Here is a 55,507-nt window from a genome sequence, read left to right as displayed (position 1 = left end):
TCGTCCGGGACGACGGCACCGGCGAAGTCGTCGGCACCTACCGGATGATGACCCCCAAGGGCGCCGAGCGCGCCGGGCGCCGCTACGGCGACGGCGAGTTCAACATGAGCGGCCTCGGCCCGCTGCGCGACCAGCTCGTCGAGACGGGACGCTCCTGTGTGCACCCCGACCACCGCTCCGGCGCCGTGGTCAACCTCATGTGGGCAGGGCTCGCGCGCTACCTGCACCTCAACAATCTGCGCTGGCTCGGTGGCTGCGCGTCGGTGTCGCTCGACGACGGCGGCGCCACGGCGGCCGGGGTCTGGGCGCGGGTGCAGAACAAGAACATGTCACCGCCCGCACTGCGTGTGCAGCCGCGACGTAACTGGCTCGCGTCGACCGAGCTCGTCGGCGACCCCAAGGTGCAGCCGCCGCCGCTGCTCAAGGGGTATCTGCGACTCGGCAGCTGGGTGTGCGGGGAGCCCGCGTACGACCCGGACTTCAACTGCGCCGACTTCTACGTGCTGTTCTCCATGGACCGGATGGACCCGCGTTACCGCCGGCACTTCCTCGGAGCCACGCGATGATGTGGCGACCGGTGTCGGATTGCGGTTCACATTGCATCCCTGGCGGCGACGCGGCAACCGGCCGGGTCACGAGGGTGGTGCGGTTGGTGGCGGCTGCGGGCGTACTGATCAGCAGTCTGGTCCTGGTGCCGCTCACCCGTGGTGCCGCCCTGCGGCCGGTCGCGCGCGCCCTGCTCGCGGCCCTGGGGGTCGAGCTGGTGTGGCGCGGCCCGGCGCCGCGCCCGGGCAGCCTGCTGGTCGCCAACCATGTCTCCTTCCTGGACATTCTCGCCCTGCTCGCGGTGACGCCCGTCCGGCTCGTCGCCAAGAGTGAGGTGGGGACCTGGCCGCTGGTCGGCGCGGTTGCCAAGGCGGGTGGGGCGATCTTCCTGGACCGCTCGCGGCCCCGGACCCTGCCGCTCGCGGTGGCCGATGTGGCTGCCTCCCTGCGGGCCGGTCGTTCGGTCGCGGTCTTCCCGGAGGGCACCACCTTCTGCGGTGCCGAGCGGGGTAAGTTCAGGCCCGCGGTGTTCCAGGCCGCCGTTGACGCCGGCGTCCCGGTCGTGCCGATCTCCATCAGGTACGCCTCCCCGGCGGCAGCCTTCATCGGTGACGACACGCTATGGTCCTCGATACGGCGTGTGGTTGCCCTGCGTGGGCTGACCGTGACCCTCGTCGGTTCCCCGGCCCTGCGTCCCGAGCCCGGAGCCGATCGCCGGGTGCTGGCACGCGCGGCCCAGGCCTCCTCGGGGAAGTTCGAGCTGGCTGCATAGAGGGCTCACAGAAAACTTTCAGGCAACGTGCAGCGTGAGCGCAGCGACCTGCGTGAAGATGGGTTCCATGGCTACCCAGACCCATGGAAAGCAGAGCGAGGCGAAGCTCCTCGTGGTCGAGGACGACGCGAACATTCTCGAGCTGCTCTCCGCCAGCCTGCGGTTCGCGGGATTCGACGTCAGCACCGCGACCAGCGGCAGTGCCGCGGTCACCGCGGCCAAGAACGCCGCCCCCGACCTCGTGGTGCTCGACGTGATGCTGCCCGACCTCGACGGCTTCGAGGTGATCCGGCTGATGCGCGAGGGTGGCGCGCGCACCCCGGTGGTCTTCCTCACTGCCCGTGACGGCACCGACGACAAGATCCGCGGGCTCACGCTCGGCGGCGACGACTACGTCACCAAGCCGTTCAGCCTGGAGGAGCTCACGGCCCGCATCCGGGCCGTGCTGCGCCGCACCACGGCCGGGGACGAGGAGCCGTCGCGCCTGGTCTTCGCCGACCTCGAGCTCGACGAGGAGACGCACGAGGTCTACCGGGCCGGTCAGCGCGTGCAGCTCTCGCCGACCGAGTTCAAGCTCCTGCGCTACCTGATGCTCAACGCCAACCGGGTGCTGTCCAAGGCGCAGATACTGGATCACGTGTGGAAGTACGACTTCCGCGGCGACGACAACATCGTGGAGTCCTACATCTCCTACCTGCGGCGCAAGGTCGACAACGTGCAGCCGCGCCTGATCCACACCCTGCGTGGCGTCGGGTACGTGTTGCGCAAACCGGCCGCCTGAGCCCGGCATGGAACTCGCCCAGCGGGTCCGCAGCCACGTACCGAACAAGACCGGGCTCCGCCGGGTGCCACTGCGCACCAAACTCGTCGCCTCCGTGCTGGCGCTGGTCTTCGCCGCCCTGACCCTGATCAGTGCGGCGAGCACGTACGCGCTGCACAACTACCTGATCGCCCGGCTCGACTCCCAGCTCGTCCAGTTCACGACCACGCTCGAAGGGCTGCGTCCGAACCAGGGCGTCGTTCCGCCCTCCGACTACTACGTGAACGTCACCACCATCAACGGCATCGGCTCGACCGACAACGAGCGCTACGACACGAAGGTGTTCACCAGCCGTACCCAGCTGCCCCCGATCCTGATCGGGGTCGACCAGGTGAACGCCCACGTCGACAAGGCGTACACGGTCAACTCGTCCGACGGCACGGTGCACTGGCGGATGCTGGTGACCTACACCCCGAACGGCTCGGTGCTGTACGTCGCCGAGCGCCTGGTCGGCATCGACGACGCGATCACCCGGCTCGTCTGGGTCGACATCCTGGTCGGCGCGGGAGTGCTGTTCGCGCTTGCCGCGGTGGGTGCGGCGATCGTGCGGCAGAGCCTCATCCCGCTCATGCAGATCGAGCGCACCGCGGCGGCGATCGCGGCCGGTGACCTCACCCAGCGGGTGCCCGACCCGGAACCCGACGAGGGCGAGCCGCAGACCGAGCTCGGCCGGCTGTCCCGCGCGCTGAACGCCATGCTCGCGCAGATCGAGGCCGCCTTCACGGCCCGGGCCCTCTCCGAGACGGCGGCGCGGGCCGCGGAGTCCCAGGCCCGCGATGCCGCCGAGGCGGCGCACGCCTCCGAAGCCCGGGCGGTGCGCTCCGAGGGGAAGATGCGGCAGTTCGTCGCGGACGCTTCCCACGAGTTGCGTACGCCCCTGACGTCGATCCGTGGCTTCGCGGAGCTCTACCGGCAGGGGGCCGTGAGCGAGCCGGAGGCCGTCGCCAAGCTCGTGCGCCGCATCGAGGACGAGGCGTCCCGGATGGGTCTGCTCGTCGAGGATCTGCTGCTGCTCGCGCGGCTCGACCGGGAACGCCCGATCACGCTCGCGCCGGTGGAGCTTCCTGTGCTCGCGCTGGACGCCGTACAGGCCGCGGAGGCCGTCGCACCCGAGCGGACGATCACGCTGGACGTTCGGGATCAGCCCGAGAATCTCATCGCGTACGGCGACGACGCCCGGCTGCGACAGGTGATCGGCAACCTGATGACCAACGCGCTCGTACACACCCCGCCGGAGGCCGCGGTCACGCTGTCGCTGTCCACCGCGCCAGGTAACCGGGCCGTCGTGGAGATCTCCGACACCGGTCCGGGACTCAGCCCTGAGCAGCGCGAACACGTCTTCGAGCGGTTCTACCGGGCGGACGAGGCGCGGACCCGGCGCACCGACCGGGCGGCCACCGGGACAGGTCTCGGGCTGGCCATCGTGGCGGCCATCGTGCGGGCCCACCACGGCACCGTGGAGGTCATCAGCGAGCCCGGGAAGGGCGCCACGTTCCGGGTGAGTCTGCCCGCGCTCGTCCCGGACGAATCCTGACCTTCCGGTCATCCGCCATTCACAGAAAACCTTCAGGGCCAGCACAGGTGACACGGATCGTCGAGGGGCAGTGTGGTGGACATGAACGAGTACGAGACCAACCCGCAGCGGCACGAGGACTCCTCTCCCGAGGAGCAGTCGCACCGGCCCGCGGACGCCCCCCACGCATCCAGCAGCCCGGAGCGGGGAACGTCCGACACCACGGCTCAGCAGGCGGCCTACCAGCCGGCCCCGCAGCAGCCGTCATCCCCAGCGGCGCCCCAGGCGCCCATCTCGGCCCAGCCCCAGTCGGCCCAGCCCCAGTCGGCCCAGCCCCAGTCGGTTCAGCCCCAGCAGCCCCAACAGCCTCAGTTCCCGCAGGGGCAGCAGCAGCCCGGTCAGTGGCTGGGTTCGCCGTGGCAGCGCGGTGGCCAGCCCCACCAGCCGCAGTATCCGGCCTACTCCGGTGGATACCAGGGGCAGCCGCAGTGGAACGGCCAGCCGCAGGCGCCCTACGGCCACACCCAGCAGCAGCCGGCCATCGAGGGCCCGCAGCCCCAGTGGAACGGCGCGGACGGCCAGCAGTGGAACGGCGCGGACGCTCAGCAGTGGAACGGCCAGCAGCACGCCGATGCCCCGATCTGGGCCACCTCGGTCGGCACCGAGCAGCAGCAGCGCGACCCCGAGAAGGCCCGCCGTGGCCGCCGCATCCTGGTCACCGGCGCCGTCGCGGTGCTGATCGCCCTGGGTGCCGGCGGTGTCGGCGCGGCCACCGCGCTCGCGTTCCACGACGACAGCGGGTCGTCCTCGGTGCAGACCGGCAACTCCGCGGTCACCCGGATCGTGGACCGCTCCTCGCTCGCCGAGATCGTCTCGTCGGTCAAGGACAGCGTCGTCTCGATCACCACGGAGAGCGGCGAGGGCTCCGGCGTCGTGCTCAACAAGGACGGCTACATCGTCACCAACAACCACGTGGTGGCCACCGCGACGGGCAAGACCGTCTCGGTGATCTTCGCTGACGGCACCAAGGTCCAGGGCACGATCACGGGCACGGATCAGCGTACGGACCTCGCGGTGGTGAAGGTCGCGGCAGCCGACAGCCTGAAGCCGGCGACGCTGGGCTCCAGCGCCGACATGCAGGTCGGCGACACCGTGCTCGCGCTGGGCAGCCCGCTCGGCCTGGAGGGCTCGGTGACCGAGGGCATCATCAGCGCCAAGGACCGCACCATCCAGTCCAGCAGCGAGGACGAGCAGCAGCAGCAGGAGACCCCGACCAACCCGTTCGGTGGCCAGCAGCAACAGCAACAGCAGCAGTCGCAGTCCTCGGGTACGACGTCGATGTCCGGCCTGCTGCAGACCGACGCCCCGATCAACCCGGGCAACTCGGGCGGCGCGCTGGTCAACACGAACGGTCAGGTCATCGGCATCAACTCGGCGATCGCGACCTCGGGTTCCAGCACCGGCAACATCGGCCTCGGCTTCGCGATCCCGAGCGACAAGGTCAAGACGGTCGTCCAGTCGCTGATGAAGGGCGAGAAGGTCAGTCACCCGGCGCTGGGCGTCAGCGTGGCGGAGGCCGAGGGCGGCGGCGCCCAGGTCAGCACGGTGACCGCGAACAGCGCGGCGGCCAAGGCCGGCATCGAGCAGGGCGACGTCATCAAGTCGGTCAACGGCAAGGCGGTCAACGACTCCGACGACCTGGTGGCCATCATCCAGGCGGGCAAGGTCGGCGACAGCATCTCCATCACGTTCACCCGTAACGGCCAGGAGCAGACGGTCAGCGCCACGCTCTCCGAGGCCTCCTAGAAAGCATCCGGTGCCGCTCGGGCCATCGGGTGGCACCACTTCCCAGCGGTGGGTGGTCAGGACCAAGGGGGTTGGTTCTGATCACCCACCGCACCTTTATGTCCACTCTGCGAAATATCTCCCGGCGGGCGGGAAAATGGGGGCTCGCCCTGAACAGGGCAGACGGCCTACTCTCCATTCGCCATAGCGAAGTGGAAGGCCGACCCGAGTGACGAACGTCGATACCCGGATGACAGTCTGGGAAGCCCTGGCCGGACGCGCGCCGGGTGAGCCGCTCGGACCCGCCGACCCCGAACTCTGGGGTGCGGTGGTCGACCGGCTGAACCCTGCCCGGGCCCGGCCCGTGCTGCGCCCCGGGATCGAGGCCGTCGGGCTGACCAGCGTGCGCGGCAGCACGTACGTCATGCTCCGCTCCCCGGACGACGGCGCCCGCGCCTGCTATCTGCGGCTGACCCCCGACGAGTGGCAGCTCGCCCTGATGATGGACGGCACCCACACGGTGGCCCGCCTCGTCGCGGAGTTCGCCCGGCTCGCCGGCAGGCTCTCCCCGGACCAGGTCCGCCGGGTGGTCGCTGACCTCGCGGCCAACCGCATGCTCGACGAACTGCCCGATGAGGCGTTCCACCCGCTGCGGGACGAGCGCCGGGCGGCGCTGCCCGAACGGGTCGGCCGCGGGGTGCTCGACGCCGCGCGCGGGCGCCGGATGTTCGTCTTCGACATCGACACCCTCATCCGGGTGCTCTATCGCGCGGGCGGGCGGCTGTTCTTCAGCAAGGCCGCCGCGATCGTGATGGGCGTCTTCGCGCTGGCCGGCGTCGGGCTCTTCGTGACGACCTGGTCGCGGGGGAGCGAGTCCGTCTTCCTGGCCGACGGGTCGTACCTGCTCGGTGCGCTCCTGCTGCTCCTGCTCAACGTGGTCGCGCTGACCTGTCACGAGCTCGGGCACGCGATGGCCGCCAAGCACGCGGGGCGTGAGGTGCCGGCGGCAGGGCTCGCGTTCACCTACGGCATCCCGACCGTCTTCGTGGACACCGCCGACGCGTGGATGGCCGGGCGCCGCGCGCGCCTGCTGGTCACCGCGTCCGGCCCGGCCACCGCGCTCGTGCTGGCCGGCTCGATCCAGCTGGTCGGTCTCGCCGTGCCTGCCCTCGCCGGGCTGGCCTTCAAACTCGCGTTCCTGTGGTACCTGAACGTGCTGTTCAACCTCAACCCGTTCCTGGCGCTCGACGGCAACTACCTGCTGATGGACTGGCTGGAGATCCCCGGCCTGCGAGGTCGCGGTCTCGCGTGGCTGTCCGGGCGGCTGCGCGGGCGGTCCACGCCGTGGTCGGGCCTCGACCGGGAAGGCAAGATCGTCGCGCTCTACGGGGTGCTGGCGGTGCTGTGGGTCGCCGTTGCGGTGAACCTCGCGTACAGGATCTGGGCCGACCGGATCGCCGGCCTGGCCACCGGGCTCTGGCACAACGGGGCCGGTGGGCAGGCCCTGCTACTCGCGGTCCTGCTGGGTCTCTGCGCCCCGCTCATCTACCTCGCTTTCAGCCGTTTCGCGCGCTGGTGGCGCCGCTCGCGGCTGAAGGCCGCGGAGAAGGACCGGGAAGCGGACGCCCCGCGCCGGCTCGAGGCCCTGCGCAACTCCGACCTCGGCGGGTTGCCCGACGACGCGCTCGCCGGCCTGGCGAGCAGGGCCCGATGGGTACGCCCGCCGTCCGGCACCCAGATGATCGTCGCCGGCGCCGCCCAGCAGGCCGTGTACGTCGTCGTCGACGGCGCCATGCAGGCCCGCAAGCCCGGCGACCCCGGCGGCACGATCCGCCACCACGTCGGTGCCGGCGGCATCGTCGGGCTCGCCAACGCGCTCACGGGCCGCTCGACATCGCTGGACTGGCACACCGCCGGCACCACGTTGCTGGCCGTGCCGACCGCCACCGTCGCGACCGTGATCGGCCCGGTGCCCGGCCCGCCGCCGGCCGCCCGGGACGAGGCCGAGGCGCTCTTCGCCGACACCCCGGCGCTGTCCGGGCTCGCCGGGGACGAACGGCTCGCCCTCATCGCCTCCTCGCACCCCATCGACCTCGAGCCGGGCGCGCCGGTCATGCTGCCCGGCCCCACCCACGCCGTCGTGGTCGAGTCCGGCGTCATCGCCATGGCCGACGGCGTCGAGCTGCGCCGCGGCACGCTCATCGGGCCGGTCGGGGAGGGTAATCCGGGGATGGTGGCGCAGACGCGTACGCCCGCCCGGCTCTGGGTCATCCCGGACGCCTCCGACCTGCCACCGCTCGTCGGCGACCCGTACCACGTCCCCGGTGGGCCCGGCGCCGGATCGGGGGCCGGCAGCGCGTACCCGCCGCTCGCCGCTCCGCCCGGACCGCCCGAAGGCACCGAGAACTACGAACTCGACCGCGGCTTCGAACGGCGCATGTGGTGGCTGGTCGTCCTGGTCCTCGTGATCGCGCTCGTGCTGACCGGCCTGAACTTCGCCGCCGGACCGGCCTGGGCCGAGATGCCCGCCAACCGCGCGCTGCTCATCTCGGACAAGGGGACCATCGTCGCCACCGTCGGCGGCAAGCAGGTCGAGATCGGCGAGGGCGGCCGTCGCTACCTCGACAAGGACGACCGCGTGCGCATCCCGGCCGGCGGCTCGGGGCGGCTCACGTTCCAGGGCGGCTCGGTGGTCCTGCTCTGCGCCGACTCCCGGACCGTGCTCGGCGCGCTCACCACGGAGAGCGGCCGCAGCCGGATCCCGCACGGATCGCTGACGGTGCAGAGCGGGCGGGTGCTCGCCGACACCGGGAGCACCAGCGGGGCTTACGAGCCGCTCGTGCTGAGCCTTCCGCGCACGGCGGGGGAGGTCACGAACAACGGTGCCGCGTGGTTCGCCGTGGAGCCGGGGACGGTTTCTGTCGCCACCGGGCGGGTGTACGTCGACGGGACGCCGGCGGCGGTCAGCAGTGGGTCGCTGGGGTGCGCTGACGGCGTACCCGTGGAAGCTCCTGCCGGATCGCCCTCCGAGTCGGCCTCGACCGAACCCGAAGCCCCGGCCCTCACGCCCACGCCTTCGCAGGAGGTGCCGAGCTCCGAGCCGGCGGTGTCGCCGACCCCGGAGGCGACCACCACCGCGCCCGACACGACCGTGGATCCGACGGAGGACCCGACCGAGACGGAAGAGCCGGATTCGCCGCGCCCGACGACGAACCGGCCGACCACCCGGCCGACGACGAAGGCCCCCACCACGAAGCCGACGACGACCCCGCCCACCACGCCCCCGACGACCCCGCCCACGTCCGCACCGCCGTCGGAGGAGCCCTCGAATCCGACGGAGTCCAATCCGTCGGGTCCCGTTACGCCCTGACCCTTTCATTGATGGCGATCGACCCGCACTATGAGGGGCATGGTCGCCATCTCGGCCCGTGCGCTCACGAAGATCTACGACGATGACGGCGGCGGCGCCACGGTGGCGGTGGACGGCATCACCCTCGACGTGGCGCCGGGCGAATTCGTGGTCGTCGTCGGGCCCACCGGCTGCGGCAAGTCCACCTTTCTGCGCCTGATCGCCGGGCTCGTCGTCCCCACCAGCGGCGAGGTGACGGTCTACAAGGACGTCTCGCTCGTCTCGCCGTCGCTCTACCCGCACCTCAGCGTCGCGCAGAACATCGGCTTCCCGCTGCGGGCCCATTCGTGGCCGGCCGGTGAGGTCGCCGCCCGGGTCCTCGAGATCGCCGCCCGAGTGGGGGTGGCGGACCTGCTCAACCGTTTTCCCGAGCACCTCTCCGGCGGTCAGCGCCAGCGGGTGTCGATCGCCCGCGCGCTGGTGCGCAAGCCGCAGGTGCTGCTCCTCGACGAGCCGCTGTCGAATGTGGACGCGGGAACCCGGGCGGCGCTGCGCGGCGAGATCGTGACGGTCACCCGCGAGCTGGGCGTGACCACGCTCTACGTGACGCACGACCGGACCGAGGCCATGACCATGGCGGACCGGGTGGTGGTCCTGCGCGACGGCGCGGTCCAGCAGGTCGGTCCACCCCACGAGGTGTACGCCGACCCCGACGACGTTTTTGTCGCGACGTTCCTGAGCGCCCCGTCGATCGGCCTGCTGGCCGGCGCGGTGCAGGTCACGGATGCCGGGGTGGTGGTCGACCTCGGCGCGCAGGCCTTGACGCTCCCGTCGGCCTCCCTGCCGGCGTCGTTCGACAACGCACGGGTGACGGTGGCGATCCGGCCGCTGATGCTCATCGACAGCGGGCGCCCCATGTCGTTGACGGGCAAGATCCATTCGATCGAGAACCTGGGCCACGAGCTTCTGGTCCGGGTCGAGGTCGGTGGCGTGCCCTCGCTCTTCGGCCCGGCCGCGGCTTTCCTGTCAGTACGCGCGACAGCGCCGCTCGCCGTCGGCGACCCGCTCGCCGTCGGAGTCGGAGCGGATGACCTGCTGCTCTTCGACGGCGCGGGCCGGCGGATCAGATTCGGCGTCCCTCTGGACAGAATAAGTTAACAGTCCTAATAATTAGCCAACTGTCGATATGCCGACGTTGGAGGCCATCCCCCCATGCGCCGATCCCTAGTCCTCACCTGCGTCGCGATCGTCGCGGCGGCCGGGTCCACCGTCTACGTGGCGTCCGCCGCCAGCGCCGCGGTCGCCTGCGCCCCGGCGTGGAGCAGCGCCGCCGTCTACACGGGCGGCACGTCCGCCTCCGAGAACAGCCACAACTACACCGCGAAATGGTGGACCCAGAACGAAAGCCCGGCCACCCACAGCGGCCAATGGGACGTCTGGACCGACAACGGCGCCTGCGGCGGCGGAACCACGCCACCCACAACCCCGCCTCCCACAACCACACCGCCGCCCACCACACCGCCGCCCACCACTACGCCGCCCACCACTCCTCCTACTACTCCTCCCCCTGTTGGCGGGCTGCCCAAGCACGCGCTCATCGGGTATCTCCACTCGAGCTTCCTGAACGGCTCGGGCTACCTGAAAATGGCCGATGTGCCGGCCGACTGGGACATCATCAACCTGGCGTTCGGCGAACCCACCTCGGCAACCTCCGGCGACATCCGCTTCACCCTCTGCCCGGCCACGGAATGCGCCGGCGTCGAGTCGGAGGCCGCGTTCATCGCCGCCATCAAGGCGAAACGGGCGGCGGGCAAGAAGGTCCTGCTGTCGATCGGCGGCGCCAACGGCCAGGTCCAGCTCACCACCACCCAGGCCCGGGACACCTTCGTCTCATCGGTCAGCGCCATCATCGACAAGTACGGCCTGGACGGCGTCGACATCGACTTCGAGGGCCACTCCCTGTCCCTGAACACGGGCGACACGGATTTCAAGAACCCGACCACCCCCGTGATCGTCAACCTGATCGCCGCCCTCAAGTCCCTCAAAGCCCGCTACGGCGCCGGCTTCGTCCTGACCATGGCCCCGGAGACGTTCTTCGTCCAACTCGGCTACCAGTACTACGGCTCAGGCCCATGGGGCGGCCAGGACCCCCGCGCGGGCTCCTACCTGCCGGTCATCTACGCGATGCGCAACGACATCACGGTGCTCCACGTCCAGGACTACAACAGCGGCTCCATCATGGGCCTCGACAACCAGTACCACAGCATGGGCGGCGCCGACTTCCACATCGCGATGACGGACATGCTGCTCGCCGGCTTCCCGGTCGCGGGCAACACGGCCAACCTGTTCCCGGCCCTGCGCGAGGACCAGATCGCCTTCGGAGCCCCCTCCTCGGTCAGCGCCGGCAACGGCTACGTCGCACCGGCCGCGATCCAGCAGGCGGTCACCTGCCTGGTCAAGGGGACGAACTGTGGCGGCTACACGGTTCGCAGCGGGACCAACCCCGGTTTCCGAGGGCTGATGACCTGGTCGATCAACTGGGACCACTTCTACAGCTACGAGTTCCAGAACGCCCACGAGCCGTTCCTCAACGGCCTCGGCTGACTCTCGAGCGACCGGCCGGCCCGGCTTTGACCGGCCCGCGGGCCTCTGGTCCGACCGTTGATCCGTCGCGAGGTGTTTGACCAGGCCGAGCAGATTCCCGCGCTCCGCGCGGCACTCGCGGTGGCGGTGGCACTGGCACTGGCGTGTGGCGGTGGCGGTGGCGTGTGGCGGTCAGGGCCTTTTGGTGCGGCCGCCAGTGCTCCGTTCGCGGCGATTCCTCCGTCCCCAGTGCGAAAGGTTGTGCACAATTTAATTGTGCACAACCTTTCGGTGATCGGCCCTGGTCCGGATGCGGCGGGCCGGGGGCGGCGGGCCGGGGCGGCGTCGCTGTCCTCCCGGGCTGCTCTCCCGGGCTGCTCTCCCGGGCTGCTCTCCCGGGCTGCTCTCCCGGGCTGCTCTCCCGGGCTGCTCTCCCGGGCGGGGCCGCTCTCGTGGGCTGCTTTCCCGGGAGTGGCCGCCCTCAAGGGGCGTCGCTGCACTCACCGGCGTCGACTGGGACCAATCGGCCCGCTCCTCGGCCTGATCGCCTCGCCCACCTCGGCGTGATCGCCTCGCCCACCTCGGCGTGATCGCCTCGCCCGCTTCGGCGGTCGCTTTGCTTGCGGCGTGATCGCTTCTTACGGGGCGTGGAACGATGGGTGTATGCAGAATCCGGTCGCGTTTGTGCTCGGCGGGGGAGGGGTCCTCGGCGCCGTTCAGGTCGGCATGCTGCGGGCGCTCTTTCGTGGTGGTTACCGCCCCGATCTGGTGGTCGGGACGTCGATCGGTGCGGTCAATGGTGCGCTGGTGGCCGCCGATCCCAGTGAGGCCGTCACCGAGCGGCTGGTCCGGCTCTGGTCGTCGCCCGAGGCTGCCGAGGTGTACGGCGACAGCATCGCGCGCCAGGTCCGGCGGTTCGCGGCCCGGACGCACCTGCACTCACCGATGCCGTTGCGGCGGCTGCTCATCTCGGAGCTGGGCGAGAATGCCTCTTTCGGCGACCTGAAGGTGCCGTTCCACTGCTGCGCGGCGAGCATCGAGCGGGCTGCCGAGCACTGGTTCGACAGCGGGCCGCTGGTCGACGCGGTGCTCGCCTCGTCGTCGGTGCCGGGTCTGCTGCCGCCGATGGAGATCGGGGGTGAGCACTTCGTCGACGGGGGCATCGTCAACTCGATCCCGATCGGGGAGGCGGTCCGGCTCGGCGCCAAACTTATTTTTGTGCTCCAGGTCGGGCGGATCGAGCGCCCGCTCGTTGCGCCACGCCGGCCGTGGGAGGTCGCGCAGGTCGCGTTCGAGATCGCCCGGCGGCACCGGTTCGCGCGGGAGCTTGCCTCGTTGCCCGACGATGTACGGGTGCACGTTCTTCCTACCGGCGGCGGCGAGAGCCGGGACGACTCGCCCTGGGCCTATCGCGACATGGCCGCCTCGGGCCGGCGGATAAGCCGCGCCTACACGGCCTCCCGGCGTTACCTCTCCGCGAATGTGACCCCCTCGCCGGGCATCGGCGCCTGAGATGATCCCACCCCGCTGGATCCGGCACTTCGTCATCGCACCCCTCGTGGTGGTCCTCGCCTTCGCGCTGGTCACGACGCTGCCGGTCTGGTTGCTGGTGGCCCTTGCCGTCTCGCCGCTCGTGCCCGGTCACCTGCGTGTCCCGCGGCTGGCGTTCCTGGCTGTCGCGTATGTGGTCTGGGACGCGGCCGCGCTGGTCAGCCTGGCGGTTCTCTGGGTGGCCTCGGGCTTCGGCTGGAAGATTCGTACCCCAGCGTTCCAGCGCGCTCACTACGTACTCACCGGCAAGTTTCTGGGTGTGCTCTTCTGGCTGGCCAAATGGTCGCTGCACCTGACCATCGACGTGGTCGGCACCGACCCCGACACCGGGATGCCGGGGCGGCCGGAGATCGTGGCCAGCCGGCACGCGGGCCCGGGCGACTCGTTCATCCTGATCCACGGGCTGGTCAACTGGTTCGACCGCGAGCCGCGCATCGTGCTCAAGGCCACCCTGCAGTGGGACCCGGCGGTCGACGTTCTCCTCAACCGCCTGCCCAACCGGTTCATCACACCGGGGCGTCCCGGCAACGGCGATCTCGAGAGGGAGGTCGGGGCCCTCGCGAAAGGCCTCGACGAGAACGACGCGTTCGTGATCTTCCCCGAGGGGGGAAACTTCACCCCCAGGCGACGGGTACGGGCTATCGCCTGGCTGCGTGCCAAGGGCATGGAGGACATGGCCGAGCGGGCCGAACGCCTCCGCAACCTGCTGCCCCCGAAGCCGGGCGGCCTGCTCGCGGCCATCGAGGCGGCCCCCGATGCCGGAGTGATCTTCGTGGCCCACACCGGGCTCGACAAGATGATCACGGTGGCTGACGTCTGGCGTGAGCTGCCCATGGACAAACACCTCGTGATGCGGTTCTGGAGTGTCCCGCCGGAGGAGATACCCGCCGGTGAACAGGAGCGCATCGCCTGGCTGTACGACTGGTGGGCCCGCATCGACACCTGGGTCGAGGAGAACAAGCCCCGCCCGCGTCCGCTGACCACCGACTGGGTCGCCCGGCGCACCCCGGTCGGCTGATCATCGGCTTTCGCCCTTAGGGGAATCACTGGGCAGTGGCAGCGTTAAAAGGGAAGGTAGTAAGCGTCTGATGCCGGGTCGGTGCTGCCGTCCCCCGGCCGGTGCGAGAGGGTGGGTCCATGAGTGTTGACGAGCTTGTGATGCGGGCGGGTGGCGCATCCTTTGACGACCAGGTCTTCGACCGGCTGCTCCGGGAGCGCATCATTTTCCTCGGCAGCGAGGTCAACGACGAGGTGACGAACCGCATCTGTGCGCAGATGCTGCTGCTCGCTTCCTCCGACAGCGAGAAGGACATCGCGCTGTACATCAACTCGCCGGGCGGCTCCATCAGCGCCGGCATGGCGGTGTACGACACGATGCAGTACATCAAGAACGACGTGGCGACCATCGCGATGGGCATGGCGGCCTCCATGGGCCAGTTCCTGCTCTGCGCGGGCACCGCCGGCAAGCGTTACGCACTGCCCCACGCACGGGTGATGATGCACCAGCTCTCCGGCGGCATCGGCGGCACCGCGGCCGACATCGCCATCCAGGCCGAGAGCATGCTGCACATCAAGCACGTGATGAACGACAGGATCGCGTTCCACACCGGGCACACCCCGGAGGAGATCAACCGCGACTCCGATCGTGACCGCTGGTTCACGGCGCAGGAGGCCAAGGACTACGGCATCGTCGACCACGTGATCGCCAAGGCGGCCGACGTGCCGAACTCCTCGGCGCTGGTCTGATTCGGATCTCACCCTGTGAGAGGGTGGATCTGACCTGATAACTGCCGGTCTGACCTGCAGATAGAGCAGTAAACCGAACGGGCGCGCGGCCAGCCGCGCGCCCGTTTGTGTGCACTGTGGCCCGTCGGGGTATAGCCACGTCATCCCCCGAAGGCTTGCGAAGGAGGTGCTGACGTGAGGATCCCTACATTCTCCCGCCAGTCCGACACCGTTACTGAGACCGAGGACCGTGCGCCGATCTCCGCGCGTACGGAGGCGAAGACCGAAGAGATCAGCACCGCACCCGCAGCCGACGAGCGGGCCACCGTGCTCACCAAGCGTCGCGAGGCGGAGCGTCAGGAAGCCGAGCGCCGCGAAGAGGCCCGGCGCGCCACCCCGCCCCCGCCCGCGCCGCGGACCAACGCCACCGTCGCGCCGAGCGATTCTGACAACACGACCACCGAGCTCAGGCCGGTGCGTGCCACCGATACCGCCTTCAAGACCGACACCGCCGTCAAGGCCGACACCGCCGTCAGGACCGACACCGTCACCGAGACCCGGCCCGCGCCGGCGCCGGTGGTTGCGGGCCCCAAGCCCCGGGCCAGCCTCCTCGCCATGCTCGGCCTGATCACCGGGGTCGTGGCCGCGCTGCTGGTGCTCTCCGGGCCGCTGCTGGGATACGGCATCGGCGTCGCGGTGCTCGCCCTCGTACTCTCCCTCGCCGGCATCCACGCGACCGGCAAGCGGCACATCGCCGGCAAGACCGACGCCCTGCTCGGCATGGTGCTCGCGCTCGGCGCGATCGTCGTCGGCGTGCTCGCCCTGGCCGGTGCGCTGTCCTGGCTCGGCACCGACATGCAGCCGGTCAGCAGCCTGCGGGAGTGGCTTGACACACAGTTTGTAAATCGATTCTGACGGGTAAATCGATGTCACCGGAGGCGATGCGCCCCCGGTGACCCCTCGGAACCGGGTCGGCTGACCGCCGGCCCGCCCCGAAAACATCCGGCGGTTCGCTGGAAAGTGCGGAACAGTCCGAACGGCGATCACCGTCGACCGGCTCGGGGTTGGCACCGCGACGTTGTGCGGGGGCGGCGGTTCGCCGCCCCCGACGCATGTCCGGCTCCTGGCTGACTAGCTCCTGGCTGATGATCTCCTGGTTGGCGATCTGCCGGCTCCGCGACGCAAAGCGCGCAAAAGCCTCCCAAAGGCACGCGCAACGAATCGTCGGCGCAAGGGCCCATGACGCAACGATTCTTCGCGGGTGCGCAACGGTGATCTAGGCTCTGCGCAGGGCTTTCCCGCATAGCGTTGGGCCCATGACGACCGCTGCCGCCCGGCGCTACCTGATGTGCCGGCCCACCCACTTCGCCGTCACCTACCGGATCAATCCGTGGATGGATCCGACGGCTCCGTACGACAACGCCCTGGCCGTCAGCCAGTGGGAAAATCTGCGGCAGACTTTCCTCGACCTCGGCCACACCGTCGACCTGATCGAGCCCCTGCCCGGCCTGCCCGACATGGTCTTCGCCGCGAACGGCGCCACGGTCGTCGGCGGCAAGGTGCTCGCCGTCCAGTTCCGGGACGCCGAGCGCGCCGACGAGGGCCCCGCGTACAAGGCCTGGTTCGAGAGCGCAGGCTTCGAAACGGTCGACTCGAAGCACACCAACGAGGGCGAAGGCGACATCCTGCTCGCCGGTGACGTGCTGCTCGCGGGCACGGGCTTCCGCACCGCCCACGCGGCCCACGCGCAGGTGCAGGAGGTGTTCGGCCGGCCGGTGATCACACTGCAGCTGGTCGACCCCGCGTACTACCACCTGGACACCGCGCTGTGCGTGCTGGACGAGCGCAATGTCGCGTACCTTCCGTCGGCCTTCTCGCCCGGCTCTCAGGCCGTGCTGCGGCAGCTCTTCCCGGACGCCGTCATCGCGACGCCCGAGGATGCCGAGGTACTGGGCCTCAACGCGGTCAGCGACGGACGTACCGTCGTGCTTCCGGTCCAGGCCACCGCGCTGACCGCGGCCCTGCAGGCCGCCGGATACCGGACCGTCGGGGTTGATGTGAGCGAGCTGCGCAAGGCCGGCGGCGGCCCCAAGTGCTGCACGCTGGAGGTCAGGTCATGAGCGACTGCACCGAGCTGCGCTCAGCGTTCGCGAAACACGGCCTTGACGGCGAGGGCCAGAAGGGCATGACGAAGGGGAGCTCAGCATGACGGACCTTGATATGCGTACGCCCGGAGAGCTCGAGGCCGCCGAACGTTGGACCGCGCACAACTACCACCCGCTGCCGGTGGTGATCTCCGACGCTGAGGGCGCCTGGGTGACCGATGTCGACGGCCGCCGCTACCTGGACTTTCTCGCCGGCTACTCGGCGCTGAACTTCGGTCACCGGCAACCCGATCTGATCGCTGCCGCGCATGCCCAGCTGGACCGGCTCACGCTGACCAGCCGGGCGTTCGTGCACGACCAGTTCGCGACGTTCTGCCAGGGGCTCGCGGAGCTCTGCGGCAAGGAGCTCGTGCTGCCGATGAACACCGGCGCTGAGGCCGTGGAGACCGGCATCAAGGTTGCCCGTAAGTGGGGATACCAGGTCAAGGGTGTGCCGGACGGGCAGGCGGAGATCGTCGTTGCGGACGGCAACTTCCACGGGCGTACCACCACGATCATCAGCTTTTCGACCGATCCGGATGCGCGTGACGACTTCGGGCCGTACACCCCGGGCTTCAAGATTGTTCCGTACGGCGACCTGGGCGCGCTGGAAGCCGCCGTCGGGCCGAACACGGTGGCGGTGCTCCTCGAACCCATCCAGGGCGAGGCTGGCGTGCTCGTGCCGCCGGCAGGCTACTTCGCCGGGGTACGGGAGCTGTGCACGACGGAGAACGTCCTGCTGATCGCCGACGAGATCCAGTCCGGTCTGGGGCGCACGGGTAAGACCTTCGCCATGGAGCACGAGGGTGTCGTTCCGGACATGTACCTGCTCGGGAAGGCGCTGGGCGGCGGCATCGTGCCGGTGTCGGCGGTGGCCGCGGACCGGTCGGTGCTCGGCGTGCTGAAGCCCGGTGAGCACGGCTCGACGTTCGGCGGCAACCCGCTGGCCTGCGCCGTGGGCACCGCGGTGGTCCGGCTGCTGGAGACGGGCGAATTCCAGCAGCGCTCGGCGGAGCTCGGTGCCCGGCTGCACGATGGCCTGAACGCCCTGGTCGGCAGGGGTGTGCTCGCGGTGCGAGGACGTGGGCTCTGGGCCGGCGTCGACATCGATCCGGCCCTGATGACCGGTCGGCAGGCAGTCGAACGGCTCGCGGCTCGCGGCGTGCTCGCTAAGGACACGCACGGTTCGACGATCCGGCTCGCTCCGCCGCTGGTGGTCACCGCCGAGGAGATCGACCACGCCGTGGCGCAGCTGGAGGCGATTCTCTGACAGCGGTCACGAACACCATGGGGTTGTGAACAGGCTCCCGGGCATCTGCTCGGGAGCCTGCTTCGTCCCAGGTCTCCTACGGGTTAAACTTCCGCATCGCCATGGTCGGCGCCTCGCCCATCACCGAGTGGGGCTGGGTGACGCCGCCGTTGTTCCACAGCTTGGCCCGGCCCACGTGCACCTGCGCATACAGCTCGACCATGTCGTTGGGACCCAGAGCCCGCATCTCGTCGCGGCCGAGAGTGATCCGGTCGTCGTCCTCCAGTGAACCGTTGGGCCGGATCCCCGTGCCGTTGGTGCTCACGTCCTGGGCGCTCAGCTCGCCGCTGCGCAGCGCGAACCGGACATGCCCCCGGCTGATCCACTTACGCGCGTCATCGGTCAGCCACTGGCCGAGCATCACGCCGCCCTCGGGAGCGCGACCGACCACCACCGGAGTCTCGGTCGAGACCACGAAGCGTTTACGGACCACGCCGTCGATGCGCACCGAGAGCACCTCGACAGCCGGGCGCGGACCCGCGTCGCGCAACCGTGCCCCGTGCCTGGGGCAGGTCGGCACGCCCGCCCGCAGCGACGGCGGCGGCTGGGAGACCGGGCTGGTCGTCTTGCGCATATCGGCGAAGGGGCTGTCGGGGTCGCCGCCCTGGCCGTAGGCGCCACAGTTGGTGTCGGGGCAGCCCCACACCCGGGAGAGCAGCTTGCGGCCCATCGGGGACGGCTCGGCGACCGCCGGGATCTCACCGCGCCCGACCCGCGCGACCAGCACCGGACCACCCGCGCCGGGAACGGCGGCGAGCAGCCGGCCCGGATCCTCGACCCAGGGGCGGCGATCGCGGAACTGCTCGGCCCGGGTGCGCGTGAGGACCGGCAGCCCGAGCAGCTCGGCCACCTCCAGCACCCGGTCGTCGAGCTGCGGCACGACCTCCACCACGCCGTCGTCCGCCCAGCGGCGGACGACCATGCGCTCGTTGGAGGTGAGGTCGGCGTCGGAGAGCAGGCCGCGCGGCACCACGGCGTAGACCGGGACGTTCTCCTCGGCGACATGGCGGCCGAGGGCGTCAATGACCAGGCCGAGCCGGAGCAAGCTGGCCGGGCGACCACCGTCGAGATCGGCATAGCGCACGATCTCGGACAGGTCGATCACGGCGCGGGCGAGGGCGGGGTCCGTGGTGAGACGGCCCTCGATGGCGTCGAGGACCTTGCTGACCTCAAATCTCAAGGTGGCCTCCCGGTTGGTACGCGTGTGCGGCTGACCGGGCAATCATGCCGTCTGGGCCGCCCCGCCTGCCAACCCGGTGTGGATAACTTCGCCTCTTCGTAACCGCCCGTAGCCTTCCGTGACCATCGCGCCCACCGATCGAGTGAAGCAGAACACCACCAGCATTGGCACCAAGGCGGTGCCACCAGGGCATAGATCGGTTTCGAAGGTGGTGGCGGTCGATGAAACGGGGCCGAAAATGTCGCAGGGCTTCGCTACGGTGGGCGCCGACATAGAGGACAACGGGGAGGATCTCCATGAGGAATCGACGGCCGGTCATCGCAGGCCTGGCTCTGGTCGCCGCACTGGGCACGGCCTCACTCGGTCTGGCCGGCTGCGGTCCCGAGAGCGCCACGTCCACCGGCAGCACAGGTACCAGCGTCACGGGCAAGGAGGCAGCGGCCGAGCAGCTCACCCCCGAGCTCGACCTGGCCGCCGCCGCCAAGAAGCTCAGCACCGACACCATGAAGATCGACATGGACATGTCCGGCGCGATGAGCATGACCGGCGTGGCCGACGGCCGCACCGGCGACGCCGAGACCACCATCAACATGGGCGCGCTCAGCTCGGACTCCAAGATGGTCATGCGCAAGATCGGCAACGACATCTACATGAAGATCGACGGCAACCTCGGCAAGACCCTGGGCGCCGACAGCAGCAAGCCCTGGATGCACATCGACGCCACCAAGCTCGGTGAGGGCAACAGCTTCAACTTCAACTCCAAGGAGGACCCGGCCGGCACCAAGGCCCTCCTCGACGCCGTCACCCAGGTCGAGCGGGTCGGCGACACCGGCTTCAAGGGCACCCTCGACCTGACCAAGTCCCCGCGCTACAGCAAGGGCATGGAGGCCCTCGGCGACAAGGCCACCAAGCTCCCCTTCACCGCGACGAAGGACAGCGAGGGCCGCCTCACCGAGCTCACGGGCGACATGAGCAGTCTCGGCTCCGGCGCCGGCAAAATGACCACGAAGTACCACGACTTCGGCACCAAGGTCTCCGTCGAGGCCCCGTCCGCGGCCCAGGTCCAGGAAATGCCGAGCTCGCTCTCCGGCATCCTGAACGCCTGACCACCACCCCATTCCCCTGCCGCATCCGATGGGCAGGGGAGTGGGTGCCACCCTCGCGGCGTGGGCCGGCGTGGGCCGGCGTGGGCAGGCCGTCAGGCCGTGAGCCCGTGTCGGCCGGCCGTCAGGCCGTGAGCCCGTGTCGGCGTGCCGCCGGGCCCTGAGCCCGTGCCAGCGTGCCGGCGTGTTGCGCTGGGTGGGAGCGGCTTGGGCATAGGGGTGGTCGCTCTGGCGGATTGTTCTGCGTTGCGCGGCCAATCCGCTTTTCCTGCGGGGTTTTGCCATTCAGCACCTATTGGAAGACTTGGGCCGCCCGATGTGGTGAGGAGTCGACTACGGCGGGTGGGAATGAGTGTCCGATGTGGGCGCTGTTTGCGGATCGATGAGATCGGGCATTCCTGGGGTGAACCGTTGCCATTCCGGCGGACGGCTGGCAGGGAAGGACCGACATGCGGACGCCACGACTGGCTGGGCTCGGGCTTGCTTCGATGGCCGCGGTTGCGTTTGCGGCGGGCGGTTGTTCCGCCGACGGCAGCACGACGCCCGGGGCCGGCGCTTCGGCGGGAGCCACCGCTTCGGCAGGGGTGCCTGGTGCGTCCGCGAGTGCCGGTGCCGCTGATCCCGCGGCTGCCGCTGCGCTCGCCGCGGCCACCGCGAAGCTCGGGACGAGCAGCTTCAAGCTGACCATGACGTCCGGTTCGGGCTTCAAGGTCGACGGGCTGCTGGACTCGCCCAACGGGGTGGGCACGGCCACGCTGACGGCTACCGGGCCCAACACGCAGATCGAGGTCAAGACGCTTCTGGTCGACAAGGATCTCTACGTGCAGGTGCCGGGTGTGACGAAGGCCGGCACGTGGACCCACCTCGACGTGTCGCGGCTGCCCGAGGGCGCCAACATCGGTCTTCGGCCCGGGCAGATCGACCCGGCCAACACCTCGCAGCTGCTGACCTCGACGACCGACGTGCGCCAGACCGGGTCCGGCAGCTTTGCGGGCACGCTCGACCTGACCAAGGCCGCGGGCGTCGCCGGTGTCGACCAGAAGATGATCACCGCCTGGGGTAGCCAGGCCCAGAACGTGCCGTTCACCGCGGGTCTCGACGACCAGGGCCGTCTCTCGGCGCTGACGATCCAGCTCCCGGCCGTCGGCGGCCAGCAGGCCCAGCCTCTTGAGGTTCTCTACACCGACTACGGCACCGAGGTCGACGCCAAGCGCCCGGCCGCGACCGAGATCACCGAGGCCCCGGACAGCCTGTACTCCAGCCTCGGTAGCTGACCTGGGCTGATGGACAAGGCGCATCCACACCGATGCCGCCTGTATTACGAAGGGGTGAGGACCCCAGTGTTGTGGTCCTCGCCCCTTCGTCGTGTGCGGGATCCCCGCGCTAACGTCTGGTGTTGTGCCAGAGGGACATACGATTCATCGGCTTGCGGCTCGTCATCGGGAGTTGTTCGCCGGGCAGATTGTGGATGTCGACAGTCCGCAGGGGCGGTTCGCCGATGGGGCCACGTTGATCAGCGGGCGCCGGCTGGAAGATACCGAGGCTTATGGGAAGCATTTGTTTCACCATTTTGCGGGTGAGTTGAGCCTGCATATCCATCTCGGACTCTATGGCAAGTTCGCCGATGGGGAACTGCCCGCTCCGGCGCCCGTGGGGCAGTTGCGGATGCGGATGAGCGGGGATGCGCATTGGCTGGAGTTACGGGGGCCGACCGCTTGCGAGGTGCTTTCGCCGGTGGAGGTCGACGCTGTCCGGCTGCGGTTGGGGCAGGATCCGCTTCGGGATGACGCTGATGCGCTCACGGCGTACCGAAAGGTGGGGTCGTCTTCCAAGGCCCTTTTTGCGCTGCTGCTCGACCAGACCGTTGTGGCCGGGTGCGGGCTGATCTATGCGACTGAGGTGTTGTTCCGGGCGGGGCTGGCGCCGACCACGCCGGCGCGGGCGATCGACGCGGCGCAGTGGGTGGACATCTGGGACGACCTGCGGGCCCTGATGAAGGAGGGGGTCGTGCGGGGGCGGATCGACACCGTCCACACCGCACATACTCCGGAGACCATGCGGCGGGCTCCGCGCGTCGACCGGCACGGTGGTGAGGTCTATGTGTATCGGCGACCGGGGCAGCCCTGCCTGGTCTGCGAGTCGCCGATCCTGCGAAAAGAAATGGCAGGCCGCAACCTTTACTGGTGTGCGACCTGCCAAAAAGTCCGGAAGGGTCGTTAGAGCGGCGGTGCTGAGGCCGACGGCGACGTGGCCGGAGCCGAAGCGACCGGCGGGATTGTCGGCAGGCCCAGGGTGAAGCGTTCCTGAAGCCAGGGGACCAGGGTTTCGTAGGCCTTGATCGTGTCCGGCTGGTTGAAGTCGTGGGACAGGATGATCGAGCCGGGCTTCGTGTTCTCCTGGATGTTCTTGGTGACCTTGGAGATGTGCTGGGTGACCGATTCCTTGTCGGGATGGTCCCAGTCGCTCGGGTCGACCTGCCAGTAGAGCGAGACCATTCCGTCGGTGTAGGCCGTCTGGACGAGGGTGTCGCTGAAGTTGCCGCCCGGGGCCCGGAAGAACGGAATTTCCGCGCCGGGAACCGCGGCGCGGATGGCCTCGTTGGTGCGGAGCAGATCCTTCTGGATCGCGGCCGGTTTCTGCTTGCCGATGGTCAGGCTGTGGTCCCAGGTGTGGTTGCACAGGGTGTGACCGGCGGCGACGATGTCGCGGACGATCTCGGGGTGCCGGGCAACCTGCGAGCCGACCAGGCAGAACGTGGCCTTGACCCGGTATTTGTCGAGCAGGGCGAGGATTTTCGGGGTCTGGACCGGGTCTGGACCGTCGTCGAAGGTCAGCGCCACCGTGTCGGTGCCGGTGGTGCGCAGGGACTGGCCGGGGCCGGTGCCGGCCGGGACCAGGATCGCCGGCGTGACGGTCGGCGGCGCGGAAGCCGGCCGCGCGGAAGGGACAGCGGCCGCGGGGGCGGATCCGGGGGGTGCCGACGGAGCCGGGGCCGCCGCCTCCGAGGTTGCCGGCTGGGCTGCGGCCGGTGCCGCACCTCGCGGCGCCGAGGACGAGACGGCCGGTTTCGGCTTGGCGGTCGTGGTGACGGCCTGGCCGGCGGTGATCGTGTCGACCTGGGTGTCCGTGTCGCGCTGCTGCATCGGGAAGACGATCAGCATGATGCCGACCGCGACCAGGGCGGCGAGCAGGGCCTGCTGCCGGTGCCGGCCGATGAGCAACCAGGACTCGATGGGCAGCGTGCCGGGTGCGCGGTGGGAGCCGATGGCGGGCCCGGACCCGGAGCGCGTCACTGCCAGTGGGCGCACCGTGATGGCGCGTTCCTCGGCCGGTTTGTAGTGGCGGCCGCGGGGTGCGCGGTTCTTCGGGCCGGTGGAAGACCGGCCGGTGGGAAGTGGGCCGGTGGGAAGTGGGCCGGTGGGAAGTTGGCCGGTGGAAAGGCGGGGCGTGCCGGTGGTGGACCGGGGCGTCAGGTCCAGGGACGTGCGGCGACCGCCCGCGACGCGTTGCGTCGGTGCGGGTCGCAGGGTGGTCGGGTCGGCTAGCGACTCCGGGCGGCGGTGGCGGCCGAGGGTGGTCTCACCCTCCAGGACTTCGACGTGGGGGAAGCCCCCGGTGCCACTGGTAAGGGCGCCGCTGACATGGGCGCGCGGGGCCGGAACGGCCGCGTGGCGCGGCGCGTTTCCGGTCGCCGTACGTTTGGGGGGTTGCGGCGGCATTCGTCATGGATACCGTGCCGCATGATCAAAGACGATACCGAAATCGTGACCTAAAGCTCACCTTTGGTAGTTATCCCTGGTCGGCGGCGAGTAGGGCGTCCGTCGCTTTCCGTGCTGCGATGAGAACCGGATCCCACACCGGGGCAAACGGCGGTGCGTAACTCAGATCGAGGGCGGTCATTTCCTCGACCGTCATCTCGTTCCAGACCGCGATCGCGAGCGCATCGATCCGCTTCGCGGCCTCTTCGCGACCGACGATCTGCGCGCCGAGCAACCGCCCGGTACGCCGCTCCGCGATCATCTTGACCGTCATCGTCTCGGCACCCGGGTAGTACCCCGCCCGGCTGGTCGACTCCACCGTGGCCGTGACGTACTCGAAGCCGGCCCGGGTCGCCTCCTTCGAGCTGAGCCCGGTCCGCGCCACCTCCAGGTCGCACACCTTCGTCACCGCGGTGCCGATCACGCCGGGGAACGTGGCGTAACCGCCGCCGATGTTGATGCCCGCGACCCGCCCCTGCTTGTTGGCGTGGGTGCCGAGCGGCGCGTGCATCGGCTGGCCGCTGATCCGGTGCGTCGTCTGCACGCAGTCCCCGGCGGCCCAGAGACCCTCGACGTGGCCCTCCGGTCCGACCACGCGCATCCGCAGGTCGGTGCGAAGACCGCCGGTCACGCCGACGGGGATGCCGGACTCGACGGCGAGGGCGGTGTTCGGGCGTACGCCCAGACCCAGCACCACGATGTCGGCCGGAACCGTGCCGTCCGCGGTGACCACCGCTCGTACCCGTCCCTGGGAAGTCTCGATGCCCTGCACGTGCGCGCCGGTGCGGACCGTGATCCCCAGGCCGTCGATCGCCGCGCGGACGCGCTCGCCCATATCGAGATCGACCGTGGACATCGGCTGCGACGACTTCTCCAGCAGCGTGACGTCGAGACCGTGCTTGATCATCGCCTCGGCCATCTCGACGCCGATGTAGCCGCCACCGATCACGACCGCGCGCTGCGGTTTCGGGTCGCTCTCCAGCCACACCTTGATCGCGCTGCCGTCGTCGAGGGTCTGGACCCCGAACACGCCACCACCGTCGACGCGGGCCCAGTCGGGCGTGACGGGGACGGCGCCGGCGGCGTACATGAGCTCGTCGAAGCCCTCGCGGATCTCGCCCCCACCTTCCAGGTCCCGGGCGACCACCTCGCGCCGGTCCAGGTCGATGGCCACGACCTCGTGCCGCATCCGTACGCGCACCCCGGCCTTCTCGAACTCAGCCGGCGTCCGCGCGACGAGAGCGTCGCGATCCGACACCACCCCGCTGATCCAGTAGGGGATCCCGCACGCGGAGTACGACGTGAAGTTCCCCCGCTCGAACGCCACGATCTCCAGCTTGTCCGGAGTCCTGCGTTTGCGGGCCTGCGAGGCGGCGGACATCCCCGCGGCGTCCGCGCCGATCACGACGAGTTTCACCGCGGGGCCGCACCGGCGGTGGTCCGGGCGAGCCAGTCGACGACGTCCGCGACGGTGCCCTGCTGGGACAGGATCGCGCGCTGCCGGGCGGCGCCGGTGCCGTGCGAGCGCAGCCGGCCCATCAGGATCGTCGCCATCTCCAGGTCGCCGTGGCGGTCGAGCTCGGGGCGCACGTAATCGAAGAGCTGGCGCATGAGCCGCCACGCGGGCCTTGGTTCGCGGGTCGCCATGTCGATGTTGAGACCCTCCAGGCCGTCCTTCGCCGCCCGCCAGTGCGCCGCGACCAGCAACGGGTGCGGCACGTCGGGCGCGGGCTTCCCGTCGAGTACGTCGTTCAGCAGCGTCGACACCAGTGCCCGTGCGAGGGCCGCGAGGAGCACCGTGTCATCGAGGGAGGGGCAGACGTCGCCCATGCGGATCTCGACGGTGGGGTAGCGGGCGGCGAGGCGTGCGTACCAATAGAGCATGCCCTCGTCGAGCATCGCGCCGCTCGCCTCGAGATCGGCGACCAGCGTCTCGTAGTGCTCGAACGACTGCAGGTAGGGCGCCGGGCCGACGGTGGGCCAGCGCTCCCACATCACCGACCGCCAGCTCGAGTAGCCGGTGTCGTGGCCGCCGGCGAGCGGGGAGTTCGCGGTCGCGGCCTGGAAGATCGGCAGCCAGGGGCGCAGATGGTTGAGGATCTGCACGCCGGTCTCGGAGTCCGGGATGCTGACGTGCACGTGCATGCCGCAGAGCCCGGCGCCGGGGGCGAGGTCGCCGAAGCGTTCGCGCATCCGGTGGTAGCGAGGTTTGTCGACCACGCGTGTGTTCGGCCCGATGGCCGGGGCAGCACCGACCGCGACGAGCCGGACTCCAGCTGCCTCCGCGGCTGAGGCGATGCCGGCGCGCTGGCGCTGCAACGCGTTGTAGAGCCCGCTCAGCTCCAGCTGGGGCGGGCTCGCGGTCTCGATCTGACTGCGCTGGAACTCGTGCTGCACCGACTCGCGCAGGTCGTCGGGGACGAGGTCGAAAACCTCCTCGACGGCCTCGACCGCGCGGGGTTCCACCGCGTCGACGAGCAGGTATTCCTCCTCGACGCCGAGGGTCAGCAGACCCTGTGACTCGGCCTCGCCCCGCATCTCCTCGGAGATGGTCGTCGCACCTGCTGAACTCTCCGAAGTCGCCATGCGCCGCAACGTACCCCCCGGTGTTCTGCGGAAAACGAGTGTTGCTCCTCAGGCGTACCGTTCATCGCATGGTGCTGCTGGGGTTCTGGGCGTTTGTCGCTCTGCAGAGCCCTGGCCCCGGCCTGCAAAGCCCCCAGCTCCTGATGGGCCTTGCCGCGGTGGCCGTCGCCCTGCTGGTGGCCCTGGCCGTCGCGGGAATGACCACGCCCCGGCCCCTGCTCGTGCGGCGGGTCCGCGCCGTCGGCGCCGAGATTCAGCACCTGCCCCGGTCCCTCGACCCGGACGCCGCCGGTCGGCCGCGTCCTCGAGCCCCGTCCCCGTTTCCGGTAATCGCGCTGTCATAAGCCCGTTTCTCCGGATCGTAGGGATGACCCCACCGTGTTTGCTGCTGTCCTGACTCCCGCGCTGGCCATCGTCGTTCTCACCATGGCCGTACGCCTCCTGATCAGCCCGCTCTCCTATCTGCAGGCACGCGCCGCCAAGCGCAGCGCCGCCCTCGCCCCCGAGCTCGCCGTGCTGCGCGAGAAGCACCGCGACAACCCGATGACCCTGGCCACCGAGAGCCTCGCGCTGCAGCGCGCGAACGGGATCAGCCCGTGGGCGGCCCTGCTGCCGGCCCTGGCGCAGGCGCCGTTCTTCATGCTGATGTACCACCAGGTGCAGTCCGTGTCCGGAACGCTCTTCGGCGTGCCGCTCACCGCGCACCTGCTCGCGGGCCTGCCGATCTTCCTCGTGCTGCTGGCCCTGGCCGGGTTTCTGGCCTGGTGGTCCTCGAAGCGGATGCCGCAGGGTCTTTTGCGCTGGATGCCGTATTTCAGTGTTGCGGCGATCGCCTGGTTGCCGCTCGCCGTCGGCCTTTACCTGGTCACCTCGACGGCGTGGACGGCGCTGGAGCAATTGATCCTGCGCCGCTGAAGCCACCTGGCGGGACCAGCTGGGCGGGACTACCTGGCGGGCCACCTTAAAGAAATTTAACTTTACAGATGTCTTTACAGCGTCTGTTAACACTCCTAATAATTGGGCCACCCCACTCATCCCCGTGGAAGGCCCATCCCCATGCGCCGATCCGTAGTTCTGACGGCCGCCGCGGTTCTCGCGGCGGCCGGTTCGACTGTCTATGTGGCGGCCTCGGCGAGCGCCGCCGTCGCGTGTTCCGCCGCGTGGAGCAGCACCGCCGTCTACACGGGTGGCATGGCCGCCGCCCAGAACAGCCACAACTACACCGCCAAGTGGTGGACCCAGAACGAGAGCCCGGCCACGCACAGCGGCCAGTGGGACGTCTGGACCGACAACGGCGCGTGCGAAGGCGGCGGTACGACCCCGCCGACGACCGCACCGCCCACGACGACGCCTCCGACCGCACCGCCCACGACGACGCCTCCGACCACAACCCCGCCGACGACCACCCCGCCGACAACGACACCGCCTACCACCACGCCGCCTTCGTCGGGGACGTTGCCCAAGCACTTCGTCACGGGTTACTGGCAGAACTTCGACAACCCGGCGAACGAGATCAAGCTCGCCGCGGTGCCCAGCACGTACGACCTGGTCGCGGTGGCCTTCGCGAACGCCACCGGCACGCCGGGCGCGGTCTCGTTCAGCATCGACCCGGGCCTGTCGTCCAGCGTCGGCGGCTACACGAACGACCAGTTCAAGGCGGACGTGGCCACGCTGCACTCGCGCGGCAAGAAGGTCATCCTCTCGGTCGGCGGTGAGACCGGCTCGGTGTCGGTCGGCGACGCGACCGCCGCGACGAACTTCGCCAACTCGGTCTGGTCACTGATGCAGACGTACGGCTTCGACGGCGTCGACATCGACCTGGAGAACGGGCTCAACCCGACGTACATGGGTCAGGCGCTCCGCAGTCTGCGCACCAAGGCCGGCGCGAACCTGATCATCACGATGGCCCCGCAGACCATCGACATGCAGAACCCGGCGGGCGGCTACTTCAAGCTGGCGCTGGACATCAAGGACATCCTCACCGTTGTCCACACCCAGTTCTACAACTCCGGCGCGATGCTCGGCTGCGACAACAACGCGGCGTACGGCCAGGGCTCGGTCAACTTCATCGTCGCGCTGGCCTGCATCCAGCTGGAGAACGGCCTGCGCCCCGACCAGGTGGCGATCGGCCTGCCCGCCACCACGAGCGCGGCGGGCGGCGGCTACGTCTCGCCGGCCGTGGTCAACCAGGCGCTCGACTGTCTGGCACTCGGCACCAACTGCGGCACGTTCAAGCCCCCGCACACCTATCCCGGTCTGCGCGGCGCGATGACCTGGTCGATCAACTGGGACGTCACCGCCGGCAACGGCTGGGCCAACGCAGTCTCCCCCCACGTCCACGCCCTTCCCTGAGCCGGAGCCATCCCCATGAAACTGAAGCGGAAACTCCTCGTCGGAATAGCCGTCGCCACGACGGCAGCCGCCACCGCGATCATCCCCATGACCGCCTCCAACGCCGCCGTCGCCTGCGTCACGGCGTGGAACTCCAGTGCCGTCTACACCGGTGGCCAGACCGCGTCGCAGAACGCCCACAACTACACGGCGAAGTGGTGGACCCAGAACGAGAGCCCGGCCACGCACAGCGGCCAGTGGGACGTCTGGACCGACAACGGCGCCTGCGGTGGCGGCACCACCCCGCCGACCACGGCACCGCCCACGACGACGCCTCCCACGACCACGCCGCCGTCGAGCGGCACGAAGATGGCCGCCGCGCCGTACATCTATCCTGGCTGGGGTAACCCGCCGGCACCGTCGACCGTCATGAACGCCACCGGGATCCGGGCGTTCACCATGGCGTTCGTGCTGGCCAACGGCTGCAACCCGGTCTGGGACGGCGAGGGCGGCCTGACCGGCGGCGTGCACGCCAGCACCATCGCCGCGATCAAGGCCGCCGGTGGCAGCGTGGTGCCCTCGATCGGCGGCTGGAGCGGTAACAAGCTCGGCCCGAACTGCGCCACCCCGGAGCTGCTCGCCGGCGCGTACCAGAAGGTGATCGACGCCTTCGGTCTGCAGGCGATCGACATCGACATCGAGAACTCCGACGAGTTCGAGAACGCCGTCGTGCAGGACCGGATCCTCGGCGCCCTGAAGATCGTCAAGCAGAAGAACCCGAACGTGAAGACGATCCTGACCTTCGGTACGTCGCCGACCGGCCCGAACTACTACGGCATCCGGCTGATCACGCAGGCCAAGGCGCTCGGCGCGAACATCGACATCTTCGCGCAGATGCCGTTCGACTTCGGCGGCACCGACATGTACGCCGCCACGGTCGGCGCCTCCGAGGGGCTCAAGAGCCAGCTCAAGACGGCCTTCGGCTACACCGACGCGCAGGCGTACTCGCACATGGGCATCTCCGGCATGAACGGCCTCTCCGACCAGCAGGAGCTGACCACCACGGACACCTGGACCCGGATCCGGGACTACGCGAAGACCAACAACTTCGCCCGCTTCACGTTCTGGTCGGTCAACCGGGACCGTGGCTGCGCCGGCGGTGGCGTGGTCTCCGACTGCTCCGGCATCGCGCAGGCCGACTGGGAGTTCACCCGGATCAGCGCCGGTTTCTGAGCCGGTTTCTGAAGAGCATTTCTCGCAAGGGGTGACGTGCGGCCGTGGATCTCTACAGATCCGCGGCCGCGCGCCTGCGTTTGCGGACCTTCTTGGTCACCCAGCTGCCGATCGCGATGATGAAGAACGCCCAGATCGCGTAGTCGAACCAGTGGCTGTACCTCTCGACGTCCTGCCAGCGGGAGCCGAGCGCGTATCCGGCGCCGACGAACAGCGTGTTCCAGACGGCGCTGCCGATCGTGGTGAAGAGCGTGAAGAGTCCGAGGTTCATGTGGTTGGCCCCGGCGGGGATCGACACCAGGCTGCGGACCACGGGAGCCATCCGCCCGAACAGCACCGCCGACTTCTCGTGCTTCTCGAACCAGCGGTCAGCGGTGTTGAGGTCGTCGGCGTCGACGAGCGGGATCCGGTCGAGCCACCGGCGCAGCCGTTCCTCGCCGAGCGCGTGACCCAGCCAGTAGAGCGCGAGCGCGCCGATCACCGACCCGGCCGTCGCGGCGATCGTGACGAGGACCAGGTTGACCCGGCCCTCGCTGGCCAGGAAGCCGGCCATGGAGAGCACGATCTCGCTGGGGATCGGCGGGATGAGGTTTTCCAGCGCCACGAGCAGGCCGACACCCAGCGCCCCGAGCGACTCGATCACGGACGCGACCCAGCCGGTCAATCCGCCGAGCCGGCTCAGATCGGACTCGGCCGCCAGGGGGAACGGCTCACTCATCGGCACTCCTTACTGAGGGGGTCTTACTTGTTACCCGATCACCAGCGTACGAACCTTCGCGCGCTGATTCGGCCGCGTGGCGAGACGCTGGCGCGCAGCCGGTAAGTTTCGGGACGATGGAAGAGACATTGAGCCCGCGGGGCCGCACGATCCGGGTAGCGGTCACCGCGCTCGGGGCGTTGCTGCTGCTGGTCGGCACCCTGTGGGGTCAGGACGACGATTTCCCGTTCGGCCCGTTCCGGATGTATTCGACCGCGCCCGACCCGAACGCGGACGCCCCGGACACCCGGCTCGAGGGCGTCGACACCACCGGGCGCAGGATCGAGCTGAACGAGTCGAACAGCGGCTTGCGCCGGGCCGAGATCGAGGGTCAGCAGCAGCAGTACGTCGACGACCCGAGCCGGTTGCAGCAGGTGGCGATCGCGTACGCGGACAAGAGCCCCGCCGCCCCGCCGCTCACCACGGTCGAGATCGTGGTCCACTGGGTGGGCATCGAGCACGCCCGGCCGACCGGTGAGTCGCACGACGAGGTCGTCGCGCACTGGACGGTGACCCGATGAACCGCATCGCGGCCTGGCTGACCGAGGCGGTGCCGCGTGGGCGGATCGCGGCGTTCAGGACGCTCGTCTATCTCTTCGTCGCCGGTGACCTGGTCATCTTCACGCCGTGGGTGCGCAACCACGCCAGCACCCCGGGCGACCTCTATCAGCCCCTGCTCGTGGGCCGGCTGCTGCAGCTGCCGACGCCGACACCTCTTCTCGTACACGCCATCTTCTGGGTGTTGCTCGTGCTGGCGCTCGCCGCCGCGACCGGGCGTGCCCCGCGCCTGCTCGGCTGGACCGTCTTCGCGCTCTACTTCGAGTGGATGGTCATCGCCATGAGCTATGGCAAGGTCGACCACGACCGGGTCGGGCTGCTGGTCGCGCTGGCCGCACTGCCCACTGCCGGTCGGGCGAGGCACGGCGACCCGACGCGTACGCAGGCCGGCGGCTGGGCGTTGCGGGTCACCCAGATCGCGGCCATCTGCACGTACTTCCTGGCGGCCTGGGCCAAGGTCCGCTTCGGTGGCCTCGACTGGGTCACGAGCTCGGTGCTGGCCCGCGCGATCATCCGCCGCGGCACCGACCTCGCCGACCTCATCGCCGGCGTCCCGTACCTGCTGATCCTTGCCCAAATCGGGATCATGGTCTTCGAGCTGAGCAGCCCGGCGATCTTCTTTCTCAAGCCCCGCTGGCGCAACTGGATGGTCGCGTTCTTCTACTCGTTCCATGTGGCGACGTTCGCGACCATCACGATCTCGTTCGCACCGCACCTCGCGGCCCTCGCGAGCTTCCTGTCGCTGGAGAAGATCCGCCCTGTGGCATGGACCAGGGGTTTCCTGAACCGCCGTCGCGGTCATGTAAGGGAGCATGAGCGACCGGTGGTATGAGAAGGCCGTCATTTATTGCCTCGACCTCGACACGTACGCGGATTCCAACGGTGACGGTGTCGGTGACATCCGTGGGCTGATCGGACGGCTGGACTACCTGGCCCGCCTGGGGGTCACCTGCCTCTGGCTCAACCCGATCCACCCCACACCCAACCGCGATGACGGGTACGACGTCGCGGACTTCTACAACGTCGACCCGCGCCTGGGTAACCTCGGCGACTTCGCGGAGCTGCTGCACCAGGCCGGCAACCGGGGCATCAAGGTCATCATCGACCTCGTGGTGAACCACACGTCGGACCAGCACCCGTGGTTCCAGTCGGCGCGATCGTCGCCCGAATCGGCGTACCACGACTGGTATGTCTGGTCCGAGAGCCAGCCGTCCGACCGTCACCAGGGCATGGTCTTCCCGGGTGAGCAGAACGAGACCTGGAGCTACGACCGCACCGCCAAGAAGTGGTTCTACCACCGCTTCTACAAGTTCCAGCCGGACCTGAACATCAACAACCCGCAGGTCCGCGAGGAGATCAAGAAGATCTGCGCGTTCTGGCTGCAGCTGGGCGTCGCCGGGTTCCGGATGGACGCCGTGCCGTTCATCATCGAGGAGACCCAGCCGGGCAACCCCAACCCGCCCAAGGACCTGGACTTCCTGACCGACCTGCGCGCGCACGTGCAGTGGCGCAAGGCCGACGCCGTGCTGCTGGCCGAGGCCAATGTGGAGCCCGACCAGCTCAAGCACTTCTTCGGTGACGACGGCGGCTCGGCCAACCGGATCCACATGCTGTTCGACTTCATGCTCAACGGCCGGCTGATGCTCGCGCTGGCCCGCCGGCACCCCGAGGTCATCATCGACGCGCTGCAGGACACCCCGAAGCTGCCGTCCGGTGCCCAGTGGGCGACGTTCCTGCGCAACCACGACGAGGTGGACCTGTCCCGGCTCACCGTCGAGCAGCGCGACGAGGTCTTCGAGCAGTTCGGCCCCGACGAGAGCATGCAGCTGTACGGCCGGGGCATCCGTCGCCGGCTCGCCCCGATGCTGGGTGGAGAGCGCAGGCGGATCGAGCTCGCGTACGCGCTGCAGTTCAGCCTGCGGGGCACGCCGGTCATCCGCTACGGCGAGGAGATCGGTATGGGTGACGACCTCACCCAGGAGGGCCGCAATGCCATCCGTACGCCGATGCAGTGGTCCTCGCTGCCCAACGGTGGTTTCTCGACGTCCGACACCCTCGTGCGCCCGGTCGTCTCGGACCCCGAGTACGGCTACGAGAAGATCAACGTCACGCTGCAGCGCCACGACCCGCAGTCGCTGCTGTCGTGGTTCGAGCGCATGATCCGCACGCTCCGCGAGACGCCCGAGGTCGGCAGCGGCACCTGCGCGAACGTCGACGTGCCGGTGCCCTCGGGCGTGCTCGTGCACCGGGCGGACGCCGAGACCGGGACCATGGTCTTCATCCACAACCTCGGGGAGTCCGAGGGAGTCGTCGACCTGAGCAGCCTGGAGCCCGAGGCGGAGTTCCCCAACGATGTTCTCGCGGACCAGCAATACCCCGACCTGGGCAAGCTCGACGCCCTGCCGATCGGTGGGTACGGCTACCGCTGGATCCGGCTCAAGCGCCACCCCTGAGATGTTGCACTGCTAGTGAAATAAATCGCTCGCGGCACTGTTAACCGACCGGTAACACCTGAGTTAGAGTCGGCCGACCGATCAATTTGATCTGCGGGAGGCCACGAACATGACCCAGCCGAGTCGGGTAGCGATCGTCACCGGTGCCGCACGGGGAATCGGGGAGGCGACCGCCCGCAAGCTCGCAGCCGACGGGCTTGCCGTGGCGGTCGTCGACCTCGATGAGGGCGCCTGCGCCAACACGGTCACCGAGATCCACGACGCGGGTGGCACCGCCCTCGCCGTGGGCGCCGACGTGTCCGATCCGGCCCAGGTCACCGCCGCCGTCGAGAAGGTCGTTGCCGAGCTCGGAGCGCCCACGGTGCTGGTCAACAACGCCGGCGTGCTCCGCGACAACCTGCTCTTCAAGATGAGCGACGACGACTGGGAAACCGTGATGGCGGTCCACCTGCGCGGCGCGTTCCTGTTCAGCCGGGCCGTGCAGAAACACATGGTCGACGCCGGGTGGGGCCGCATCGTCAGCCTCTCCAGCACGTCCGCGCTCGGCAACCGGGGCCAGGCCAACTACGCCGCCGCCAAGGCCGGCCTGCAGGGCTTCACCAAGACCCTCGCCATCGAGCTCGGTCGTTACGGCGTCACCGCCAACGCCGTTGCCCCCGGCTTCATCGTGACCGATATGACCGCCGCGACGGCCGCCCGCGTCGGCGTCGATTTCGCCGACTTCCAGAAGGCCGCGATCGCTCAGATCCCGGTCGCGCGGGCCGGGCGCCCCGAAGACGTCGCGAACACCGTATCCTTCCTGGTCAGTGAAGGCGCCGGGTTCGTGTCGGGCCAGGTCATCTATGTGGCTGGTGGCCCGCGCGCCTGACGGGGGTGTTGATCCGGGTCGCTACAAAGGAATAAGCGACCCGGACCGCGAAAGGGTGGAGAAGCCGACTGTGAACCGACGGATGACCTCGCGAAGCGTGTCGCTGACCAGCACCTTCCTGCTGCTCGCCGCGGGTGGTGCGGCGGCGTGCGACAACGGCAACCAGTATCACGACGAGGGCTTCTACTGCGCGGACGCGAACGGCGTGATCGTCGACGAGGACTACTGCGACGACAACTACCACGGCAGCGGTGGCGGCGGCGGATTCTTCATCTGGCATTCGTCCGGTTACCGGTCCGGCTATCCGATCGGTTCCCGGCTGCCGTCGGGCGGCTCCAAGTTCGCCTACAACGACGCGGCCGCCCGGCGCTCCTTCGGCCTGCCGTCCACCGGCAAGGTCGGCAACGGCACGGTGAAGACCAGCGTCGTCGGCAAGGGCGGCAGCGGCACCACCAGCAAGTCGGGAAGCTGACCCGTGCGCCGCATCCCGTACGGCCCGGTTCGCGACGGCTGGAAACTCACCAACTACAGCCTCGGCCTCACCTACAACGACACCGAGCTGCCCGACGGCACGATGATGTCGTACTGGCAGGAAGGGCCGTACTACGACTTCAGCCAGCCCGAGATCGAGGAGCTGGAGACGGCGACCACCGTCCTCTACCAGATGTGCCTCGACGCGGGTGACTGGATGGTCCAGCAGTGCCCCCGGCACACCGCCCAGGGCCGCCGCGACGGCTACTTCACCTCCGTGTGCACCCCGGAGAGCTGCTTCCTGACCAAGATCGGCATCCCTGAGTACGCGCACGAGCAGATCATCCGCACCTGGTTCGACGGCGACGCCGAGACCTGGACCCACCAGGACAAGGACCCCGACGGCCGGCTCCCGATGCAGACCCCGGACTTCTCCCCGACGGTCTACGGTCGCTTCGACCTCTGGTACAACGGCGCCGGCACCATACCCCGCCTGCTCGAATACAACGCCCAGACCCCCACGTCGCTGGTCGAGGCCGCGGTCGTCCAGTGGCACTGGGCCGACCAGACCAACCTCACCCAGCACCCGTGGCGGCAGTGGAATTCCCTGCACGACCGCCTCGTCGGCTGGGAGGCCGAGGACGGCGAGCCCGCCAACCCGGGAGCCTGGCGCCGCAACATCGCCAAACTCCGCGAAGCCCGCCCGTGGCTCCCCGAAAAGCCCAAACTCTTCTTCGCGTACGAAACCAGCGAACCCACCGGCGAAGACCGCATGAACGTCGCCTACCTGATGGCCACGGCCGAAGAAGCGGGCTACCCCGTAGAGCTCATCGCCATGAGCCAGATCGGCTGGGACGTCGCCGGCGACCGCGTCCTCTTCGTACCCGGCCCCGGCCAGGAGAACAAATCCGAGCCGATCGACGTCATCTTCATGCTCTACCCCTGGGAATGGTTCTGGAACGAAGAGGGCGGCAAAGGCTTCTTCCGCAACATGGCCGACCCCACCAAACGCGGCACGGTCTGGATCGAACCCCCGTACAAAGCCGCCCTCCTCGGCAACAAGGCGCTGCTCCCGGTCCTGTGGAAGCTCTTCGGCAAGGACCCTGAGCGAAGCAAGTACCTGCTGCCCGCCTACTTCGCCGAGTCAACCGCGGCGGCCAAGCTCACGTCGTACGCCAAAAAGCCCGTCTGGGGTCGCGAAGGCGGCTCGGTCACCCTGGTCAAAGACGGCGTCACCATCTCCGAGAACCCCTCCGAGTACGGCGCCGACGGCCGCTACGTCGTCCAGGAGCTGCTGGAACTCCCGTCCTTCGAGGGCCTGGAGGGCGTCGTCCACCCGGTCATCGGCTCCTGGCTCATCGACGGCGAGCCGGCCGGCATGGGCATCCGCGAAGGCCTCGGCACCGACGGTCTGGTTACCAAGGACGCCTGCAACTTCCTGCCGCATATCATCTCTTAACGGTCATTGCTAAAGCTGCTAAAGTCTTTTGCAAAAGTCTTTAGCACGGGAGACCCGGTATGGGACGAGGCGGAGCTTGAGCGCCTGGTGGCCCTGCTACGCCAGGCCGGCACCGATCTACGTGATGTAGAGGTGAAGGCCGCCGGCAGCGGTGGTTGTTGCTGAGGTCGGTGAGCTCGACCCCCGTTTCAAGCCTTGCTTCGTGGCTGCCTGGGGTGAGTACAACGGGTCCTTCACCCGGGGTGGCGACGGTGATCGCCGACTCACCGATTTTGAGATCCACCTGCTGCACACCAACCGAGGTCAGCCCGACGACGATCGTCAGCCGGTCGAAGGCGCCACGCTGGATGACCTTGAGCCGAGCGAGACACGGGCCCTGATCGACCGCGTCCGGCTGCGTCAGCCGCGGGCATTTGCCGGCCTGCCCGATGAGCAGGTGTTGCGCAGGCTGAACGTGCTGGCGTAGGACGAGCAAGGACGACTACGGCCGACTCTTGGTGGCCTGCTTTCATTGGGTGCGTACCCACAGCAATTCTTTCCGCAGTTGAATGCGACGTTCGTGGTCTATCCGGGCCTGTCGGCGCGTGACATACCCGCGAACGGTCCGCGATTTCTCGATAACCGGTCCTTCGACGGTCCCATTCCGGTGATCGTCGATGAAGCGGTGACCGCGGTCCTGCGCAACACTTCCGTGCGGTCGTTCGTGGAGGGGTCGGGCCGGACCGACGTCTACGACTACCCTGCCGAGGCCGTCCGGCAAGCGGTCGCCAACGCACTGCTCCACCGGGACTACTCGCCGTACTTTCGCGGCGCACCCGTTCAGATCACACTGTTCGCGGACCGTCTGGTTGTAGCGAATCCCGGCGGTCTGTTCGGTGCAGTCACCGAGGAGGACCTGGGCGGCGACGGAGTCACATCGACCCGCAACTCCGTCTTGGCGCGGTTGCTTCAGGATGTCCGGCAGCCCGAGACCGGCCGGATGGTGTCCGAAAACAGGGCGAGCGGTATTCCGACAATGCTGCGAGAGCTGAGTCTGGTCGGGTCGCCACCCCCGGAGTTCGACAGTCGCATCACCCGGTTCCGGGTGACGATGCCTCGAGACGCTCTGCTCGGCGATGAGACGATGACCTGGATCGCAGGCCTTGGCCAGCAGGGTCTGACGCCGACTCAGCACATTGCCCTCGCTGAAATGCATGCCGGCCGACCGGTCACCGATGGCACGATGCGTAACCTCGGCCTGGCGGCCCCCCGGGCCGCGAACGAACTGTCGGACCTAATTACCCGTGGCTTGGTGGTGCGGATCGGTGAGCGAGGGCATGCTCGGTATCTCCTCGCTCCTGAAACACCAGAGCCCTCTCCCGCTGCGAGTGAAAGCAGCGCTGAAGAGCTTGTCTGGAGGGCCCTTGCCGACGGCTCCGAATTGAGTCGCCGTGATCTGCAGGAGCGGACGGGCGTGACCTGGACGAGGGTCCTGCGCGTTCTGAGAAGTCTGGAACAGCAGGGCAAGATCATTGCAACTGCGCCCGTACGCTCGCCTCTGCGGCGTTACCGGCGCAGGTAATCAGCCCTGGAGGGCGTAGTCGCGGCGGTGGCGGGGGAGGATGCGGTCGTGGCGGCGGGCGTGGCGGGTCAGGGCGGCCGTGGCGGCCAGGCAGATCAGGACCGTGATGAGGGAGCCTTCGATGCCGAAGGCGCCACCGGAGATGGGTGACGGGCCGGTGAGGTGGGCGTCCAGGAGGCCTTGGACGTGGAGGCCGGAGACCGGGATGCCGAAGATGCCGCTCTCGGTGAAGTTCCAGGCGGCGTGGAGGCCGATGGCGAGCCAGAGGCGGCGGGTGGCGACGTAGGCCAGGCCGAGCAGGGCGCCCGCTTCGAGGCCGATGGCCAGGACGCCGGTGAGGGTGGCGCCGTGGTTGAGCAGGTGGAGGGCGCCGAAGATCGCGGAGCTGACGGCGACGGTCCACCAGGTGCCGAGGCGGGATTCGATGAGGCGGAAGATGATGCCCCGGATCAGCAGTTCCTCGAAGACGGCTGCGGCGATCGCGCTGCCCAGGGCGGTGAACAGCGCGCCGATGCTGCCGAACGCGTCGACGTGGTACATGCCGAGGATGGCGATCAACGTGACCGTGAGCGCGCAGAGACCGAAGCCGATGCCGAAGCCGGTGGCTGCCTCGCGGGGTGCGCCGGGCAGGGAGAGCTCTGCCGGGCGGCGCAGGATGAAGTAGTAGGCCGCGAGCATGGCTGCCGCGGCGACCAGGCCGAGAATCAGGCCCGGGTCGCCGAAGACGAGTTTGAGGACGATCAGAGTCACGGCCGCCAGCAGGGTTCTCATGGCGTAGACGCTATTGATCGGACGGGGTCCTTCTCATCGCCCGCGGGAGGACGATCGGGGGTAGCTCTGCCGGGGGATGGTCACCCAACCGCGTCATCCATCGGCGGAGACGAGACCCGTCCGGTACGCCAGGACGACAGCCTGCACGCGGTCGCGGAGGTTCAGCTTTGTCAGGATCCGGGAGACGTACGTTTTCACCGTCTCCGCGCTGATCACGAGCGTGGCGGCGATCTCCGCGTTGGACTGGCCCGCGGCGATGAGCTTGAGGACCTCCAGCTCGCGTGGGGTGAGACCGGTCAGCGCCGAGCCCTCGTCACGGCGTACCCGTGCCGCGAAGCGACCGACCAGCTGGCGCGTCACCGCGGGATCGAGCAACGCCTCGCCGCCGGCGATTGTCCGGACCGCGCCGATCAGCTCGGGGGGACGGGCGTCCTTGAGCAGGAAGCCGCTGGCGCCGGCGCGCAACGCCTCATAGACGTACGAGTCGACGTTGAACGTGGTCACCACCAGCACCTTCATCGGGTTGCCGACGCCCGGACCGGCCAGTTGGCGGGTCGCCTCGATGCCGTCGAGGCCGGGCATCTGGATGTCCATCACCACGACGTCGGGTTGCAGGCGCAGCGCCGTGGCGACCGCGGACGGGCCGTCCGACGCCTCCCCGACGACCTCCATGTCGGGCTGGGCGCCGAGGATCGCCACGAAACCGGTGCGGATCAGGGCCTGGTCGTCGCAGACCACGACGCGGATCATCGGCGGGGGCCTTTCGCGGGGATGCGGGCGTACAGGCGGAAGCCACCGGCGGGACGACCACCCGAGGTGACCGTGCCGCCGAAGACCGAGACCCGTTCTTTCAGGCCGTCGAGGCCGTGGCCGCCGCTGTGCTGGACAGGCGGGCCGTCGGTGAGGACCTCGATCTCGGTGGCGGACGTGCCGTAGCGGACGTTGACCTTGGTCGGCTGGCCCTGCGCGTGCTTCATGGCGTTGGTCAGGCCTTCCTGGACCACCCGGTAGGCCGCGAGTTCAGCGCCGGAGGCGAGCAGCTCGGGCGAGCCCTCTTCGCGCAACGTCACCGGCTGCCCGGTGCTCACCGCGCGCTCGACCAACTCACCGATCTTCAGATCCGGGCCCGCGTGCAGGACGTCCAGCAGGTGCCGCAGCTCTTTCAGCGCGAGCCGGCCGGTGTCGCTGATCACGGAAAGGTCGGCGCCGGGTACGTACTGCGCGGCATCGGCCTGCACGACCATAGCGGTCACGTGGTGGGTGACGACGTCATGCAGCTCGCGGGCGATCCGGGCGCGCTCCGCCTCGGCGTCGACGGCGCGACGGCGGCGCACCCAGGCACCGGCTCCCCAGCACGCGGCGAGCACCACGAAGAACGTCACGTATTCGAGGGCGGTCTCGTGGGACCCCCGCACGCGCAGCACCGCCACGAACGGCAGATATGCCACCGCCGCGCCGATCTGCCAGCGCCGGCCCAGCACGGTGCCCGCGGTGTAGAGCGCCGGGAGCAGTCCCCAGCTGGCGGCCAGTGGGGTGTAGCCGATCGAGTCGTACAGGGCGAACGCGACGGCGACCACGCCGAGCACGGTCGCGGGATACCGGCGGCGCAGCACGAGCGGCAGGCACTGGGCCGCGGCCAGCACGACGGCGAGGGCGTCGATGCCGTGGTGCGGCAGTTCGCCGAGCGTCATCCCGGCGGCGGAGACACCCGGGATGAAGGAGACGGCACCGAGAGCGACGGCCAGCAGGCCGTCCTGGACTAGGGGCGGGGGCGGTTTCGCCACAGCCACCACAGCCCGATGAAGGGCAGCACCAGCGGCACGTAGCCGTATCCGCTGCCGTAGTGCGACCAGACGGTGTCGTCGGGGAAGGCGACCGCGTCGGCGATGCTCAGCGTGCCCACCACCAGCACGCCGAGCAGCTCGATCGAGCAGCTGACGAACGCGAGGATGCGGCCGCGCTCGCCGCCGATCGCGAGCCCCACGGTGGCGGCGATGTAGACGAGCCCGGCGAAGCCCGACAACAGGTACGCCAGCGGCGCCTCGGAGAAGTGGGTGCTGATCTGCACCAGCGCCCGGGCGCTCGCGGAGAGCGCGAAGATGCCGTAGACCAGCAGCAGGACCCGGCCGAGACCGCTGCCGATGGCAGCGTCCCGGGGCCTTGCCGGGGTGGGGGTCGGGTTGTCAGCCACTGGTCACCTCTGCGATCTGCTGCAGGCGCAGCACGAGAACCGGCAGCGTCAACGCCGCGACGGCGAGGATGAGCAGGCCCCAGCGGGTCGGCTCGAGCCGGGCGAGGTAGACCCCGACCGGAGCGAACGCGATGGTGGTGATCAGGTAGCCGACGAAGGTCGTCCAGTCGGCGGGCCGGTCGGGGCCGAACAGCCCGACGATCGCCACCACGACGAGGACGACGACCAGCAGGCCGAGACCGAGCATCGACCAGAGATCGGTGTTGCTCGGTGCCTTGTTCAGCGCGCACCGGATCACATACCAGACGCCCAGCACCAGGGCCACGACGATCGTCGCGAGCGAGAGGGGGCCGTTCATCACGGGCACAGCGTACTGATCTGCGGGGCGTGTTAGTTTTCGGCCGGGTGATCCAAGCGCGTGGAAGGCGGCACGGCCATGAGGTTCGGACTTTTCGGTACGGGGCCCTGGGCTCACATGGCGCACGCCCCCGCACTGGCGGCCCACCCCGACGTCGAGTTCGTCGGCGTGTGGGGCCGTAACCCGCAGAAGGCCGCGGCGCTCGCCGAGCAGTTCTCCGCCAAGCCGTATTCGGACATCGACGCGCTGATCGCCGCCGTGGACGCCATCGCCGTGGCCCTGCCGCCCGACGTGCAGGCGGACATCGCCCTGCGTGCCGCCCGCGCGGGCAAGCACCTGCTGCTCGACAAGCCGATCGCGTTCACCGCCGAGGCCGCCGACGAGATCGTTGCCGCCGCGGCTGCCAGCGACGCGAAAGGTGTGGTGTTCTTCACCCGTCGGTTCATGCCGCAGATCCAGGAGTTCCTCACCGCGGTCCAGGCCACCGGCGGCTGGCTCGAGGCCCGCGTCGACCACCTCGGCTCGATCTACGGCGAGGGCAACCCGTTCGGTGAGTCCGCGTGGCGCAAGGAGAGCGGTGGCCTCTGGGACGTCGGCCCGCACGCGGTCGCGCTGGTCATGCCGGTGCTCGGCCCGGTCGAGCAGGTGACCGCGCTCGCCGGCAATCGGGACATGACCCACGTGCTGCTGCGCCACACCGGCGGCACGATCACCACGCTGACCCTGTCGGTCGACGCCCCGCCCAAGCTCGAGCGCGAGGACGCCGCGTTCTACGGCGAGTCCGGTGTGGCCCCCGTGCCGCCGGTGCCGTGGGAGCCGGTCGAGGCGTTCGGCCGGGCGGTCGACTCGCTGATCAGCGCGGCGGCCGGCGGCGAGTCCTCGCCGCTCGACCTCGGTTTCGGCGCCCAGGTCGTCAGGATCCTGAACGCCGCCGCCGAGTCGATCACCACGGGCCGCACGATCACCCTGTGATCTGACACCTCCACGTGGTCGCGGCCTCACCGTCATAGCCGCCGAGGGTCCCGCCGTCGGTGGCGATGGCCGTGATGACGGCCCGGCCCCCGCCCGGCACGGCGATCAGGGTGTCGCCCACCAGGAGTTTCGCGCCGCCGGCGAGCGGATCGCTCCCGGCGATCCAGTTCCGGGAGTTGATCGCCGTGGGCTCCATCACGTCGTCCGGGAGCCGCTGCGCGTCGGAGAGCAGATAGGCGCGGATGCCGGCCTCCTTGCCGTTCACGGTGACGCTCCCGGCGATCATCTGGCCGTTGGTGACCGCCGTGTCCAGGGACAGGTTCTTCTCGCCGTCGAGGTCGATCTCGTTGGTATAGCCCGCACTCGGTCCCCATCGGTAATACGTCCCGCGGATCAGGCCGAGGACGATGCCCTCGTCGGAGACCCAGACGGCCTGGCCGGATTCGCCGTTGCGGGTCGGGAGGTCACGGGCGGTCGCCTCGATCGAGTCCCAGACGGCCGGTACGACCTTGTTGTCCTGTTCCCGGGCGCCGACGACGATGCCGTTCTCGCTCACTGCCGTGGCCAGGGCGGCGGTGGGGGAGGCGAGCTGGGTGAACGTGCCGGCGGCGTACGTCCAGGCTTTGCCCTTGCCGACGCCGACCGCGAGGCCGGCAGAATTCACCGCGGTGAACCGGGTCGGGCCACCCGGCTCGGCCACCACTTCCAGGGTGCCGTCGTGCCAGAGCGCCGCACGGCCGTCGATCTCGCCGGCCAGATACCGTGCCGACCGGTCCCCGGCCACGACAAAAGACTTCTTGCTGCCGACCGGCATGGGCAGCTTCACCCCGGGCTCGCAACTGTCCGGCCGGGAAGCGGGGGCGCTGGGGGCGGGCCGCGACCAGACGGCCGCGCTGACCGGAACCGCTGCGACCAGCACTGCCAGTGCTGCCCCGGCGGCCAGCTTGCGGCGCCGCAGCCTGCGCCGCCCCTCGCTGACGGCCTGCCGCACGTCGACACGGCCCGGGCCGGCCGGCTCGCCCGCGAGGCGCTGCAGCAGTCGGATGTCGTTGTCGCTCATCGGGCCTCCCCGTACGTGAAAGTGCCGGCGTACTGGTCGCCGAGGATGCGCCGCAGCGCCGCGAGTCCGTGCGCGGTCTGGCTCTTCACCGTGCCCTGGCTGCAGCCCATGATCTCGGCCACCTCGGCTACCGGCCGGTCGTCCAGGAACCGCAGCACCAGCACTGCCTGCTGGCGAGGGGGCACCTGGGCCAGCGCCGCGCGGAGCACTTCGCGATCCTCGACAGCGGCCCCGGCCGGCGCCGCACGCTCCGGCGAGGTGCCCAGCAGCACCTTCCACCAGCCACGGCGGCGGTCGTCCAGGAAGGTCCGCACCAGGATCGTGTGGACATAGTTATCGATATTCTCGGCTTTGCGGACCTGCGGCCAGCGTACGAAAATCTTGGTTATCGTCTCCTGTACCAGGTCGTCGGCCTGGTGATCATTCCCGCAGAGCAGGTACGCCAGCCGTCGCAACGCGGGTATCCGCCCGCTCACGTAAGCGACGTACTCCGCTTCCGATCCGTCCGCCATCAAGCACTCCTGTCGGCTCGTCCGACCAGTAGACGCGGGCCTTCCCGATCAGGTTGTACGCGGAAACGACCCATCCACGTAGCCGGTTGCGCCGAATCAGCGTTGAATGCCCATGGATGACCGAGAGGCGGAGCCGATGACGGACCACGGAACGGCGCGGAGGCCGGATCATCTGTCCGCTGTCCCAGCGCCCCCGACCGACGTCGGTGACCTGTTGCGGGCCGTGGCGCGCGGCGACGAAGCCGCGTTCACGAAACTGTACGACCTGGTGGCGCCGCGCGTGTACGGCCTGATCCGGCGGGTCCTGCGGGACCCGGCGCAGGCCGAGGAGGTCGCCCAGGAGGTTCTGGTCGAGGTGTGGCGCACGGCGGCGCGATTCGACGCTGCCCGCGGTTCTGCGACGGCCTGGGTCTTCACGATCGCGCACCGGCGCGCGGTCGACCGGGTCCGCTCCGAGCAGTCCGCGGCCGACCGGACCCTGAAAGTCGGCGCCGCCTCCGTCGATACCCCCTATGACGAGGTCGCCGACGAGGTTTCCGGCCGACTGGAGCGCCAGCAGGTCCGGCGCTGCATGGACGACCTGACCGAGCTGCAACGGCAGGCCGTGACACTCGCTTATTACCAGGGCCACTCGTACCGCGAGGTGGCCGAACTGCTCAACGCGCCGCTGCCCACGGTGAAGACCCGGATGCGCGACGGCTTGATCCGGCTGCGTGACTGCCTGGGTGTGGAGGTGACGGCATGACCCCAACAGATGTTCATTCGCTGGTCGGCGCCTATGTGCTGGACGCGGTTGACGACCTCGAACGGGCCGCTTTCGAACGGCACGTCGGGGAGTGCCCGTCGTGTCGTACCGAGCTCGACGAGCTGCGGGAGACCTCGGCCCGGATGGCGGACAGCACGTGGTCGGTGCCGCCGCCGCAGCTGAAGTCGAGCGTGATGGCCGCGGTCGGGCGTACCCGTCAGCTGCCACCGCCCGAGACCATCAAGCCGGAGCGCAAGCTTCGCGGTTCCCGCACGCAGCGGTGGACGCTGGCCGCGGCCGCCGCGGTGGTCCTGGCAGCCGGCACGGGCACGACCGTTTTTGCGATCCAGGATCAGCGGGTACGCGACCAGAGCGCGATCGCCTCGGCCGCGGAGCTCCGTCAGGAGCGCATCCAGTCGATCCTCGCCTCGCCGGACCTCGTCGTGCGGACGTCCCCGATGCGGGGCGGCGGCAAGGTGACCGTGGCCTCGTCAGCGACCAGGAACGCCTCGGTGGTCGCGCTGGGCGCCGACTCGGCACCCCAGTCCGACCAGGCGTTCCAGCTCTGGTCGCTCCGCGGGGACACGGCGACCGATGCCGGGGTGCTGGCGGCAGGGGAGGGCTCTGCGGTCCAGGTCGTCGATGGCCTGCCCGGCAACGACGGTCTCGGCGTGACTCTGGAGCCGGCCGGCGGCTCGAAGGTGCCCACGGCGCCGCTGTTCGCCAAAGTTTCTCTGACATAGGCCCATCCGGTACCCGATCCGGTCCGAATCAGTTGTGTAGGAAGAAATCACAACTGAGGGGTACAAAATGCGCAGCACCAAGTTCGCCGCCGTCGCCGCAGCCGCACTGTTCACCGTTTCGCTCGCCGCATGTGGCAGCGACTCGGACGACTCCACAGAGTCCGGCTCGGCGGCGACGCCCATGTCGACCTCCGCTGCCCCGATGGCGTCCGCCTCCGCGGCGTCGGACAGCATGGTCAACTTCGGCGACGGGTGTTCGGCCGTTCCGACCGACTCCACCGACCCGGGTAGCTTCGCCTCCATGGCGCAGGTGCCGGTCGCGACCGCCGCCTCGGGCAACCCGGTGCTGTCGACGCTGGTCACCGCGGTCAAGAAGGCCGGCCTGGTGGACACGCTCAACACCGCCGACGCGCTCACCGTCTTCGCCCCGGCCAACTCGGCGTTCGCCAAGATCCCGAAGGCCGACCTGGACAAGGTCCTCGCCGACAAGAAGACCCTGACCAGCGTGCTGACCTACCACGTGGTGGCCGGCAAGCTCACCCCGGCCGAGCTGGCGGGCACGCACAAGACCCTCGAGGGTGACACCGTCACGGTCACCGGCAGCGGCACCGACTTCAAGGTCGACGACGCCTCCGTGGTCTGTGGCAACGTGCAGACGGCGAACGCGACCGTCTACATCATCGACTCCGTTCTGATGCCGAAGAGCTGACCATGCTGCAGCGCACGGGAAAACCGGCGCTGATCGGCGTACTTTCCGCCGCCCTCGGGGTGGCCGCTGCGGAACTGCTCGCGGCGGCCACCCGGCCGGCAGCCGGACCGCTGGTCGCAGTCGGCGGAGCGGTCATCGACGCGGCGCCGACCCCGGTCAAGGAATTCGCGGTACGCACGCTCGGCACCAACGACAAACCTGTCCTGCTCGGTACGATCGCCCTGGTCCTCGTGCTCTTCACCGCCACGGTCGGCATCCTGAGCTTCCGCCGGCGCTGGACCGGCATCGCGGGAGCCGCGATCTTCGGCATCGCCGGCGCGGCAGCAGCCCTGGCCCGCCCCGCGGCCGAGCTCTACGACGCGGTCCCCTCCCTCTTCGGCGCGGCGATCGCCGGTCTCCTGCTCTACCGCCTCTCCCGGCCGTCCCGCGAAGTCGTCATCGACCGGCGCAAGTTCCTGCGCGCCGCAATCGTGATCAGCGGTGGCGCGCTGATCGCCGGCGGCGCCGCTGAGACGGTCAAACGGGTCCGCGGTGGCGCGATCACCAAGTCACGCGAGGCCATCTCCCTGCCCGCGGCGGCTGATCCGGCGAAACCGCTGCCCACCGGAATCGACCCCGGGTTCTACTCCGACAAGCTCTACCGGGTGGACACCGCGCTCACCGTGCCGCGCATCGACGTGTCCACGTGGAAGCTGCGGATCCACGGCATGGTCGGCAAGGAGGTCTCCCTCAGCTTCGACGACCTGCTCAAACGCCCGCTGATCGAGCGGGACATCACCCTGAACTGCGTGTCCAACGAGGTCGGCGGGCCCTATGTGGGTACGGCTCGGTGGCTGGGCGTACCGCTCGCGCCGCTGCTGGCCGAGCTGGGTGTCGACCCGGCAGCCGACCAGCTGGTGGCCCGCTCTATCGAAGGCATGACCATCGGCACGCCGGTCGCCACCGTCAACGACGGCCGCGACGCGATGCTCGTGGTCGGCATGAACGGCGAACCGCTGCCGCTCGAGCACGGCTTCCCCGTCCGGATGCTCACCCCGGGCCTGTACGGCTATGCCGGCGCCTGCAAGTGGATCACCGAGCTTGAACTCACGACGTTCGCGGACTACGACGCCTACTGGGTGCAGCGCGGCTGGGGTGCCGAGGGCCCGGTGAAGACCGCCTCACGCATCGACAAGCCGAAGCCGTTCGCCGACATCCAGGCCGGCAAGGTGACCGTCGCCGGTGTCGCCTGGGCACAGGGCCGGGGCATTCGCAACGTCGAGGTACGTGTCGACGACCGCCAATGGGAGAAGGCCGATCTGCTCCCGGTGCCGTCCTCGGACACCTGGGTCCAATGGCGTTATGCCTGGCAGGCCACGGCCGGCCCGCACACCCTCTCGGTCCGCGCCACCGACGGGACGGGCGCGATCCAGCCGGAACAACGCGTCACGCCGTTCCCCGACGGCGCTACCGGCTGGCACACCATCACCGCGACAGTGGGATAACTGTCGCGCCGGTTCGACCTGGCCGACGAGGCGATGCCTCGTCGGCCAGAGGTGTTTCAGAGCTTTTCAGGAGACGGTGCGCCCGATCGCCCGGGCGCCGTCGCGGGCCGCTCGCCCGGCTCCACAAATTCGGGCGTGTCCGCGTCGGGGCCACCGCCGGTGACGAATGCCTCGACCGCCACGTCGTCCTCGATGGCGTCCAGGACCTCGGGCTCTTCCTCCAGCGGCTGACGGATCTGCTCGGTCATCGCCCCTCCAAGATGGATGCCTGCATTTCAGTTCTCCGGCATACCCCGTGCAAACACTTCTCAACGCGAGCCGCTCGTCACAGCGCGGTACGCCGGAATAAATGGGACGATCACTCACTTCGGCGCCGTGCGAGCGTGATTCGGACAACCCTCGCGCGCATCGGATGGACGGTGAGTAGCGGGACGAATACATTTTTGCGGTGTCATCTGTGTGGGTGTGTCCGGCGGGGACCGCGCACACCGGTGGCGAGGGGAACGTGACTAGAGATGAGTGATCGCGGAGAAATGCAGCCGGACGGTCCACGATGACCAGCCTGCCCGACGCCGAGCGAGATGCGAGCGAGGTGGTGCGGCTCCTGATCGGGCTCGCCACGGCCATGGAGCGACGGGGTGCCGACCTCGACGACGAGCGCGAGATTCTGGCGGCGCTTGCCCGGGACGGCGGCGCGGCGGCCGCCCGGGTCCTGGAATATCTGCGCGTGCTGCAGGGTGCGGGGGATGGCGAAGCCGCTGCCGTCCCGGCCCACCTGGGCCCGTGGCGCGACTGGGTGCCCCCACGTGGCAACCTCTTCGGTGGCGCGTCCGCTGCCTCCCGGATGGATGGCCTGCCGCGCCCCCGGCATCGCCGCGACCCGGGAGAATAGCCCCTGGTCAGCTAGCCGTTACCGCGCAGTGTGTCCGAGGGGCAGACCCCGTAACGCAGACGGTACGCCGAGGCGAAACGCCCCAGATGCGCGAATCCCCACCGGTGCGCGATTGCCGCCACGGTCGCGCGGGCCGGGTCCTCGCGCAGCAACGCGTCATGGGCGCGGCCCAGCCGTACCTGCTGGAGGTATGTCATCGGCGCGCTGTCCACGTACCGTCGGAATCCCTCCTGCAGTGACCGCACACTCACCCCGGCTATCGCGGCGAGGTCGGCCACCGTGAAGGGCCGCTCCGGTTCGTCGTTGATGGCGTCGATGGCCCGCTGGATGGCCCGTGGCGGGCCGGCCGGCGCGGGAGCGTTCAGCTCGTCGGTGTAGCGGTGCGGGACGCTCAGCAGCAGCCCGCTGAGGACGCCCTGACGCAGCTGTCCGGCGATGATGGGCTGGCTGAGCAGGCTGCCCGGATGGGTGATCTCCCCGCGCAGCAACGCCACGAGCCGGGCCCAGCTGCGCAGTGGCCCCCGGGACACGTCGATGACCGGAGGCAGGCCGAGCGGTCCGTGCACCCGGTGGCCGAGCATGGTGGCGAGCTCCGCCTCGAGGGCCGAGCGTTCGATCTTGACGTCCAGCTCGACGGAGTCCTTCTCGTGCAGCACGTAGACCGGGCCGCCCGGTCCGAACACCGCCGCCCGGCCCGGGAGGATCACCGCCTTGTGGCCCGCGTGGTGCGCGTACAGCTTTCCGGAGGTCGGGACGCTCAGGTGGTACGCGTCCAGCTCCGAGGCGATCGTCGTGATCGTGGTGCCCCCGTAGCCCAGCTGGCCGACGGTCAGCGGTCCGAGTTGGATCACATCCGCCCGGAACGAGAAGCCTTCCGCCCCCTCCGGCACCCCCACCGCTACCGGGTAATAGAACCGGTTTAGCAAGAATCGTGTTTCGTCAATATCAACGCTGTTGACACTTGCTGAGGCGGGAGCCTCCACAGGCGATGCGACCGTCCTGAAGTGAACGTCATTCATCTCGTATGGCACTCCTACGCATACGCTGAGTATTCGTAAGGTGTACCCGATCGTCAATGTTCGTGCCACCGGGTGACCGTTCCAGCACATTCCGGCTCGATGAACTACTCTGGCGTTCCGCGCCTACCTGGCGTAACTTGCAGACCAGCGGATTGTTGTTGAGCCGCAATGTCGGCCGGTGCCTTGGTGAGGTACCGGGCTGTCCCCCAATTGCCGGCAATCCGGCTGATTTCCGGGGTGCAGCAGACTCCGCAGGAGGTTCGGCGTCGCCCGCACGACGCCAGGACAGGAAGAGGGCAGCCGTGTATCTGCCGATCACCACTCGTCAGTTGGCCGATGGCACCATTCAGATCGCGCCCAGTGGCGAGATCGACCTCGACAACGCCCACGTCATGCGAGACGCCGTCAACGACGTCCTGACCTCGCAGACGCCGGGCCGGATAGACCTCGACCTGCAACGCGTCATGCTGATCGACAGCATCGGCATCGGTATTCTCGTCGCCTGCTTCCACACGGCTGCGGCATCCGGTGTCAAGCTGGTGGTCAGCCACCCGAGCCCGACCGTGTACCGCCAGCTCTGGATCTCGGGCCTCGTCGGCCTGCTGGGCTGCGCGGAACCCCCGTCACCGCGTACTTCTGTCGGTCTGCGCCCGAGCTGACCCACCCCACTTGTCTTCCCTGTTGCCGCAGGGAGGCGGGTGAAACCCCGTTGCCGCGGGGAGTGGGTGTCCGTCCGCGAGAATGCAGTACATGACAGTGCTCAGGTCCGTCGCGTTGTTCCTGCTGGCCGCGCTCGCTGAGATCGGCGGTGCGTGGCTGGTCTGGCAAGGCGTCCGGGAGCACCGGGGACTGGTGTTCGCCGGTGCCGGGGTGGTCGCGCTCGGGGCGTACGGGTTCGTGGCGACGCTGCAGTCGGATGCGAACTTCGGCCGGATCCTGGCCGCGTACGGCGGCGTCTTCGTGGCGGGTTCACTCGCCTGGGGGATGCTCGTCGACGGGTTCCGGCCTGACCGCTGGGACCTGATCGGTGCGGCCCTGTGCCTCGCCGGGGTCGGCGTCATCATGTACGCGCCCCGCGGGGCATAGAAAAGGCCCGAGTGTCCCCGGGCCTTTTCTCCATATTGTGTAGAAATCAGTGCAGCGGAAGCCCGGCTTCTTCCTGGGCCCGGCGCTCGTCACCGCTCATCGTGTGCAGCGGCTTCTCCTTGACGAAGACCACCGCCACGAAGGCGAGGGCGGCGATCGGGGCGGCCACCATGAACAGCTCCGAGGTCGCCTGGGCGTAGATGTTCGCCACGATCACGCGGGCCTGCTCCGGCAGCGTGGTCAGGTCGGGCACCGCCGCCGTCCCACCGGTCGCTGCCTGCGGGAACTTCTCGGCGAACAGCGATGTCACCTTGCCGGCCAGCACCGCGCCCAGGGCGCTGACCCCGATCGCGCCACCCATGCTGCGGAAGAACGTCAGCGTGGAGGTGGCCGCGCCCAGCTCGTTCGCCGGGACGTCGTTCTGCGCCGCGAGCACGAGGTTCTGCATGAGCATGCCGACGCCGGCCCCGAGCACGAACATCCAGATCGACAGCATCAGTACGCTCGTGTGCTCGTCGATCGTGCTGAGCAGCAGCATTCCGGCTGTCATCACGATCGCACCGGCGACCAGGTAACGCTTCCACCTGCCGTACTTCGTGATCAGCTGACCCGCGACCGTCGACGAGACCAGCAGACCGAAGATCATCGGCAGGCTCATCAGGCCGGCCACCGTCGGCGACTTCCCGAGCGAGACCTGGAAGTACTGCGACAGGAAGACCGTGCCACCGAACATGGCCACACCGACCAGCACGCTGGCGATCACGGTCAGGGAGACCGTGCGGTTGCGGAAGATGCTGAGCGGGATGATCGGCTCGGTCGCCCTCGACTCCGCCCAGACGGCGAGCGCGAGAAGCACCACACCGGCGGCCACGAAGATCGCCGAGGTGCCGGACACCCAGTCGTACTTGTCGCCGGCGAGCGTTGACCAGATCAGCAGCGTGCTGACCCCGGCCGTGATCAGGAAAGCGCCCAGCCAGTCGATGCTCACCTTGCGGCGCACGGTCGGGAGGTTGAGCGTGCGCTGCAGCAGCAGGATCGCGGCGACGGAGAACGGCACCCCGATGAAGAAGCACCAGCGCCAGCCCAGCCAGCTGGTGTCGACGAGCAGACCACCGATCAGCGGCCCGGCGATCGTGGCGACACCGAAGACCGCACCGAACATGCCGGAGTATCGGCCCAGCTCACGGGGCGGGATCATCGCCGCCATGACGATGGTCGCGAGCGCCGTCATGCCACCCGCGCCGATGCCCTGCACCACGCGGCTGACGATGAGCAGCTCCACGTTCGGCGCGGAGCCGGCGATCAGCGAACCCGCCACGAACAGCCCGAGCGAGAGCTGGATGAGCAGCTTCTTGCTGTAGAGGTCGGCCATCTTGCCCCACAGCGGCACGGTCGCCGTCATGGCCAGCAGCTCGGTGGTGACGATCCAGGTGTAGACGGACTGCGAACCGCCCAGGTCGGCGATGATCCGGGGCAGCGCGTTGGACACCACCGTCGAGGCCAGGATGGTCACGAACATGCCCATCATCAGGCCGGACAAAGCCTGGACGACCTCGCGGTGCGTCATCCGGCCGGCGGTCCCGGCGCTGCTCACCGCCTCGGCCTTCACGTCTTGCGTGTCAGAGCTCATTTCTTCTCTCATTGATCGGATCTGCCGGATCTTGCTCGTTCTGGGGGTCTGCCAAGCCGGTTGCCAGGTAGCTGAACGCCTCATCAACCAGGTCGGTCAGGGGGCGCCGGGCGCTCGGCCAGCGCATCATCGCGGTGCGCACCGCGCCGCCGGCCGCGGCCGCGAAGACCGCCGGATAGGGATGGGCCTGAGGCAGGCCGAGACGCTTGGCCACGACCCGGACCAGCTGGTTCTCGGCGGCGCTGCTGCGGGCGATCAGGCTCATGACCAGCGACGGATTGGCCTCCATCACCCGCATGCGCAAGAACCAGACATCCCGGTCATCCTGCATGGCGGTCAGCCCCGGCGCCATCGCATTTAAAAAGGCCTCGACTACGGGTACGCCCGGAGCCGCCGACAGGAGCCGCTCCCCGGTGCCGTCGTCCTCGACGAACAGGTCGCCGGTGATCGCCTCGTCCTTGCTCGCGAAGTAGTTGAAGAACGTGCGTGGCGACACGTCAGCGGCGTCGGCGATGTCCTCGACGGTGACGTGCTCGAGCCCGCGTTCGTCGACCAGCCGCAGCGCAGCCTCGATCAGCGCCTGACGCGTCTGCTGCTTCTTGCGGTCGCGCCGCCCGGTCTTCGCCTCGTCCACCGGGTCACCGTACGGTCGAACTTGCAGTGCCTGCAAACTTTTATCGACTGCAAGTGGCGTACACCATTACGCCTACCGGGTGAAGGAAGTTGGACGCGCTCCGTAATGCGCGGCACCCTGGCCGCATGGCGAAGCGCGGCGCGGGCATCTCCGCGACGGCCCCGAAGGCCGGACGTCCGGAATCGATTACCGTTGAATGATCATGCGGCGGCACTTCATCGGCACAACCCTCATCGGGTACGCACTGAGCGTCATCGCCGTGACCATCTTCCCGATCCACCCGCACCCGGCGTCCTACTGGGCGGGCGACCCGTTCAGCGACATGCTCCGCTGGATCCCCGGCGACGTGGACGGCCCCAGCTTCACCCTGAACGTCATCATGTTCATCCCGTTCGGCATCCTGCTGCCCCTGCTCTGGCGCAGGTCCGACGGCTACCTGCCGATGCTGCTCCGCTCCGGCCTGGCCAGCACGGCAATCGAACTCGTGCAGCTGATCCTCGGCCTGACGGTGGGCAGCCGGCGAACGGTCGACATCAACGACCTGATCGCCAACACGGCCGGTGCCCTGATCGGCCTGCTCATCCTGCACCTGGCAGTCCCCGACCCCGACCACCGCGCCCGGGTCGCTTCCTCCGGCCGGTCTTAGTCCTGCTCTGGTCCTGACTGCCCTGCTCTGGTCCTGGCTGGCCCGATCTGGTCCTGACCGGCCTGCTCTGGTCCTGGCTGGCCTGCTCTGGTCCTGACCGGCCGGGCTTCGTTCCGACCGGCCGGCCTCAGTTGCGGCCGGCCGGACAATTCGGACGGTTACACCAGCAGGTCAGGCTCGACATGGTGAATCTTGATCGGCATCCCGTCCGGCGTCTCCACATGCAGCCGAACCCCGACCTCGGGATCATCGGCCACCTCCACAATGGTGATGTCCCGCTCCCGCAACATCTGCTCGAGCCGATCCAACGGCATCGTCGCGGAGAAGTTCAACTCCACGGTGCTCTCCCCCCGAGAAGGATCAGGAGGCCGTACAACCAGCCCGATCTGCGCATTCCCGACCTGCATGAGCACCCACTCCCCATCCCGGTCACCATGGATGAGCTCGCCGCCCATGGCCTCATAGAAATTCACAGCGGCCGGCATGTCCGCCACATGCACCATCGGCTGCAACTTCAACCCAGGAAACGGCGGCCGAGGCGCCGGCCGCACAGGAACCTTGGCGACCCCCCGCTGATTCCGAGGCCGAGGCCCACCACCCTTCCCCCGACCCTCACCCACCTTGTTCCCACCCCGCCCCACCCCCATCTCAACCCGCCGCTCCCCACCCTGCCCCGGCGCCCGCCCCAGCCCCCGCTCCCCACCCTGCGCCCGCGCAAGCTGCTCGCCCTGCGCCCGCTGCTCGCCCTGCGCCCGCTGCTCGCCCTGCGCCCGCGGCTCGCCCTGCGCCCGTGCAAGCTGCTCGCCCTGCCCCTGCGGCTCACCTTGCCCCCGCGCGAGCTGGTCACTCAGTCCTTGCGCCCGCTGGTCGCCGTGCCCTTGCGCCTGCTCCGGACTCTGCCCTTGCGCCTGCTGCTGGCCCTGCCCCTGCGCACGCACCCCGCGCTGTCCTTGCGCAGGCTCCCCGGTCTGCCCATGAGCACGCTCACCGCCCGGTCCCTGCACCCGCTCCCGCGCCGGACTCTGAGCCCCGGGCCGAGCCGGCATCCGCTCGCCCCCAGCCCGCTGTGGCGCCTGCCCCACGGCCTGCTCCGGAGCGGCCGCCCGCCCTCTCGCAGTCGCACCATCAACGGCACCCGGCATCGTCTTCCCCTCACCCATGTAGTCCCGCTCGGCATCCCCCCCACTCGGACGACCCCGACCCGGCTGCTCATGCCCCACCACCTGCTCCACTACCTGCTCCCGACCCTCGTGCTCCCCGCCCGCCTGTTCATGGCCTGCCTGCCCATGGCCTGCCTGCCCATGGCCTGCCTGCCCATGGCCTGCCTGCCCATGGCCTGGTTGCCCATGGCCCGCCTGTTCTTGGCCGGCCTGCCCTCGGCCCGCTGGCCCTCGGCCCGCCTGTTCTTGGCCCGCCTGCCCTCGGCCCGCTGGGCCACGGCTCGCTGATCCCCGATCCATCCGCTCACCGGGTACCGGCGCACCGTCACCCTGCGCGCTGCCATCCCGGGTCAAGTGCTCCTGCTCAGCTCGACCCACGGCGGCCTCGTCCCCTGCGACTTGCTCTTGAGACCCAGCCCGGCCCGGAACAGCCCGACCCGCCACGCCCCGACCCGCCACGCCCTGGCCCGGCACGCCCTG

At 69.2% G+C, this 55,507-nt stretch carries 56 protein-coding genes (1 of these 56 running past the window's edge); 39 read left to right on the top strand and 17 right to left on the bottom strand.

Annotated elements, in window-relative coordinates:
- The 14 genes from Aco04nite_RS07290 to rocD all read left to right on the top strand — a co-directional run.
- On the top strand, positions 1-566 hold the 3' portion of the coding sequence (locus Aco04nite_RS07290; protein ID WP_212996387.1) for a GNAT family N-acetyltransferase. 196 nt of this gene lie to the left of the window's left edge; the window shows 566 of its 762 coding nt (coding positions 197-762); the start codon falls outside the window, past its left edge; it ends in the stop codon at positions 564-566.
- 74 nt (positions 567-640) lie between these two features.
- Complete coding sequence (locus Aco04nite_RS07285; RefSeq protein ID WP_244875797.1) at positions 641-1,318, top strand: lysophospholipid acyltransferase family protein; 678 nt, start codon at positions 641-643, stop codon at positions 1,316-1,318.
- A gap of 67 nt (positions 1,319-1,385) precedes the next feature.
- Entirely contained in the window at positions 1,386-2,099 is a 714-nt protein-coding gene (locus Aco04nite_RS07280; protein WP_203839834.1) for a response regulator transcription factor, read from the top strand.
- Between the two features lie 7 nt (positions 2,100-2,106).
- Positions 2,107-3,672 carry a sensor histidine kinase gene (locus tag Aco04nite_RS07275; RefSeq protein WP_212996385.1) on the top strand — a complete coding sequence of 522 codons (1,566 nt, stop codon included), beginning with the start codon at positions 2,107-2,109 and terminating at the stop codon, positions 3,670-3,672.
- A gap of 81 nt (positions 3,673-3,753) precedes the next feature.
- A complete protein-coding gene (locus Aco04nite_RS07270) occupies positions 3,754-5,457 on the top strand; it encodes a S1C family serine protease (protein ID WP_212996384.1) in 1,704 nt (567 codons plus the stop codon).
- Positions 5,458-5,686: 229 nt separating this feature from the next.
- Positions 5,687-8,806 (top strand): cyclic nucleotide-binding protein, encoded by a 3,120-nt coding sequence (locus tag Aco04nite_RS07265; protein WP_244875796.1) that lies wholly within the window; start codon positions 5,687-5,689, stop codon positions 8,804-8,806.
- Positions 8,807-8,845: 39 nt separating this feature from the next.
- Positions 8,846-9,943 (top strand): ABC transporter ATP-binding protein, encoded by a 1,098-nt coding sequence (locus Aco04nite_RS07260; RefSeq protein ID WP_212996382.1) that lies wholly within the window; start codon positions 8,846-8,848, stop codon positions 9,941-9,943.
- A 54-nt stretch (positions 9,944-9,997) separates the two neighbouring features.
- A complete protein-coding gene (locus tag Aco04nite_RS07255) occupies positions 9,998-11,389 on the top strand; it encodes a chitinase (RefSeq protein ID WP_212996381.1) in 1,392 nt (463 codons plus the stop codon).
- 642 nt (positions 11,390-12,031) lie between these two features.
- Positions 12,032-12,880 (top strand): patatin-like phospholipase family protein, encoded by an 849-nt coding sequence (locus Aco04nite_RS07250; RefSeq protein ID WP_203839840.1) that lies wholly within the window; start codon positions 12,032-12,034, stop codon positions 12,878-12,880.
- 1 nt (position 12,881) lies between these two features.
- Positions 12,882-13,937: a 1-acyl-sn-glycerol-3-phosphate acyltransferase gene (locus Aco04nite_RS07245; RefSeq protein WP_212996380.1), complete on the top strand. Its 1,056-nt coding sequence runs from the start codon at positions 12,882-12,884 to the stop codon at positions 13,935-13,937.
- 119 nt (positions 13,938-14,056) lie between these two features.
- A complete protein-coding gene (locus tag Aco04nite_RS07240) occupies positions 14,057-14,665 on the top strand; it encodes an ATP-dependent Clp protease proteolytic subunit (RefSeq protein ID WP_212996379.1) in 609 nt (202 codons plus the stop codon).
- A gap of 174 nt (positions 14,666-14,839) precedes the next feature.
- The gene (locus Aco04nite_RS07235) at positions 14,840-15,559 is read left to right on the top strand and encodes a hypothetical protein (protein WP_212996378.1); all 720 of its coding nucleotides are present in this window, start codon (positions 14,840-14,842) and stop codon (positions 15,557-15,559) included.
- A gap of 401 nt (positions 15,560-15,960) precedes the next feature.
- Complete coding sequence (gene ddaH / locus Aco04nite_RS07230; protein ID WP_212996377.1) at positions 15,961-16,764, top strand: dimethylargininase; 804 nt, start codon at positions 15,961-15,963, stop codon at positions 16,762-16,764.
- Positions 16,765-16,849: 85 nt separating this feature from the next.
- Complete coding sequence (gene rocD, locus Aco04nite_RS07225; RefSeq protein ID WP_212996376.1) at positions 16,850-18,058, top strand: ornithine--oxo-acid transaminase; 1,209 nt, start codon at positions 16,850-16,852, stop codon at positions 18,056-18,058.
- Between the two features lie 76 nt (positions 18,059-18,134).
- Here the strand turns inward: rocD and Aco04nite_RS07220 are convergent, their stop codons facing one another.
- On the bottom strand, positions 18,135-19,277 hold the full coding sequence (locus tag Aco04nite_RS07220) for an FHA domain-containing protein (RefSeq protein ID WP_212996375.1): 1,143 nt from the start codon (positions 19,275-19,277) through the stop codon (positions 18,135-18,137).
- A 296-nt stretch (positions 19,278-19,573) separates the two neighbouring features.
- On the opposite strand from Aco04nite_RS07220, the gene Aco04nite_RS07215 reads away from it, so the two are divergent.
- The 3 genes from Aco04nite_RS07215 to Aco04nite_RS07205 all read left to right on the top strand — a co-directional run bounded on the left by Aco04nite_RS07215 (position 19,574) and on the right by Aco04nite_RS07205 (position 22,600).
- Positions 19,574-20,383, top strand: coding sequence for a hypothetical protein (locus tag Aco04nite_RS07215; protein WP_212996374.1), 810 nt, complete (start codon positions 19,574-19,576; stop codon positions 20,381-20,383).
- A gap of 446 nt (positions 20,384-20,829) precedes the next feature.
- On the top strand, positions 20,830-21,654 hold the full coding sequence (locus Aco04nite_RS07210) for a hypothetical protein (protein WP_212996373.1): 825 nt from the start codon (positions 20,830-20,832) through the stop codon (positions 21,652-21,654).
- 124 nt (positions 21,655-21,778) lie between these two features.
- The gene (locus Aco04nite_RS07205) at positions 21,779-22,600 is read left to right on the top strand and encodes an Fpg/Nei family DNA glycosylase (RefSeq protein ID WP_212996372.1); all 822 of its coding nucleotides are present in this window, start codon (positions 21,779-21,781) and stop codon (positions 22,598-22,600) included.
- Here Aco04nite_RS07205 and Aco04nite_RS48650 read toward each other — a convergent pair.
- The 3 genes from Aco04nite_RS48650 to Aco04nite_RS07190 all read right to left on the bottom strand — a co-directional run bounded on the left by Aco04nite_RS48650 (position 22,597) and on the right by Aco04nite_RS07190 (position 26,724).
- A complete protein-coding gene (locus Aco04nite_RS48650; RefSeq protein ID WP_244875795.1) occupies positions 22,597-24,099 on the bottom strand; it encodes a polysaccharide deacetylase family protein in 1,503 nt (500 codons plus the stop codon). The genes Aco04nite_RS07205 and Aco04nite_RS48650 overlap by 4 nt on opposite strands.
- A gap of 70 nt (positions 24,100-24,169) precedes the next feature.
- Entirely contained in the window at positions 24,170-25,555 is a 1,386-nt protein-coding gene (locus Aco04nite_RS07195) for an FAD-dependent oxidoreductase (RefSeq protein ID WP_212996371.1), read from the bottom strand.
- Positions 25,552-26,724 (bottom strand): carboxylate-amine ligase, encoded by a 1,173-nt coding sequence (locus tag Aco04nite_RS07190; protein WP_212996370.1) that lies wholly within the window; start codon positions 26,722-26,724, stop codon positions 25,552-25,554. Before Aco04nite_RS07190 ends, Aco04nite_RS07195 begins: the two co-directional genes overlap by 4 nt.
- Positions 26,725-26,792: 68 nt before the next feature.
- On the opposite strand from Aco04nite_RS07190, the gene Aco04nite_RS07185 reads away from it, so the two are divergent.
- The 4 genes from Aco04nite_RS07185 to Aco04nite_RS07170 all read left to right on the top strand — a co-directional run bounded on the left by Aco04nite_RS07185 (position 26,793) and on the right by Aco04nite_RS07170 (position 30,288).
- Positions 26,793-27,068, top strand: coding sequence for a DUF6412 domain-containing protein (locus tag Aco04nite_RS07185; protein WP_212996369.1), 276 nt, complete (start codon positions 26,793-26,795; stop codon positions 27,066-27,068).
- A 34-nt stretch (positions 27,069-27,102) separates the two neighbouring features.
- On the top strand, positions 27,103-27,639 hold the full coding sequence (locus Aco04nite_RS07180; protein ID WP_244875794.1) for a YidC/Oxa1 family membrane protein insertase: 537 nt from the start codon (positions 27,103-27,105) through the stop codon (positions 27,637-27,639).
- Between the two features lie 141 nt (positions 27,640-27,780).
- A complete protein-coding gene (locus Aco04nite_RS07175) occupies positions 27,781-29,076 on the top strand; it encodes a chitinase (protein ID WP_212996368.1) in 1,296 nt (431 codons plus the stop codon).
- A 15-nt stretch (positions 29,077-29,091) separates the two neighbouring features.
- On the top strand, positions 29,092-30,288 hold the full coding sequence (locus tag Aco04nite_RS07170; protein WP_212996367.1) for a glycosyl hydrolase family 18 protein: 1,197 nt from the start codon (positions 29,092-29,094) through the stop codon (positions 30,286-30,288).
- Positions 30,289-30,340: 52 nt separating this feature from the next.
- On the opposite strand, the gene Aco04nite_RS07165 is transcribed toward Aco04nite_RS07170, so the two are convergent.
- Complete coding sequence (locus Aco04nite_RS07165; protein ID WP_212996366.1) at positions 30,341-31,006, bottom strand: DedA family protein; 666 nt, start codon at positions 31,004-31,006, stop codon at positions 30,341-30,343.
- A 116-nt stretch (positions 31,007-31,122) separates the two neighbouring features.
- On the opposite strand from Aco04nite_RS07165, the gene Aco04nite_RS07160 reads away from it, so the two are divergent.
- The 8 genes from Aco04nite_RS07160 (at position 31,123) to Aco04nite_RS07125 (ending at position 38,415) form a co-directional block, all read left to right on the top strand.
- Positions 31,123-31,566, top strand: a complete 444-nt coding sequence (locus Aco04nite_RS07160) for a hypothetical protein (protein WP_212996365.1) — start codon at positions 31,123-31,125, stop codon at positions 31,564-31,566.
- Positions 31,563-32,435 (top strand): MFS transporter permease, encoded by an 873-nt coding sequence (locus tag Aco04nite_RS07155; protein ID WP_212996364.1) that lies wholly within the window; start codon positions 31,563-31,565, stop codon positions 32,433-32,435. Before Aco04nite_RS07160 ends, Aco04nite_RS07155 begins: the two co-directional genes overlap by 4 nt.
- Positions 32,416-34,056: an alpha-amylase family protein gene (locus Aco04nite_RS07150; RefSeq protein WP_212996363.1), complete on the top strand. Its 1,641-nt coding sequence runs from the start codon at positions 32,416-32,418 to the stop codon at positions 34,054-34,056. Before Aco04nite_RS07155 ends, Aco04nite_RS07150 begins: the two co-directional genes overlap by 20 nt.
- Before the next feature lie 109 nt (positions 34,057-34,165).
- Positions 34,166-34,924: a 3-oxoacyl-ACP reductase FabG gene (fabG, locus tag Aco04nite_RS07145; RefSeq protein WP_212996362.1), complete on the top strand. Its 759-nt coding sequence runs from the start codon at positions 34,166-34,168 to the stop codon at positions 34,922-34,924.
- A gap of 82 nt (positions 34,925-35,006) precedes the next feature.
- Entirely contained in the window at positions 35,007-35,396 is a 390-nt protein-coding gene (locus tag Aco04nite_RS07140) for a hypothetical protein (RefSeq protein WP_212996361.1), read from the top strand.
- Between the two features lie 3 nt (positions 35,397-35,399).
- Positions 35,400-36,854, top strand: a complete 1,455-nt coding sequence (locus Aco04nite_RS07135; protein WP_212996360.1) for a glutathionylspermidine synthase family protein — start codon at positions 35,400-35,402, stop codon at positions 36,852-36,854.
- A gap of 202 nt (positions 36,855-37,056) precedes the next feature.
- Complete coding sequence (locus Aco04nite_RS07130) at positions 37,057-37,320, top strand: hypothetical protein (RefSeq protein WP_212996359.1); 264 nt, start codon at positions 37,057-37,059, stop codon at positions 37,318-37,320.
- Positions 37,321-37,398: 78 nt separating this feature from the next.
- Positions 37,399-38,415: an ATP-binding protein gene (locus tag Aco04nite_RS07125; RefSeq protein WP_212996358.1), complete on the top strand. Its 1,017-nt coding sequence runs from the start codon at positions 37,399-37,401 to the stop codon at positions 38,413-38,415.
- Here Aco04nite_RS07125 and Aco04nite_RS07120 read toward each other — a convergent pair whose 3' ends face one another.
- The 5 genes from Aco04nite_RS07120 to Aco04nite_RS07100 form a co-directional block, all read right to left on the bottom strand.
- Entirely contained in the window at positions 38,416-39,186 is a 771-nt protein-coding gene (locus Aco04nite_RS07120; RefSeq protein ID WP_212996357.1) for a CPBP family intramembrane glutamic endopeptidase, read from the bottom strand.
- 93 nt (positions 39,187-39,279) lie between these two features.
- Positions 39,280-39,936 (bottom strand): response regulator, encoded by a 657-nt coding sequence (locus tag Aco04nite_RS07115; protein ID WP_212996356.1) that lies wholly within the window; start codon positions 39,934-39,936, stop codon positions 39,280-39,282.
- Positions 39,933-40,970: a sensor histidine kinase gene (locus Aco04nite_RS07110; protein WP_244875793.1), complete on the bottom strand. Its 1,038-nt coding sequence runs from the start codon at positions 40,968-40,970 to the stop codon at positions 39,933-39,935. Before Aco04nite_RS07110 ends, Aco04nite_RS07115 begins: the two co-directional genes overlap by 4 nt.
- Positions 40,946-41,377 carry a hypothetical protein gene (locus Aco04nite_RS07105; RefSeq protein WP_212996355.1) on the bottom strand — a complete coding sequence of 144 codons (432 nt, stop codon included), beginning with the start codon at positions 41,375-41,377 and terminating at the stop codon, positions 40,946-40,948. Before Aco04nite_RS07105 ends, Aco04nite_RS07110 begins: the two co-directional genes overlap by 25 nt.
- On the bottom strand, positions 41,370-41,735 hold the full coding sequence (locus Aco04nite_RS07100; protein ID WP_203839998.1) for a hypothetical protein: 366 nt from the start codon (positions 41,733-41,735) through the stop codon (positions 41,370-41,372). Before Aco04nite_RS07100 ends, Aco04nite_RS07105 begins: the two co-directional genes overlap by 8 nt.
- Before the next feature lie 78 nt (positions 41,736-41,813).
- Here Aco04nite_RS07100 and Aco04nite_RS07095 point away from each other — a divergent pair, with 78 nt between their 5' ends.
- Positions 41,814-42,707 carry a Gfo/Idh/MocA family protein gene (locus tag Aco04nite_RS07095; RefSeq protein WP_212996354.1) on the top strand — a complete coding sequence of 298 codons (894 nt, stop codon included), beginning with the start codon at positions 41,814-41,816 and terminating at the stop codon, positions 42,705-42,707.
- Here Aco04nite_RS07095 and Aco04nite_RS07090 read toward each other — a convergent pair.
- Positions 42,697-43,767 carry a hypothetical protein gene (locus Aco04nite_RS07090; RefSeq protein ID WP_212996353.1) on the bottom strand — a complete coding sequence of 357 codons (1,071 nt, stop codon included), beginning with the start codon at positions 43,765-43,767 and terminating at the stop codon, positions 42,697-42,699. The genes Aco04nite_RS07095 and Aco04nite_RS07090 overlap by 11 nt on opposite strands.
- The gene (locus Aco04nite_RS07085) at positions 43,764-44,279 is read right to left on the bottom strand and encodes a SigE family RNA polymerase sigma factor (protein WP_212996352.1); all 516 of its coding nucleotides are present in this window, start codon (positions 44,277-44,279) and stop codon (positions 43,764-43,766) included. Before Aco04nite_RS07085 ends, Aco04nite_RS07090 begins: the two co-directional genes overlap by 4 nt.
- A 136-nt stretch (positions 44,280-44,415) precedes the next feature.
- Here Aco04nite_RS07085 and Aco04nite_RS07080 point away from each other — a divergent pair, with 136 nt between their 5' ends.
- The 4 genes from Aco04nite_RS07080 (at position 44,416) to Aco04nite_RS07065 (ending at position 47,960) form a co-directional block, all read left to right on the top strand.
- On the top strand, positions 44,416-45,024 hold the full coding sequence (locus tag Aco04nite_RS07080; protein ID WP_212996469.1) for a sigma-70 family RNA polymerase sigma factor: 609 nt from the start codon (positions 44,416-44,418) through the stop codon (positions 45,022-45,024).
- Complete coding sequence (locus tag Aco04nite_RS07075; RefSeq protein ID WP_212996351.1) at positions 45,021-45,767, top strand: anti-sigma factor; 747 nt, start codon at positions 45,021-45,023, stop codon at positions 45,765-45,767. Before Aco04nite_RS07080 ends, Aco04nite_RS07075 begins: the two co-directional genes overlap by 4 nt.
- Positions 45,768-45,834: 67 nt before the next feature.
- Positions 45,835-46,476 carry a fasciclin domain-containing protein gene (locus Aco04nite_RS07070; RefSeq protein ID WP_212996350.1) on the top strand — a complete coding sequence of 214 codons (642 nt, stop codon included), beginning with the start codon at positions 45,835-45,837 and terminating at the stop codon, positions 46,474-46,476.
- Positions 46,477-46,478: 2 nt separating this feature from the next.
- Positions 46,479-47,960 carry a molybdopterin-dependent oxidoreductase gene (locus tag Aco04nite_RS07065; RefSeq protein ID WP_212996349.1) on the top strand — a complete coding sequence of 494 codons (1,482 nt, stop codon included), beginning with the start codon at positions 46,479-46,481 and terminating at the stop codon, positions 47,958-47,960.
- 56 nt (positions 47,961-48,016) lie between these two features.
- Here the strand turns inward: Aco04nite_RS07065 and Aco04nite_RS07060 are convergent, their stop codons facing one another.
- Positions 48,017-48,208 (bottom strand): hypothetical protein, encoded by a 192-nt coding sequence (locus tag Aco04nite_RS07060; protein ID WP_212996485.1) that lies wholly within the window; start codon positions 48,206-48,208, stop codon positions 48,017-48,019.
- A 305-nt stretch (positions 48,209-48,513) separates the two neighbouring features.
- Between Aco04nite_RS07060 and Aco04nite_RS07055 the strand changes: the two genes are divergently transcribed.
- Positions 48,514-48,852, top strand: a complete 339-nt coding sequence (locus Aco04nite_RS07055; RefSeq protein WP_203839873.1) for a hypothetical protein — start codon at positions 48,514-48,516, stop codon at positions 48,850-48,852.
- 11 nt (positions 48,853-48,863) lie between these two features.
- Here the strand turns inward: Aco04nite_RS07055 and Aco04nite_RS07050 are convergent, their stop codons facing one another.
- Complete coding sequence (locus tag Aco04nite_RS07050) at positions 48,864-49,871, bottom strand: AraC family transcriptional regulator (RefSeq protein WP_212996348.1); 1,008 nt, start codon at positions 49,869-49,871, stop codon at positions 48,864-48,866.
- Between the two features lie 302 nt (positions 49,872-50,173).
- Between Aco04nite_RS07050 and Aco04nite_RS07045 the strand changes: the two genes are divergently transcribed.
- Both Aco04nite_RS07045 and Aco04nite_RS07040 read left to right on the top strand, forming a co-directional pair.
- Positions 50,174-50,530 (top strand): STAS domain-containing protein, encoded by a 357-nt coding sequence (locus Aco04nite_RS07045; RefSeq protein WP_212996347.1) that lies wholly within the window; start codon positions 50,174-50,176, stop codon positions 50,528-50,530.
- A gap of 91 nt (positions 50,531-50,621) precedes the next feature.
- Entirely contained in the window at positions 50,622-50,957 is a 336-nt protein-coding gene (locus Aco04nite_RS07040) for a YnfA family protein (protein ID WP_212996346.1), read from the top strand.
- A gap of 46 nt (positions 50,958-51,003) precedes the next feature.
- On the opposite strand, the gene Aco04nite_RS07035 is transcribed toward Aco04nite_RS07040, so the two are convergent.
- Entirely contained in the window at positions 51,004-52,587 is a 1,584-nt protein-coding gene (locus Aco04nite_RS07035) for an MDR family MFS transporter (RefSeq protein ID WP_212996345.1), read from the bottom strand.
- Positions 52,577-53,221: a TetR/AcrR family transcriptional regulator gene (locus Aco04nite_RS07030; protein WP_212996344.1), complete on the bottom strand. Its 645-nt coding sequence runs from the start codon at positions 53,219-53,221 to the stop codon at positions 52,577-52,579. Before Aco04nite_RS07030 ends, Aco04nite_RS07035 begins: the two co-directional genes overlap by 11 nt.
- 202 nt (positions 53,222-53,423) lie before the next feature.
- On the opposite strand from Aco04nite_RS07030, the gene Aco04nite_RS07025 reads away from it, so the two are divergent.
- Positions 53,424-53,867 (top strand): VanZ family protein, encoded by a 444-nt coding sequence (locus Aco04nite_RS07025; protein WP_212996343.1) that lies wholly within the window; start codon positions 53,424-53,426, stop codon positions 53,865-53,867.
- 158 nt (positions 53,868-54,025) lie between these two features.
- On the opposite strand, the gene Aco04nite_RS07020 is transcribed toward Aco04nite_RS07025, so the two are convergent.
- On the bottom strand, positions 54,026-54,370 hold the full coding sequence (locus Aco04nite_RS07020) for a VOC family protein (RefSeq protein WP_203839880.1): 345 nt from the start codon (positions 54,368-54,370) through the stop codon (positions 54,026-54,028).
- On the opposite strand from Aco04nite_RS07020, the gene Aco04nite_RS48645 reads away from it, so the two are divergent.
- Positions 54,362-55,315: a hypothetical protein gene (locus tag Aco04nite_RS48645; protein ID WP_244875791.1), complete on the top strand. Its 954-nt coding sequence runs from the start codon at positions 54,362-54,364 to the stop codon at positions 55,313-55,315. The genes Aco04nite_RS07020 and Aco04nite_RS48645 overlap by 9 nt on opposite strands.
- Positions 55,316-55,507 lie beyond the last annotated feature (192 nt).

Origin of the sequence: Winogradskya consettensis (assembly GCF_018332715.1) — a bacterium.
Lineage (GTDB): Bacteria > Actinomycetota > Actinomycetes > Mycobacteriales > Micromonosporaceae > Actinoplanes > Actinoplanes consettensis.
The sequence above is the reverse complement of the archived record's forward strand: the minus strand, read 5'-3'. Positions and strand labels throughout refer to the sequence as shown.

Excerpts from the sequence above, each read along its gene's own strand:
- Aco04nite_RS07280 (WP_203839834.1), top strand. The coding sequence starts at position 1,386 with ATGGCTACCCAGACCCATGGAAAGCAGAGCGAGGCGAAGCTCCTCGTG.
- Aco04nite_RS07275 (WP_212996385.1), top strand. The coding sequence starts at position 2,107 with ATGGAACTCGCCCAGCGGGTCCGCAGCCACGTACCGAACAAGACCGGG.
- Aco04nite_RS07270 (WP_212996384.1), top strand. The coding sequence starts at position 3,754 with ATGAACGAGTACGAGACCAACCCGCAGCGGCACGAGGACTCCTCTCCC.
- Aco04nite_RS07265 (WP_244875796.1), top strand. The coding sequence starts at position 5,687 with ATGACAGTCTGGGAAGCCCTGGCCGGACGCGCGCCGGGTGAGCCGCTC.
- Aco04nite_RS07260 (WP_212996382.1), top strand. The coding sequence starts at position 8,846 with ATGGTCGCCATCTCGGCCCGTGCGCTCACGAAGATCTACGACGATGAC.
- Aco04nite_RS07255 (WP_212996381.1), top strand. The coding sequence starts at position 9,998 with ATGCGCCGATCCCTAGTCCTCACCTGCGTCGCGATCGTCGCGGCGGCC.
- Aco04nite_RS07250 (WP_203839840.1), top strand. The coding sequence starts at position 12,032 with ATGCAGAATCCGGTCGCGTTTGTGCTCGGCGGGGGAGGGGTCCTCGGC.
- Aco04nite_RS07245 (WP_212996380.1), top strand. The coding sequence starts at position 12,882 with ATGATCCCACCCCGCTGGATCCGGCACTTCGTCATCGCACCCCTCGTG.
- Aco04nite_RS07240 (WP_212996379.1), top strand. The coding sequence starts at position 14,057 with ATGAGTGTTGACGAGCTTGTGATGCGGGCGGGTGGCGCATCCTTTGAC.
- ddaH (WP_212996377.1), top strand. The coding sequence starts at position 15,961 with ATGACGACCGCTGCCGCCCGGCGCTACCTGATGTGCCGGCCCACCCAC.
- rocD (WP_212996376.1), top strand. The coding sequence starts at position 16,850 with ATGACGGACCTTGATATGCGTACGCCCGGAGAGCTCGAGGCCGCCGAA.
- Aco04nite_RS07215 (WP_212996374.1), top strand. The coding sequence starts at position 19,574 with ATGAGGAATCGACGGCCGGTCATCGCAGGCCTGGCTCTGGTCGCCGCA.
- Aco04nite_RS07210 (WP_212996373.1), top strand. The coding sequence starts at position 20,830 with ATGCGGACGCCACGACTGGCTGGGCTCGGGCTTGCTTCGATGGCCGCG.
- Aco04nite_RS48650 (WP_244875795.1), bottom strand. The coding sequence starts at position 24,099 with ATGCCGCCGCAACCCCCCAAACGTACGGCGACCGGAAACGCGCCGCGC.
- Aco04nite_RS07190 (WP_212996370.1), bottom strand. The coding sequence starts at position 26,724 with ATGGCGACTTCGGAGAGTTCAGCAGGTGCGACGACCATCTCCGAGGAG.
- Aco04nite_RS07185 (WP_212996369.1), top strand. The coding sequence starts at position 26,793 with ATGGTGCTGCTGGGGTTCTGGGCGTTTGTCGCTCTGCAGAGCCCTGGC.
- Aco04nite_RS07175 (WP_212996368.1), top strand. The coding sequence starts at position 27,781 with ATGCGCCGATCCGTAGTTCTGACGGCCGCCGCGGTTCTCGCGGCGGCC.
- Aco04nite_RS07170 (WP_212996367.1), top strand. The coding sequence starts at position 29,092 with ATGAAACTGAAGCGGAAACTCCTCGTCGGAATAGCCGTCGCCACGACG.
- Aco04nite_RS07165 (WP_212996366.1), bottom strand. The coding sequence starts at position 31,006 with ATGAGTGAGCCGTTCCCCCTGGCGGCCGAGTCCGATCTGAGCCGGCTC.
- Aco04nite_RS07160 (WP_212996365.1), top strand. The coding sequence starts at position 31,123 with ATGGAAGAGACATTGAGCCCGCGGGGCCGCACGATCCGGGTAGCGGTC.
- Aco04nite_RS07155 (WP_212996364.1), top strand. The coding sequence starts at position 31,563 with ATGAACCGCATCGCGGCCTGGCTGACCGAGGCGGTGCCGCGTGGGCGG.
- Aco04nite_RS07150 (WP_212996363.1), top strand. The coding sequence starts at position 32,416 with ATGAGCGACCGGTGGTATGAGAAGGCCGTCATTTATTGCCTCGACCTC.
- fabG (WP_212996362.1), top strand. The coding sequence starts at position 34,166 with ATGACCCAGCCGAGTCGGGTAGCGATCGTCACCGGTGCCGCACGGGGA.
- Aco04nite_RS07140 (WP_212996361.1), top strand. The coding sequence starts at position 35,007 with ATGACCTCGCGAAGCGTGTCGCTGACCAGCACCTTCCTGCTGCTCGCC.
- Aco04nite_RS07120 (WP_212996357.1), bottom strand. The coding sequence starts at position 39,186 with ATGAGAACCCTGCTGGCGGCCGTGACTCTGATCGTCCTCAAACTCGTC.
- Aco04nite_RS07115 (WP_212996356.1), bottom strand. The coding sequence starts at position 39,936 with ATGATCCGCGTCGTGGTCTGCGACGACCAGGCCCTGATCCGCACCGGT.
- Aco04nite_RS07100 (WP_203839998.1), bottom strand. The coding sequence starts at position 41,735 with ATGAACGGCCCCCTCTCGCTCGCGACGATCGTCGTGGCCCTGGTGCTG.
- Aco04nite_RS07095 (WP_212996354.1), top strand. The coding sequence starts at position 41,814 with ATGAGGTTCGGACTTTTCGGTACGGGGCCCTGGGCTCACATGGCGCAC.
- Aco04nite_RS07090 (WP_212996353.1), bottom strand. The coding sequence starts at position 43,767 with ATGAGCGACAACGACATCCGACTGCTGCAGCGCCTCGCGGGCGAGCCG.
- Aco04nite_RS07085 (WP_212996352.1), bottom strand. The coding sequence starts at position 44,279 with ATGGCGGACGGATCGGAAGCGGAGTACGTCGCTTACGTGAGCGGGCGG.
- Aco04nite_RS07080 (WP_212996469.1), top strand. The coding sequence starts at position 44,416 with ATGACGGACCACGGAACGGCGCGGAGGCCGGATCATCTGTCCGCTGTC.
- Aco04nite_RS07075 (WP_212996351.1), top strand. The coding sequence starts at position 45,021 with ATGACCCCAACAGATGTTCATTCGCTGGTCGGCGCCTATGTGCTGGAC.
- Aco04nite_RS07070 (WP_212996350.1), top strand. The coding sequence starts at position 45,835 with ATGCGCAGCACCAAGTTCGCCGCCGTCGCCGCAGCCGCACTGTTCACC.
- Aco04nite_RS07065 (WP_212996349.1), top strand. The coding sequence starts at position 46,479 with ATGCTGCAGCGCACGGGAAAACCGGCGCTGATCGGCGTACTTTCCGCC.
- Aco04nite_RS07060 (WP_212996485.1), bottom strand. The coding sequence starts at position 48,208 with ATGACCGAGCAGATCCGTCAGCCGCTGGAGGAAGAGCCCGAGGTCCTG.
- Aco04nite_RS07055 (WP_203839873.1), top strand. The coding sequence starts at position 48,514 with ATGACCAGCCTGCCCGACGCCGAGCGAGATGCGAGCGAGGTGGTGCGG.
- Aco04nite_RS07050 (WP_212996348.1), bottom strand. The coding sequence starts at position 49,871 with ATGAATGACGTTCACTTCAGGACGGTCGCATCGCCTGTGGAGGCTCCC.
- Aco04nite_RS07040 (WP_212996346.1), top strand. The coding sequence starts at position 50,622 with ATGACAGTGCTCAGGTCCGTCGCGTTGTTCCTGCTGGCCGCGCTCGCT.
- Aco04nite_RS07035 (WP_212996345.1), bottom strand. The coding sequence starts at position 52,587 with ATGAGCTCTGACACGCAAGACGTGAAGGCCGAGGCGGTGAGCAGCGCC.
- Aco04nite_RS07025 (WP_212996343.1), top strand. The coding sequence starts at position 53,424 with ATGCGGCGGCACTTCATCGGCACAACCCTCATCGGGTACGCACTGAGC.
- Aco04nite_RS48645 (WP_244875791.1), top strand. The coding sequence starts at position 54,362 with ATGCACCATCGGCTGCAACTTCAACCCAGGAAACGGCGGCCGAGGCGC.
- Aco04nite_RS07020 (WP_203839880.1), bottom strand. The coding sequence starts at position 54,370 with ATGGTGCATGTGGCGGACATGCCGGCCGCTGTGAATTTCTATGAGGCC.